At 47.7% G+C, this 57,671-nt stretch carries 40 protein-coding genes and 1 rRNA gene (1 of these 41 running past the window's edge); 34 read left to right on the top strand and 7 right to left on the bottom strand.

The window, feature by feature from the left end:
- From argJ to argH, 6 genes are all read left to right on the top strand, one after another.
- Window positions 1-645 carry the 3' portion of a bifunctional glutamate N-acetyltransferase/amino-acid acetyltransferase ArgJ gene (argJ, locus tag AC1DE7_RS28235; protein ID WP_315371326.1) on the top strand. 594 nt of this gene lie to the left of the window's left edge, so 645 of the gene's 1,239 nt are visible here — the last part of the coding sequence; its start codon lies beyond the left edge, outside the window; it ends in the stop codon at window positions 643-645.
- Window positions 646-981: 336 nt separating this feature from the next.
- Window positions 982-1,821 carry an acetylglutamate kinase gene (gene argB, locus AC1DE7_RS28230; RefSeq protein ID WP_127551507.1) on the top strand — a complete coding sequence of 280 codons (840 nt, stop codon included), beginning with the start codon at window positions 982-984 and terminating at the stop codon, window positions 1,819-1,821.
- 272 nt (window positions 1,822-2,093) lie between these two features.
- On the top strand, window positions 2,094-3,347 hold the full coding sequence (locus tag AC1DE7_RS28225) for an acetylornithine transaminase (RefSeq protein WP_477535652.1): 1,254 nt from the start codon (window positions 2,094-2,096) through the stop codon (window positions 3,345-3,347).
- A 199-nt stretch (window positions 3,348-3,546) separates the two neighbouring features.
- A complete protein-coding gene (argF, locus tag AC1DE7_RS28220; RefSeq protein WP_477535651.1) occupies window positions 3,547-4,512 on the top strand; it encodes an ornithine carbamoyltransferase in 966 nt (321 codons plus the stop codon).
- A gap of 324 nt (window positions 4,513-4,836) precedes the next feature.
- Entirely contained in the window at window positions 4,837-6,072 is a 1,236-nt protein-coding gene (locus AC1DE7_RS28215) for an argininosuccinate synthase (protein WP_477535650.1), read from the top strand.
- 107 nt (window positions 6,073-6,179) lie between these two features.
- Window positions 6,180-7,583: an argininosuccinate lyase gene (gene argH / locus AC1DE7_RS28210; RefSeq protein ID WP_477535656.1), complete on the top strand. Its 1,404-nt coding sequence runs from the start codon at window positions 6,180-6,182 to the stop codon at window positions 7,581-7,583.
- A gap of 208 nt (window positions 7,584-7,791) precedes the next feature.
- On the opposite strand, the gene AC1DE7_RS28205 is transcribed toward argH, so the two are convergent.
- Window positions 7,792-8,580 carry an alpha/beta hydrolase gene (locus AC1DE7_RS28205; protein ID WP_340937722.1) on the bottom strand — a complete coding sequence of 263 codons (789 nt, stop codon included), beginning with the start codon at window positions 8,578-8,580 and terminating at the stop codon, window positions 7,792-7,794.
- A gap of 274 nt (window positions 8,581-8,854) precedes the next feature.
- Between AC1DE7_RS28205 and AC1DE7_RS28200 the strand changes: the two genes are divergently transcribed.
- The 4 genes from AC1DE7_RS28200 to AC1DE7_RS28185 all read left to right on the top strand — a co-directional run bounded on the left by AC1DE7_RS28200 (window position 8,855) and on the right by AC1DE7_RS28185 (window position 12,565).
- Window positions 8,855-9,478 (top strand): YhbD family protein, encoded by a 624-nt coding sequence (locus tag AC1DE7_RS28200; RefSeq protein WP_477535649.1) that lies wholly within the window; start codon window positions 8,855-8,857, stop codon window positions 9,476-9,478.
- A gap of 14 nt (window positions 9,479-9,492) precedes the next feature.
- Window positions 9,493-10,221 (top strand): polymer-forming cytoskeletal protein, encoded by a 729-nt coding sequence (locus tag AC1DE7_RS28195; protein WP_477535648.1) that lies wholly within the window; start codon window positions 9,493-9,495, stop codon window positions 10,219-10,221.
- Between the two features lie 34 nt (window positions 10,222-10,255).
- Window positions 10,256-10,939 (top strand): hypothetical protein, encoded by a 684-nt coding sequence (locus AC1DE7_RS28190; protein ID WP_339284407.1) that lies wholly within the window; start codon window positions 10,256-10,258, stop codon window positions 10,937-10,939.
- Window positions 10,940-11,011: 72 nt separating this feature from the next.
- On the top strand, window positions 11,012-12,565 hold the full coding sequence (locus AC1DE7_RS28185; protein ID WP_477535647.1) for an MDR family MFS transporter: 1,554 nt from the start codon (window positions 11,012-11,014) through the stop codon (window positions 12,563-12,565).
- A 214-nt stretch (window positions 12,566-12,779) separates the two neighbouring features.
- On the opposite strand, the gene AC1DE7_RS28180 is transcribed toward AC1DE7_RS28185, so the two are convergent.
- Window positions 12,780-14,213 (bottom strand): VanW family protein, encoded by a 1,434-nt coding sequence (locus AC1DE7_RS28180; RefSeq protein WP_477535646.1) that lies wholly within the window; start codon window positions 14,211-14,213, stop codon window positions 12,780-12,782.
- Window positions 14,214-14,467: 254 nt separating this feature from the next.
- Here AC1DE7_RS28180 and ftsE point away from each other — a divergent pair, with 254 nt between their 5' ends.
- The 5 genes from ftsE (at window position 14,468) to AC1DE7_RS28155 (ending at window position 20,530) form a co-directional block, all read left to right on the top strand.
- Entirely contained in the window at window positions 14,468-15,154 is a 687-nt protein-coding gene (gene ftsE, locus AC1DE7_RS28175) for a cell division ATP-binding protein FtsE (protein ID WP_024631580.1), read from the top strand.
- Window positions 15,144-16,061: a permease-like cell division protein FtsX gene (gene ftsX, locus AC1DE7_RS28170; RefSeq protein WP_036612410.1), complete on the top strand. Its 918-nt coding sequence runs from the start codon at window positions 15,144-15,146 to the stop codon at window positions 16,059-16,061. Before ftsE ends, ftsX begins: the two co-directional genes overlap by 11 nt.
- 187 nt (window positions 16,062-16,248) lie before the next feature.
- Window positions 16,249-17,529: a murein hydrolase activator EnvC family protein gene (locus AC1DE7_RS28165; RefSeq protein ID WP_076254090.1), complete on the top strand. Its 1,281-nt coding sequence runs from the start codon at window positions 16,249-16,251 to the stop codon at window positions 17,527-17,529.
- A 135-nt stretch (window positions 17,530-17,664) separates the two neighbouring features.
- Complete coding sequence (locus tag AC1DE7_RS28160) at window positions 17,665-19,137, top strand: S41 family peptidase (RefSeq protein WP_036612405.1); 1,473 nt, start codon at window positions 17,665-17,667, stop codon at window positions 19,135-19,137.
- A gap of 64 nt (window positions 19,138-19,201) precedes the next feature.
- Window positions 19,202-20,530 (top strand): PDZ domain-containing protein, encoded by a 1,329-nt coding sequence (locus tag AC1DE7_RS28155; protein ID WP_315371181.1) that lies wholly within the window; start codon window positions 19,202-19,204, stop codon window positions 20,528-20,530.
- A gap of 94 nt (window positions 20,531-20,624) precedes the next feature.
- Here the strand turns inward: AC1DE7_RS28155 and AC1DE7_RS28150 are convergent, their stop codons facing one another.
- Together AC1DE7_RS28150 and AC1DE7_RS28145 are read right to left on the bottom strand one after the other, a co-directional pair.
- A complete protein-coding gene (locus AC1DE7_RS28150; RefSeq protein WP_127551491.1) occupies window positions 20,625-21,314 on the bottom strand; it encodes a response regulator transcription factor in 690 nt (229 codons plus the stop codon).
- 21 nt (window positions 21,315-21,335) lie between these two features.
- The gene (locus tag AC1DE7_RS28145; protein WP_315371180.1) at window positions 21,336-22,547 is read right to left on the bottom strand and encodes a sensor histidine kinase; all 1,212 of its coding nucleotides are present in this window, start codon (window positions 22,545-22,547) and stop codon (window positions 21,336-21,338) included.
- A 211-nt stretch (window positions 22,548-22,758) separates the two neighbouring features.
- Here AC1DE7_RS28145 and AC1DE7_RS28140 point away from each other — a divergent pair, with 211 nt between their 5' ends.
- Genes AC1DE7_RS28140 through AC1DE7_RS28130 form a run of 3 tightly spaced genes read left to right on the top strand, consistent with a single transcriptional unit; the run spans window position 22,759 to window position 26,074 of the window.
- Window positions 22,759-23,694, top strand: a complete 936-nt coding sequence (locus AC1DE7_RS28140) for an ABC transporter ATP-binding protein (RefSeq protein WP_315371179.1) — start codon at window positions 22,759-22,761, stop codon at window positions 23,692-23,694.
- Window positions 23,695-23,706: 12 nt separating this feature from the next.
- Window positions 23,707-24,903, top strand: coding sequence for an ABC transporter permease (locus AC1DE7_RS28135; RefSeq protein ID WP_477535645.1), 1,197 nt, complete (start codon window positions 23,707-23,709; stop codon window positions 24,901-24,903).
- Window positions 24,896-26,074 carry an ABC transporter permease gene (locus AC1DE7_RS28130; protein WP_315371177.1) on the top strand — a complete coding sequence of 393 codons (1,179 nt, stop codon included), beginning with the start codon at window positions 24,896-24,898 and terminating at the stop codon, window positions 26,072-26,074. Before AC1DE7_RS28135 ends, AC1DE7_RS28130 begins: the two co-directional genes overlap by 8 nt.
- Window positions 26,075-26,174: 100 nt before the next feature.
- Here AC1DE7_RS28130 and AC1DE7_RS28125 read toward each other — a convergent pair whose 3' ends face one another.
- Complete coding sequence (locus AC1DE7_RS28125; RefSeq protein WP_338707142.1) at window positions 26,175-27,017, bottom strand: flagellar motor protein MotB; 843 nt, start codon at window positions 27,015-27,017, stop codon at window positions 26,175-26,177.
- Entirely contained in the window at window positions 27,001-27,798 is a 798-nt protein-coding gene (locus AC1DE7_RS28120; RefSeq protein ID WP_062837042.1) for a flagellar motor protein, read from the bottom strand. Before AC1DE7_RS28120 ends, AC1DE7_RS28125 begins: the two co-directional genes overlap by 17 nt.
- 169 nt (window positions 27,799-27,967) lie before the next feature.
- Between AC1DE7_RS28120 and uvrB the strand changes: the two genes are divergently transcribed.
- From uvrB to ligA, 15 genes are all read left to right on the top strand, one after another.
- Complete coding sequence (gene uvrB / locus AC1DE7_RS28115; protein ID WP_036612386.1) at window positions 27,968-29,959, top strand: excinuclease ABC subunit UvrB; 1,992 nt, start codon at window positions 27,968-27,970, stop codon at window positions 29,957-29,959.
- A 935-nt stretch (window positions 29,960-30,894) separates the two neighbouring features.
- Entirely contained in the window at window positions 30,895-33,753 is a 2,859-nt protein-coding gene (gene uvrA, locus AC1DE7_RS28110) for an excinuclease ABC subunit UvrA (protein ID WP_091013108.1), read from the top strand.
- Window positions 33,754-34,090: 337 nt separating this feature from the next.
- Window positions 34,091-34,303 (top strand): hypothetical protein, encoded by a 213-nt coding sequence (locus AC1DE7_RS28105; protein ID WP_017692026.1) that lies wholly within the window; start codon window positions 34,091-34,093, stop codon window positions 34,301-34,303.
- A 455-nt stretch (window positions 34,304-34,758) separates the two neighbouring features.
- The gene (locus AC1DE7_RS28100; RefSeq protein ID WP_315370592.1) at window positions 34,759-35,928 is read left to right on the top strand and encodes a S1C family serine protease; all 1,170 of its coding nucleotides are present in this window, start codon (window positions 34,759-34,761) and stop codon (window positions 35,926-35,928) included.
- A complete protein-coding gene (locus AC1DE7_RS28095) occupies window positions 35,915-37,867 on the top strand; it encodes a stalk domain-containing protein (protein ID WP_477535644.1) in 1,953 nt (650 codons plus the stop codon). Before AC1DE7_RS28100 ends, AC1DE7_RS28095 begins: the two co-directional genes overlap by 14 nt.
- A 327-nt stretch (window positions 37,868-38,194) precedes the next feature.
- Entirely contained in the window at window positions 38,195-40,708 is a 2,514-nt protein-coding gene (locus AC1DE7_RS28090; protein WP_017692029.1) for a U32 family peptidase, read from the top strand.
- Window positions 40,709-40,818: 110 nt separating this feature from the next.
- Entirely contained in the window at window positions 40,819-44,469 is a 3,651-nt protein-coding gene (locus tag AC1DE7_RS28085; protein ID WP_477535643.1) for a DEAD/DEAH box helicase, read from the top strand.
- A 295-nt stretch (window positions 44,470-44,764) separates the two neighbouring features.
- On the top strand, window positions 44,765-45,643 hold the full coding sequence (gene galU / locus AC1DE7_RS28080; RefSeq protein WP_036667709.1) for a UTP--glucose-1-phosphate uridylyltransferase GalU: 879 nt from the start codon (window positions 44,765-44,767) through the stop codon (window positions 45,641-45,643).
- A gap of 181 nt (window positions 45,644-45,824) precedes the next feature.
- A complete protein-coding gene (gene rfbC / locus AC1DE7_RS28075; protein ID WP_477535642.1) occupies window positions 45,825-46,373 on the top strand; it encodes a dTDP-4-dehydrorhamnose 3,5-epimerase in 549 nt (182 codons plus the stop codon).
- A 54-nt stretch (window positions 46,374-46,427) separates the two neighbouring features.
- A complete protein-coding gene (gene rfbB, locus AC1DE7_RS28070) occupies window positions 46,428-47,453 on the top strand; it encodes a dTDP-glucose 4,6-dehydratase (protein WP_076328771.1) in 1,026 nt (341 codons plus the stop codon).
- Window positions 47,450-48,331: a dTDP-4-dehydrorhamnose reductase gene (gene rfbD / locus AC1DE7_RS28065; RefSeq protein ID WP_477535641.1), complete on the top strand. Its 882-nt coding sequence runs from the start codon at window positions 47,450-47,452 to the stop codon at window positions 48,329-48,331. The genes rfbB and rfbD overlap by 4 nt, the downstream gene beginning before the upstream one ends.
- Before the next feature lie 134 nt (window positions 48,332-48,465).
- Complete coding sequence (locus AC1DE7_RS28060) at window positions 48,466-49,341, top strand: phosphatidylinositol-specific phospholipase C/glycerophosphodiester phosphodiesterase family protein (protein ID WP_477535640.1); 876 nt, start codon at window positions 48,466-48,468, stop codon at window positions 49,339-49,341.
- Between the two features lie 115 nt (window positions 49,342-49,456).
- Window positions 49,457-50,152: a heptaprenylglyceryl phosphate synthase gene (gene pcrB / locus AC1DE7_RS28055; RefSeq protein WP_036612366.1), complete on the top strand. Its 696-nt coding sequence runs from the start codon at window positions 49,457-49,459 to the stop codon at window positions 50,150-50,152.
- 356 nt (window positions 50,153-50,508) lie between these two features.
- The gene (pcrA, locus tag AC1DE7_RS28050) at window positions 50,509-52,863 is read left to right on the top strand and encodes a DNA helicase PcrA (RefSeq protein WP_036612363.1); all 2,355 of its coding nucleotides are present in this window, start codon (window positions 50,509-50,511) and stop codon (window positions 52,861-52,863) included.
- A gap of 210 nt (window positions 52,864-53,073) precedes the next feature.
- Window positions 53,074-55,095, top strand: coding sequence for an NAD-dependent DNA ligase LigA (gene ligA / locus AC1DE7_RS28045; protein WP_477535639.1), 2,022 nt, complete (start codon window positions 53,074-53,076; stop codon window positions 55,093-55,095).
- Window positions 55,096-55,233: 138 nt separating this feature from the next.
- Here ligA and AC1DE7_RS28040 read toward each other — a convergent pair whose 3' ends face one another.
- On the bottom strand, window positions 55,234-56,607 hold the full coding sequence (locus AC1DE7_RS28040) for a molybdopterin-dependent oxidoreductase (RefSeq protein ID WP_477535638.1): 1,374 nt from the start codon (window positions 56,605-56,607) through the stop codon (window positions 55,234-55,236).
- Window positions 56,608-57,319: 712 nt separating this feature from the next.
- Between AC1DE7_RS28040 and AC1DE7_RS28035 the strand changes: the two genes are divergently transcribed.
- Window positions 57,320-57,671 (top strand): 16S ribosomal RNA (locus tag AC1DE7_RS28035); the annotation flags it as partial.

The following is a 57,671-nucleotide window of genomic DNA, read 5'->3' as shown; positions in this document are numbered from 1 at the left end:
ACAATGCTCGCTTTCATGACCTCTGACGCGGTCATTGGTGCAGAAGCGTTGCAACGCTTGCTGCGCCAGGCAACCAATCATACATTTAACATGATTACCGTTGATGGGGATACAAGTACAAACGACATGCTGGTAGCTATGTCCAGTGGTTATGCAGGCAATGAAGAGCTGACCACAGAGCATCCAGATTGGGACGCTTTTGCAGCCGGCTTCACCTATGTTTGCCAAGTGCTAGCCAAAGCCATTGCTCGCGATGGTGAAGGAGCAACCAAACTGGTTGAGGTAGAAGTTACAGGAGCAGTAAGTGATGAGTCCGCGCAAGCAATCGCGAAAACTGTCATCGGGTCCAGTCTGGTGAAATCCGCCATGTTTGGCGCAGACGCCAACTGGGGACGGATTATTGCAGCCGTAGGGCGTGCAGGACAGCCGGTGAACCCGGATACCGTAGATATCCGTTTGGGAGATATCTCGGTACTTGCGCAGTCCCGCCCAGTCGTGTTTGACGAAGAAGCGGCATTGGCCTATTTGCAGACTGATACAGTTCGCATCGTGGTGGATCTGCACCACGGCGAAGGAACAGCAACAGCCTGGGGCTGTGACCTGACGTATGACTACGTCCGAATTAACGCAGCATACCGCACGTAATAAACCTTTGGGGTAAAGGTTTTGCGAAACAGCTGTCTTCTATTGTGAAGCTGTTTCGTGAGATGTTTCAAAAATTATCAATGAAATTTAAACTTGTTGTTTGGTGTTGGACATATAGCGATAGTAATGGAGAAGACGGAATTGATTCTGCAGAAGCGGAGCGGTCGCCTTTGTCTCCGGGTGTTCCCCTATATAGGGATAATTCAAGAAACCTGGAGACAACAGCGATCGAAAGAACAATCCGAATTCGGAATGGACTCCTACCAGCCTTTATGACCTTATAAAAGTGTTATATTTTTTTGAATATAATTTTTACTATGATAGGAGCTTGCCCTCATGAATTCAACAATGCCAAACGAGAGTACCGCAACGGAAGCGAGCACAGAGAAACAGATGTTTGTCATGAAATGTGGAGGCAGCACGCTGGCAGCATTGCCCGAGTCTTTCTTTGCGGATCTGCGTGATTTGCAGTCTCAGGGCACACAGCCGGTAATCGTGCATGGTGGAGGTCCTGCGATCTCGGATAACCTGGCGAAGCTTGGTATCGAAACCGAATTCGTTAATGGTCTGCGCAAAACGACTGAACCTGTGCTGGACGTAGTGGAGATGGTGCTTGCGGGCAGTATCAACAAACAGATCGTGCGCCTGATTCAGCGTGTGGGCGGTCGTGCACTAGGCTTGTCCGGCGTGGACGGGGGTCTCATTCAGGCGAAGCCCGTATCGAACCACGCAGAGATCGGTTGGGTAGGCGATGTCACTGGTGTGAACGCAGAGATTATCCAAGGTATCGTGAACATGGGATACATGCCGGTTATCGCACCGGTTGGCGTAGATGCAACTGGACAACGCTACAACATTAACGCAGATACAGCTGCGGGTGCAGTGGCATCTCATCTCGGCGTAAGCCGGATGATTGTCGTGACAGACGTTCCTGGCATCATGAAGAACGTAGGCGGCGAGAAAAAAGTACTGCCATCCGTATCTGTACAAGAGATTGAGGACATGATCCAGACCGGAGAAATCTATGGCGGCATGATTCCCAAAGTGCGTGCAGCTATCGCTTGTATTCATGGTCAAGTACGTGAGGTCGTCATCGTAGACGGCAGCGAACCCCAAATCCTGAGCCGAGTGCTCGGCGGAGAGATCATCGGAACTAGAATCATCCGTATGCAATAAGGTTCATTTGGGTTCTTATACAAGATAAAAAATATGTGCATGGCTTTTTTTATGTGAAAATTGAACATTACACAATAACGTAGAGGACAGAAATAACCTGAAGAAGCGAAGCGTGCGCCTTTATCCTCGGATTTTCCCCATTAAGGGGCAATCAAAAAAATCCGGGGATAACAGCGATCGGAAGGTTGTTCTGTCATCGAAGTGACAAGTGTAAAGTTAAGGTATTCTCATAATTAGTGTCGTTGCACCAACAAATAAGGAGTGATAGGGTCATGGCAAAAGGCAACGAACAGTCAGGTTCTGGCACAGCGGTAGCGGGCGCAACATCAACAGGTGCAGCGGCACAGACGGAAAGCTCGCTTTTCCAAACGTATGCACGTTATCCAATCAGTCTGGTCAAAGGTAAAGGCAGCTGGTTATGGGACGATCAGGGGAACCGCTATCTCGATTTCATGTGCGGACTCGCTGTAACTAGCCTGGGCCATGCACCGGAGAAAGTTGGAGCCAAGCTGAAAGCTCAGATTGATGAGCTGTGGCATGTATCCAACCTGTTCCAGATTCCAGGCCAGGAGAAAGCAGCAGCATTGCTGACAGCCAATACATGTGCTGACGCAGTGTTTTTCTGTAACAGTGGTGCCGAAGCGAACGAAGCAGCTATTAAAGTAGCACGTCGTTATCACCAAAAGGTGAAGGGTACAGATCGCTATGAAGTGATCACATTTGCCCAGTCCTTCCATGGACGGACACTCGCAACGCTGACAGCAACCGGACAGGATAAGGTGAAAGAAGGATTTTTGCCATTGCCAGCCGGATTTGTAACTGTACCTTTGCATGATATCCCTGCACTTGAAGCGGCAATTGGACCCAACACAGCAGCTATTATGCTGGAAATGGTTCAGGCCGAGGGTGGTGTATATCCGGTTGAACCGGAATTCGTCAAACATGTACGGAAATTGTGTGACGAGAATGGATTGTTGCTCATTGTTGATGAAGTTCAAACGGGAATGGGACGTACGGGTAAATTGTTTGCGCACGAACATTATGGCATTGAGCCAGACGTGTTCACCGTTGCCAAAGGTATCGGCAGTGGTTTCCCTGTAGGCGCGATGTTGGGTAAAGGTTTCCTGCGGGATGCGTTCACGCCAGGTAGCCATGCGACGACATTTGGTGGAACACCACTTGCTTCATCCGTTGTGATAGCAACAATCGAAACAATGCTGGAAGATCGCTTGCCAGAGCGTGCAGCGGAGATGGGTGAATACCTGATGAGCTCCCTGCGGAATCGTTTGGCGGGTAATTCCTTTGTAAAAGAAGTTCGTGGTTTAGGATTGTTAGTCGGTATTGAATGTGCTGAGCCGGTAGGTGATATTGTGCTTGCTGGGCAAAAACGCGGGATTTTGTTTGTCTCTGCAGGACCCAATGTGATCCGTTTGCTTCCGAACCTGTATGTGAGCAAAGAAGAGATCGACGAGGCGGTATCGCTGGTAGCCACATTGATCGAAGAGCACGTAGCGGCGAAAGCCTAACATAAAAATGAGAACCTTTCTGTCTCGGGGCCATTACCGGCCTCGAAGCAGAACGAGATGATGAATCCCTGTAGCCGCGCGGTGAACTTGCAGAAGGCGGAAAAGAATAAACTTGAGAAGCACCAAGACAAAGTGTCAATGTTGCTCTCTCTTCTGCCCATGCGGGTGCAGGGAACCGGAAATAAGGAGGACATTATACATGACAACACAACAGACGGAAAAGATTCAGAAGATTGATCTGAGAGGCCGGGATTTTATCGAATTCACGGACTACACAGCAGAGGAGATTCGTTATCTGCTTGATCTCGCGATTGAGATTAAAGGTAAGCAAAAAAACGGTGTACCTTTTCAACCGTTGAAAGGCAAAACGATCGGACTTATTTTTGAAAAATCATCCACACGTACGCGTGTATCCTTTGAAGTGGGTATGTTCCAATTGGGCGGACACGCGCTCTTCCTGAGCAAAAATGATATTCAGCTGGGTCGCGGGGAAACAACACATGATACAGCCAAAGTATTGTCCCGTTACCTGGACGGCATCATGATCCGTACCTTTGGACACCATAATGTAACTGAACTGGCAGAGCATGCGGATGTTCCGGTTATTAACGGCCTGAGCGATGCAGCGCATCCTTGTCAGGTACTGGCAGACTTCCAAACGGTGCTGGAGCACAAAGGCAAGCTCGCAGGTCTGAAAATGGCCTACATCGGAGATGGCAACAATATGGCACACTCCCTGATGCTCGGTGCAGCGAAGATGGGTATGCATGTTGCTGTAGCAACGCCAGAAGGTTATGAGCCGGATAGCGCAGTTGTGGAGCAGGCGCGCATTATCGCACAGGAGAGCGGTTCTGAAGTGACTGTAACGTACAGTGCACAGGAAGCTGCGAAAGATGCAGATATCGTGTACACGGATGTATGGGCTAGCATGGGCTTTGAAGAAGAGCAGAAGATTCGTGAGCAGGCATTTGCGGCATATCAAGTGGACGAGGAACTGATGAAAGGTGCGAAGCCGGACTACATGTTCTTGCACTGTCTGCCAGCACACCGCGGCGAAGAAGTGAGTGCCGGTGTAATTGACGGACCGAACTCCCTGATCTTTGATCAGGCGGAGAATCGCTTGCATGCACAGAAAGCATTAATGGCTGCATTAATGAGCGAATAGATGCTATTTGCCTTTATGGGTTGATTTTAGGCGCAGATTTCGCGATGATAGATTCATCTATAATGTACTTTAAAAAGTTAATTAAACAAGAAGCATACACAAAAACGAAGAGACAGAAAAAGCCTGAAGAAGCGAAGCGGTCGCCTGAAAGCTTTCTGAAAGAAAGCTGCATCGGAAGCATAGGCTATCCCCGGATTTTACCCTTTGTCATAAAGGGATGAAAAAATCTGGAGATAACAGTGATCGGAAGGATTTTCTGGCTCGTAGGATTCAGTGTATGAAGGCTCTGTTTAACTTAACTGATCTTGGGGAGGACCATTGAACATGGCTAAGGAAAAAATTGTACTCGCGTATTCAGGCGGGTTGGACACATCTGTAATTTTGAAATGGTTAAAAGAAACATATGATGCAGAGATTATCGCATTCACAGCGGATATTGGACAAAAGGATGAATTGGACGGTTTGGAGGAAAAAGCACTGGCAACAGGCGCTTCCAAAGTATACATCGACGATCTACGCGATGAATTCGCAAAAGATTTCATCTATCCGATGTTCCAGGCAGGTGCCCTCTATGAAGGACAATACCTGCTTGGCACAAGTATTGCTCGTCCACTGATCGCTAAACGTATGGTGGACATCGCTCGTGCAGAAGGTGCTACAGCCATCGCTCACGGCGCTACAGGTAAAGGAAATGACCAAGTTCGGTTTGAGTTGAACGCGGCTGCACTGACACCAGACATTAACGTAATTGCACCTTGGCGTCTGGAAGAATTCCGTAACCAATTCCCGGGACGTGCCGAGATGATCGCGTACGCTGAGAAACATGGCATTCCGGTAACCGCTTCTACGGCTAAACCATACTCCACAGACCGTAACTTGCTGCATATCAGCTATGAGAGCGGTGTGCTCGAAGATCCTTGGTTCGATCCAAGCGCGGACGAGAACAAAGACATGTTCCTGCTGAGCAGTGCACCTGAAGATGCACCAGATCAAGCGGAATATGTTGAACTGGAATTCGAACAAGGTGACTGTGTTGCACTGAACGGTGAGCGCCTGAGCCCGCTGCAAGTGATGGAACAACTGAACGAGCTGGGTGGCAAACATGGTATTGGCCGTGTAGATATGGTTGAGAACCGTTTTGTTGGTATGAAGAGCCGTGGCGTGTACGAAACACCAGGTGGAACAATCTTGTTCACCGCACATCGCAAAATGGAGTCCATCACGATGGACCGTGAAGTGATGAACCTGCGTGATAGCCTGATCACACGTTACAGCACACTCGTTTACAACGGCTTCTGGTTCGCACCGGAACGTCTGGCGCTGCAAGCACTGGTGACTGAAAGCCAGAAGAACGTTACAGGTACAGTTCGTGTGAAACTGTACAAAGGCAACATCATCGGCGCAGGCGTGAAAAGTCCTGTCAGCCTCTACAATCCGGACATCGCAACGATGGAAGCTGATCCAACGCAAGCCTACGATCAAGGTGATGCAACAGGCTTTATCCGCCTGAATGCACTGCGTTTGAAAGTAAACTCCGGCGTGGAGCAAAACAAAAACTAATTTCAACCTGCATCTATAGAGCTATATCAATATAAATGACAAGACAGGCCGTTCTTGCACATCTGGCAGGAGCGGCTTTGTCCATGAGCGAAAGGGGAGTACTCACCGTGAGCAAGCTGTGGGGAGGACGTTTTACAAAACAAACCAATCATTTGGTTGAGGAATATACGGCATCGATCAATTTTGACAAGGCTTTGGCTGAGGAAGATATTCAGGGCAGTCTGGCCCATGTAACGATGCTGGGCAAATGCGGCATTCTGCTAGCGGAAGATGTAGAGACGATCAAAGAAGGATTGATGACTGTTCTGCACAAAATCCGTGCGGGCGAAGTGGAATTCTCCGTATCGGACGAAGACATCCACATGAATATTGAGAAAAACCTGATCGAGACGATTGGCCCTGTAGGCGGAAAATTACATACAGGCCGTAGCCGGAACGATCAAGTTGCAACGGATATGCACTTGTACCTGCGTGAGCGCGTCGTTGGATTTGTAGGCATGCTGCATTCCTTGCAGGAAGCACTGATTGGACAAGCGAAAGATAACCTCGATACCATCGTACCAGGTTATACGCATCTTCAACGGGCACAGCCAATTCTGTTTGCACATCACCTGATGGCGTATGTCTCCATGTTCCAACGGGATGCAGAGCGTCTGATGGACAGCTACAAACGCATTAACATCCTGCCACTGGGCGCAGGTGCGCTCGCGGGCACAACATTCCCGATTGACCGTCATTTTGTCGCGGAACAACTGGGCTTTGATGGGGTTTACGAGAACAGTCTGGACGCAGTAAGCGACCGTGACTTTATCGTTGAGTTCCTGGCGGCAGCTTCGCTGATCATGACTCACTTGTCCCGTCTGAGTGAAGAGCTGGTACTGTGGAGCAGCACAGAGTTTGGATTCGTTGAACTGGACGATGCGTTCTGCACAGGCAGCAGCATTATGCCTCAGAAGAAAAACCCGGACGTTCCTGAACTCGTGCGTGGTAAAACAGGACGTGTGTACGGCAACCTGATCGGTTTGCTGACGGTACTGAAATCTCTTCCACTGGCATACAACAAAGACATGCAGGAAGACAAAGAAGGTATGTTTGACACAGTAGCGACGCTGGAGGGTGCGCTGCAACTGTTTGCTCCAATGATCGCGACAATGACAGTGAACAAGGATCGAATGCGTCAAGCGGTCAACCAGGATTTCTCCAATGCTACGGATATTGCCGACTTCCTCGTAGGCGAAGGTTTGCCTTTCCGTCAGGCGCATGAAGTGATTGGTAAAACGGTACTGTACTGCATCCAGAACAGCAAGTATTTGCTGGATCTGACGATTGATGAATTCCGTCAGTTCTCACCACTGTTTGATGACCGGATCTATGATGTGCTGCAACCGGAAGCGGTAGTGAACGCTCGTAATGTTTACGGCGGAACTGCTTCGGGTCAAGTTGCTGAAGCCATCGGGCGCAGTGAGAAGGTACTGGAGATCACCGAGCAATGGATTACGAACCGCGGTTAATACCACCGCTACTATAAGGTAAACTTACAGATACAACAGTACAACACAAAGAAGCAGGCCAGAGAACTTTGTTCTCAACGGCCTGCTTCTTTGTGTTGTACAGCGATGTGCTCTAGATATATTGAACTCAACCGCGAACGGAAGGTAGGTTGTTCTACTATCGGAGTACCAGTTTAGTTACTCCTGGTAGCTCCATTGCAATTCTCCACTAATCGCGCTTTTGTAAAGGCAACCATTTCAATACATCCTGAATCTTGGCATCCCAGTAGCCCCACTCATGTTCACCAGGCCCTTCATCGTATGTCAATTCGAAGTTCGTCTGTTCACAGGCTTGACGGAAGGTTTGATTATCCTCATACAGGAAATCTTCCGTTCCGCAGCATTGGTAGAGCAAAGGTCGAGGACTTTCGCTAGATTGATTTTCTTTTAACAGATGGATCAGATCATTCTCGGTGCCTGCCACCTCTGGTCCGAAAATACGTTGTAACTCCGTCTGTTGCAATGCTGAGGATGCGTTTCTATCCATATGTGCAGACATATCGAGTGCTCCAGACAAACTGGCAGCTGCAGCATATTGATCTGGTTTACGAAGGGCCAGCTTGAACGCCCCATAGCCACCCATGGATAATCCGGCAACGAAATTGTCCTCCCGTTGGTCTGAGAGCGGGAAGAAAGAACGAGCAAGTGCCGGGAGTTCTTCACTGATAAAGCTCCAATAACGTCCGCCTTCTACCATATCTGTATAGAAGCTGCGGTGAACCTGTGGCATAACAACGGCGATCCCGAGGTTGGCCACATAACGTTCGATGGAAGTCCGGCGCAGCCAGATGGAATCATCATCAGACAGACCGTGCAGCAGGTACAGGGTTGGGTGTAGTCCTTTGCCGGTCACATTCTCCATGCCGATCTGATTGTGGGTTTGTTGCGGCAGAATGACATGCATGCTGGTGCTAAGCCCGAGCGTATCCGAGTAAAAATCACATTTAATAAGTGCCATGAGTATAAGAAACCCCTTTCATAAGTTCGTTAACCACGTGTTCTGACATGAGACGATGGGATGGAAATCGGATGCCTAGGCCTCCAAAGTGTTTATATGTAACAGGTTATACGCATTACTCTTTCATTGCAATAACAAGATCTACAGTAGAAAACAAAGAATTTCACACCAATGGTTAAAATGGGAGTATGTAATCTGATCATCGATTTTTCAATCTGGTTTACAACGTAACAATGTTATGTTACACTCGTTTCAATAAAAAGGGGGACCATATATGACAGATGATTTGATCTCCAAGAAAGAATTGTTGGACCTGACAGGAATCTCATACGGCCAGTTATACCGCTGGAAGCGGAAAAATCTCATTCCGGAAGAATGGTTCATTCGGAAGTCGTCCTATACCGGACAAGAGACTTTTTTTCCCAAACAACAGATTTTACTGCGCATTGACAAGATTCTCAATATGAAAGACGGATTATCGCTGGATGAGCTGGCAGACGTGTTCTCACCTACGTTGGGTGAAGTAGAGATGTCTGCACAGCAACTATTAGAGCGAAACATTGTTTCACAAATCTCGCTGGATCTGTTAAAAGAAGCAGGTCGAGAACAACCGCTGTATGCTTTGGAGCAGATTATGATGCTCTACGTCCTTGATAAGCTGTTAATGAGCGGAGATATTACTCGGCAAGAGGGTGCGTTGCTGATCGAAGTGATGTCCGAACATTATTATCGTTTTACAGGCAAACCCAGCGAACTCGTGCTTATTCGTAAGATGGGTGTTCCTTCATTCATGATGGTAACAGCAGGAACGGAGTTTTATTTTGACAATGGTGTGAAAGTGGTTCTTAGGCAGCCGATGGGAACATTTATGGAAGAATTAAAACTCAAATTGGGATAAGGAGAGGATCATCTATGGAAGAGCGGAATAAGCGGAATGATCTGAATGTGGCGGGCATAAGTCAAACGGCAGGCGGGAATTTTCACCGTGTATCTATTGATGGCATGGCTAAGGTGAACGGCAACCTGGACTGCACCTCTATGGAAGTGAATGGGACATTGAAGATGCACGGCGCTTTGACCTCCGAGAGTGCAACGATTAACGGCATGTGCACGTTGAATGGACCTCTGACCAGTTCTCGTGTTCGGGTGGATGGTTTGACGACGATTAACGGAGATCTCCATAGCCCTGAGCTTGAAGTGAACGGAAAGTGTACCGTACGTGGAAGAGTGGATGGGGAACGAATTGATATTGGCGGTGTGATCGATATTGAAGGGGATGTCCAATGTGAGTCCCTGAATGTACGGGGCAATATTAAGATCAGCGGTTTACTGAATGCGGGAACAGTGGAGATCAGGCTGCATACATCTTCTTCGGCCAAAGAGATTGGCGGAGAGCGTATCGATATTCGCCGCAAGGAACAACAGAATGGCTTTTGGAAAAGTATTGGTCTGGGCGGGACCCCTTCATTTAAGACATCCTTAATTGAGGGTGATGAGATTGTGCTGGAAGATACTGAAGCTGACATTGTTCGGGGGAGTAACATTCTTATCGGTCGCGGCTGTAACATCAGACTGGTTGAGTATTCAGGTGAACTTGAGGTAGATCAGGATGCCAAGGTGGGCAGCAGTCAGCGAATTTAAAGTTTGGATATGGAGAGAAAGGGATGGGATCGACATGAATAACAATCCTGGGCGTTCATTGGACAAAAAAATGGATATCAGCATCGTTGGTGATGGCAGTTCTTCTGGTGGCGTGTACGGCAAGATCAAGGTCGTAGGGGACGCGTCCTTTAACGACAATCTATCTTGTGATCGATTCAAATGTACGGGTACATCGGTCATATACGGATCGCTTGAATCCACAGAGATTAAAATTACCGGAACCCTTACTCTGACAGAGCGAGAGGCCAGCAACGATGTTGAGGATGGAATCCAGGCATCTGGCCTGCGTGCCAAAGCTGAGCATATAAAAGTGGTCGGTGAACTTCATCTGTCAGGGGATTGTCAGGCGGAAAATATCAAGCTGAACGGCCGTTTGACGATAGCTGGGATGCTCAGCGCTGAACACATGACGCTCAAAATCATGGGTCCATCCGAGGTCAAGGAAATGGGCGGTTCCATCATCTCGGTGAAGAGTGGCCGGTTGAATGACTTGTTTACGGGGAATAAATCAATTCTCAAGGCACAGATTATCGAAGGTGATGACATTGAATTAGAGAATACGGAAGCCGAGATTGTCCGTGGCGATAAAATAAAAATCGGTCCTGGCTGCCGGATTGGTACAGTGGAATATCGTTCATCTCTGCAAATTCATCCGCAATCGGAAGTTTTGCTGCAAAGCAATCGGTCCTTGGACTGATTAACACAGACTTCTTTTCGGATATACTAATGCAGTCATATGAATAGAGCGTGAATGGAGAGATTGAGTACAATGGTTGCACGTAAAAACAGTATTGGATTGGTGCTGGCAGGGTTACTGCTCAGCATATTAATGGCTTCGATGGATAATACCATCGTGGCAACAGCTATGGGGGATATTGTCGGGAAGCTGGGTGGGCTCGACAAGTTCGTCTGGGTTACCTCCGCGTACATGGTGGCTGAGATGGCAGGGATGCCGATCTTCGGTAAGTTATCCGATATGTATGGACGGAAGAAGTTTTTTGTATTTGGTATCATTGTGTTTATGCTTGGCTCAGCGCTGTGCGGAACGGCAACGTCTATTGTGGAATTGACGATGTACAGAGCGATTCAAGGTATTGGTGCGGGGGCCCTGGTGCCGATTGCCTTTACGATCATGTTTGATGTCGTTGCACCAGAATCTCGTGGTAAATTGGGTGGATTGTTTGGAGCCGTCTTTGGTCTCTCCAGCGTATTCGGACCTCTGCTCGGTGCTTACATTACCCAGTATGCGACATGGGAATGGGTATTCTATATCAACCTGCCGCTAGGCTTGATTGCATTTGTGTTTATTGCGTTCTTTTATAAAGAATCCCATCAGCATCAATCCCAACAGATCGACTGGCTGGGTGCTGTAACGCTGATCGGTGCTGTTGTGTGCCTGATCTTTGGTCTGGAACTGGGCGGCAAAACATTTGCCTGGGGTTCGTGGCAGATTCTTGGCTTGTTTGCCGGATTTGTAGCATTAGCCCTGCTCTTCCTTTTTGCAGAAACAAAAGCCAAAGAACCAATCATCTCCTTCAACATGTTCCGCAACCGGGTCTACTGGTCCAGTAACGTTATTGGTATGTTCAGTGGTGCGGCGTTCATTACAGCATCCGTGTACATTCCGATCTTCATACAGGGGGTACTCGGTGGTAAAGCGACCAACTCCGGTCTTGTGCTGCTGCCCATGATGCTTGGGTCTGTTGTGACGGCGTCCCTGGGCGGGGTGCTGATGACCAAAATCAAGTATCGTAATATTATGATTCCTACGTTAGCCTTGCTTGTCATTGGGCTTGGATTGCTGACTACGTTGGATGAGAATTCATCCCTTTGGACGATACGTATCTACATGGTGATGGTTGGTCTGGGTGTCGGTGCGTCGTTCTCTGTACTTAGCAATGCAGCCATGAACGCGTTTGAACCGCAAAGACGCGGAGCCGCAAGCTCCACACTTAACTTTTTGCGGTCCCTCGGTATGACGATGGGCATTACGATCTTTGGTATCGTACAGAGCCAGGTATTTACGCGTAAAATGAACGATGCTCTCGCTGGTTCAGCTGCGGAAGCAGGTGGTGCTTCAGCGGGTGGCGTGCCGCAGGGAGTGGACCTGACCGATCCGCATGCGTTACTCTCACCAGAACTCAGACAGGCGATTCCGCCTCAGGTGCTGGATACCATCACACATGCCTTGTCTTCTTCCATCGTGCAGTTATTTGCCTGGGCTGTGATTCCGGCTGCACTCGCGTTGGTCGCTTCCTTCTTCATGGGAAGAGAGAAGATGGTTGTAGGCGAAGAGCAAGGCGAATACACCGGCGGTCACTAAACCGTAATGCAGTAAACTAACTATAAGTTAAAGGTAGTAAAGCTGATCGTAGCTTGGTAAAACTCGAATAACATATCTTAAACCATAAAAAGACACACTTCTCGCGTATCCTTAAAAGGGACGGGAAGTGTGTCTTTTTGTTTTCGTAGGATCAGTTTATCCTAGAATGCATGAATTACGGATTGAACTCTTTTGGCTGCTTCAGAAAAGGTGCCTAAGGCTGTTTCGTATCGCTAATCCCGTCCTCGACCACAGAAGGCCCTTGCGGGTCAGGTAGGCTACTATGACCGGAGCGGGCAATTAGACGATTCTGAGCTTTGTACGTGTCCCTTGTAATCGTTTTGGATTCGACCACTTTGCCGTCCAGCCTCTTGGTTCTTACCGTCTCCACAATATATCCAGGCTGTCCGTCTTGCAGCACCTGCTGTGCACCATCAGGCAGTACAGTACTGGAAACATACTTTACCGGAACACTTAATGTTTCAATGGTGCGAGATTCAAGTGCATAGCTGACATTCTCCGGGAAGGTGCCGAAAAATTTCACCATCAATTGATGGTTCTTCACCTCTGCATGAATGAGTAAGGATTTTCCAGTATTATTCTTGAAGCGAAAATTGATGGCTCCCGAGGCAAAGGTGGCATCCAGTCCTTTGGGCAAATATTTGACCGGCAGGGAATGGTTGCGACGCTCAATAATATCAAGACCCGTCAATAGCGCTGCGTTATACACCGTACTGGATACCTGACAGATTCCCCCGCCAATTCCGGGGGTTAGTCTGCCATTAACAATGACCGGGGCCTCACGAAACCCATACTCCTTTTCAGCTTGACGGACGACCTTCTCATAATCGAATGTGGCATCTGGTGGCAAAATCATGCCGTTAATCGCTTCCGCTGCTGCGCTGACATTATGTATCCGGCCTTCACTACTATTGCCCAGACCCGTGGAGAACTGGATGATCTTTCGGTCAATGCCTTCCTGGCGCAGCGAATCAAGAGTTACTTCAGGTTTCAGCGTATACAGTGGTATCTGGATCAACAATGGGGCGGTTTTTTCATCCGGGTTCAGTACACTGAAATCTCGGTGCAACTTCGTCTGAATGAGACCTGTGAGTGTATCCCAATCAATGCGGCGGACGCCCTTTTCCGGGATATACTGGACTTTGTCACTTGTGGTAATGCGGCGAACAGCGTCCGCAGGTGTACCGAAGGTTTCTTTTTCCCAGGCAGGGCTGAGATGTTCTTGGAGTGGTCTTGAGTTATAGGTCATATCGAGAGAGAACTCTTTCGGAAAATGATAACGTGCATAAGCGCGTTCCCACAGGTTACCTTCCTCCAGCTGCTGTATTGCGGACTCCAAGCTGTTAACGTTGTAACTCACCCCCACCTGAGCTGCGGTATACGACATCGTCTGGGGGTTGGGTTCAGTCACTTCAAAGGTTACAGGCCAGTCCTCCAGCTTTTGGATCTGTTCATCCAATTCATGCAATACGTCCTTGCGATTCTTCCCCTCTACCAGCATGCCGCCAACATGAACGTTTTTGGGCAGGGCGGGCTGATTCACGTACATATACAACAATCCATAGGACGCGGAGCCGATCAAGAGGATGGAGAATAGAACAATGACCGTCAAATGTATTTTTTTCATAACCGTACGCTCCTTTATACTTCGGTTGTTCCCGACTTTGTAACACTTTCTATATATATGATCCAATGCAGGAAAACTTTCGGGTACTCAATAGGTAACAAATTTGTTACAATAAACTTCATATGCATCCATGCTTCACCATTGAAACAGGAACGAAGTGGATTTTTCCCTGATGAAATTCAGGTCTTTTTAAAGGAAATGCCGGGATTGTGTCGAAATGATAATGGCTAACTATGCGAGCAGGAAGTGATGATGTGATAGAAATGCAGGACGTGTGGAAGACCTACGCCAATGGGACCCACGCATTACAAGGGGTGTCGGTGAAGATCGACCGCAATGAATTTGTTTATATCGTCGGTCCGTCCGGAGCAGGTAAATCGACATTTATGAAATTGATGTACAGAGAAGAAGTTCCGACCAAAGGACAAATATCCATTAACGGATTTAATATTGGTAAGTTGAAGCCAAGAAAGATTCCTTATGTGCGTCGTAACATCGGCGTTGTGTTCCAGGATTTTCGTCTGCTGCCACGGATGACAGCATTTGAGAATGTGGCATTTGCCATGGAAGTTATTGAAGCACCGAAGCGTCATATCAAAAAACGAGTGATGGAAGTGCTCGACTTGGTGGGACTGCGGAGCAAGGCAAATCGCGAACCTTCACAGCTCTCAGGTGGAGAACAGCAACGTATTGCCATTGCACGGGCTATCGTCAATAACCCATCGGTTATTATCGCGGATGAGCCTACAGGTAACCTCGATCCGGAGACGTCGTGGGGCATTATGCAACTGCTGGATGAGATCAATTTCCGGGGAACAACCATTGTTATGGCAACCCACAACAAAGATATCGTGAATACGATGCGTAAGCGGGTAATTGCGATTGAACGTGGACAGATTGTACGGGATCAGATGAGAGGGGAATACGGTTATGAATTTTAGTACTCTCTTGCGCCATCTGCGGGAGGGATTCAAAAACGTATTCCGCAACGGCTGGATGTCTGTGGCCTCCATCATGTCCATCATTGTGTCGCTATTGATTCTTGGTGTGTTTATGCTACTGGTCCTCAATGTGAACTCCATGGCGAATCAAGTTGATAGCCAGGTGGAGATCAGCACATTCCTCGAACTGAATGTGGACGAGAACCTGCGTAACACACTGGAGCAAGAAATCAGCGCGATGCCTGAAGTAAGTGAGATTCGTTTTGTTTCCAAGGAAGAAGGACTCAAGGAGTTCCGTGAGCGTCTTGGAGAGAGCGCAGATAACGTGCTTAGCGGTTTCGATGTGGACAACAACCCACTGCCGGAGACCATTGAAGTTGAGGTCATTGAACCGGAAACCGTCACTTTTGTGGCGCAAAAAATCGAAGCTTTGAACGAAAAACACCCGGAGAAGCCGATCATGAAAGTGAACTACGGCAAGGAAACGGTGGAAGTGTTGTTCAAATTTACGAAGCTTGTTCGTAACATCGGATTTATTTTTGTCGGGGGACTGGGTCTCATGTCCATGTTCCTGATCTCGAATACGATTCGCGTAACGATTCTGGCACGTCGCCGGGAGATCGGAATTATGAAGCTGGTTGGTGCAACCAATACCTTTATTCGCTGGCCTTTCTTTATTGAAGGTGCACTCATTGGATTTATTGGCTCGGTCATTACGGTTGGTGTGCTGTTTGTTGGATACAGCCAGTTGATGAAGACGATTGGTCAGGATGTCTTCATGCAGATGCTTAACTTGATTCCGCTCGGCGAAATCTGGGGGCTGTTTGGAACACTGTTGATCGGACTTGGTGTGCTGGTAGGTATTTTGGGAAGTACACTGTCCATTCGGAAATCACTCAACGTTTAATTTTGTTTTCAACGATCGAATTGCAGAATATGTCGAAAAGAATGGTAAAGCAGGTTCATTAATGGACGCTGTTTGACGATATGTAGGAAAGACGGAGTCTTTTAAGATTGAAGAAAGCAAAGAACATGCTGTTCACCACCTGTGCAGGTTGCTTTCTTGTGAAATCATAGGATGGGGGATCATCATTTTGAAAAAAACCGCTTCGCTGCTGGCCTTTACGTTATTGGCCAGTTTGACGCTTCAACCTTCTGACGGATATGCCAAGAGTAGCATCAGCGATATTGACCAACAGATTCAGCAACTGGAGAGCAAGGCGGCTTCTGCCAAGCAGGAGCAAAAAAAAGCGGCTTCCAACAAAAAGGAAGCACAGCATTACAAGAACAAAACCAACGCTTATCTGAAGGTTGTTATGGAACAGATCAATGTCGTTAGTGATGAACTGGCGAGTGTATCCTTGCAGATCGAGAACACGGAGGAAGATCTTCGTACAACGAAAAAAGATCTGCAAGCGGCAGAAGAACGCATTGTTGCAAGGGAAAAATTGTTGGAGTCACGCGTACGCCTGATGTATACGGACGGTGCTGTATCCTATCTGGATGTATTGTTGTCCTCTACTAGCTTCACTGACTTCCTGACCCGTGCGGATTCACTCAAAACGATTGTGGATCAGGATCAGCATCTGCTGGATGAGCACAAAGCGGACAAGCAACTTGTCGTGGACAAAAAGGCAGAATTGGATGTGCAATATGCGGAAGCCAAGAGCCTGTATGCACAGAAGAAACAGCGTAAGTCCCAATTGAATGAAAAAGAAGCGGAAAAGCAAGTGCTTCTCGCTTCATATGATGCTAAAATTGAAGAGTCAGAAGAGCTGACACAAGAGCAGGAAGATGTATTAATGCAGATTGCCAGCAAACGTTCGGCACTTCTTCAAGAGAAAAATAAATTGCGTGAACAGCAGGCAGCCGCCGCAGCCAAAGCAAAAGCCGCAGCAGCGGCTCGGGCGAAAGCTGCAGCCAAGGCGCCTACTAGAGTGAGTTCGGATAGCAGCAGTGAGGTTACGTATTCATCCGGGAATGGTATCTTCTCCAGACCGGTATCTGGAGGACGTATTTCTTCTGGATTCGGTCCCCGTACCCATCCGATTACGGGTGTAGTGGGTAAAATGCATGCCGGTGTCGATTTTGCTGTCCCTCAGGGAACTTCGGTTCACGCTGCTTCTGGCGGAATCGTGATCATGGCTGAATGGTATAGCGGTTATGGTTATACGGTTATTGTGGACCACGGCGGTGGACTATGGACGTTATATGGTCACTTGCGCGAAGGTGGATTCAAAGTCAGCAAGGGAGACACAGTAAGCAGAGGGGATACCATTGCGGAGTCAGGAAATACAGGGAACTCTACTGGACCTCACTTGCATTTTGAAGTGAGAGACAACGGTACTGCTGTAAATCCGATGAACTATTTGTAATTATTGCTCCATCGTTCGAATGGAAAAAACATATTCCGTACAAGCTAGACATATACTAAGCTGGCATGTTCAGGGAATGGATTCTGGCAACAATGGAATCGGACACGCTTCAAAACTAAAGGCGGTGACAAACGGATGATGAAGAAAAGATCGGCGCTACTGCTTGTCATTGTGGGTCTCCTTGGCGGTAGTTTACTAACCCTGGTATTAATGACGTATCCGGGAATAGCGAGCCAGGCCACACCGGGCGAAGGTTTGCTGGCCAGTGTAACCGGTAATACACAGCAGAAGAACGATTTGAAGAAGATTGAAACCGCGATGGATTTGATCTCAAGCAACTATTATAAAGATGTGGATCAGACCAAATTGATTGACGGTGCGATCAACGGCATGATGGAATCACTTGGTGATCCGTACTCCAACTATATGGGGCAGGAAACGGCTGCGCAGTTTGAAGAGTCGATCGAAGGTTCCTTTACCGGTATTGGCGCAGAGGTATCCTCACAGGATGGAAACGTTGTTGTTGTTTCCCCTATCAAAGGATCCCCTGCCGAGAAAGCAGGTATTCGTGCAAAAGACATGATTATGTCGGTCAACGGTGAATCCCTGCAAGGTTTGGAACTGAACAAGGCTGTTAACAAAATCAGGGGTCCCAAGGGCAGTGAAGCGAAAGTACAAGTTAAACGTGCTGGATCTTCAGAACTGATTGAATTTGTCATTGTACGGGACGACATTGATCTGGAGACCGTATATGCTCACATGGAGGATGGCGGAATTGGCGTTATTGCCATTACCCAATTCTCTCTCAATACAGGCGATCGCTTTAAGGAAGAATTGGCGAAGCTTGAGAAGCAGAACATGAAAGGTCTGGTCATCGACGTACGGAATGACCCAGGCGGTGTATTGCAAGTTGTTATTGATATTGCTGAACAGTTTGTTCCCAAAGGCAAGGTTATTGTGCAGGTTGAAGACAAGAACGGCAAAAAGGAACAAAGCAAGTCCAATGGATCAGCCAAAGCTTACCCAGTCACAGTCCTGATGAACAAAGGCAGTGCGAGTGCGTCGGAGATTTTGGCCGGTGCATTACAACAGTCAGCAGGTGCTAAGTTGATTGGTGAAAACTCCTTTGGTAAAGGAACCGTCCAGACGAGTTATGACAAGCAGATGGGTGATGGCAGCTTGCTGAAGATCACTATTGCCAAGTGGCTCACTCCGAACGGAGACTGGATTCATGAAAAAGGAATCAAACCGGATATTGCGGTAGACCAGCCGGATTATTTCTCGGTGGCACCGATTAACAAAGAGAAGTTACCACTGAAATATGACAGCAATAGCTCGGATGTGAAAAGTGCGCAGACGATGCTGAGAGGACTCGATTTCAAACCGGATCGTGTGGATGGATACTACGACCAGAAGACGGAAGAAGCGGTCAAGGCATTCCAGAAGCAAAAAGGCATTCAGGCTACAGGCCAGATTGACGAGAAAACCGCTGAATCACTGGAAGCGGCTCTGATTGAACGTATTGCCAATCCTCAATATGATGCACAGCTGAAACGCGCGATCGAAAATGTCTCAAAGGATATTTCGTCCGCTGTGTCGAAGCCATAAAGAAGGCTGATTTTCAGCCTTCTTTTTTTCTGAACCGGCTGAAAGAGAGGGGTGACCGACCACAATGGAATGGGTATGGCCGTGGTTAACTACATTAGGGGAAGCTTTGTTGCAGTTGTTTATTCAGCCGTTTTATTATATTGCGGTGATCCTGATTGCGCTGATCTATCATCGTCAATTACTGCAGGAGCGTAAATTGTTCCATGTTCGTTTGCAAAGCTCGATAACACAGACGATTCGGGCGGTGCTCGGAGGCATACTCATTGGTACCATCGTCTCGATTGTGTCCCTATTCCTCGGTGCACATCTTACACTGGGAAGCCTGATATGCATATGGGCTGCAACATTAATTCTATCCTTGTTCCGTATCCGGTATCTGTGCTTTGCTTATGCGGCCGGGTTACTGGGTGTGCTACAATTTGGTTTGAATGTGGCTTCAGGCTGGCAACCATCGGGTTGGATGGGCACTATCACGGAAACGCTACGTACCCTGGATATGCCTGCACTGCTTGTCCTGGCTGCCCTTCTACATATGGGTGAAGCCTTGTTAGTACGCATGCAGGGGGTATCGATGGCATCACCACTTCTCTTCGAGGGAAAACGCGGGAAACTGGTTGGTGGATATCAATTGCAGCAGTTCTGGGCCATTCCTCTACTGATTCTTGTTCCAGTCACAGGAGGTGGCGCGGAGCTGGCATGGAATCCACTGATGAATGCAGGTCATAGTTACATGCTGGTTGCGTTGCCAATTATGCTCGGATTTGGTGAGATAACGCAGAGTATGCTTCCGGGACAAAAGGTACAGATCTCATCCAAGCGGTTGATGATATACGGGGCAACTTTGCTTGTGTTCAGTTTGCTTGCTGCATGGTGGTCTCCACTTATGGTGGTTGCTGCGCTGATCGCATTTATTGGACATGAATTTCTGGTATGGTACAGCGCGTTTGAAGAGCAAAACCGCAGTCCGGTATTTGTCCATCCGCAGCATGGCCTGAAGGTATTGGCTGTTATTCCGGAGAGTCCTGCAGCGGATTTGGGGATTGAAGCAGGTGAGACATTGTACAAGGTGAATGGTAAGTTGGTTCATTCACCGGAAGAGTTACATCGTGCCCTGCGGATGAACCCGGCTTTTTGCAAACTTGAGGTGAGAAATCACCAGGGAGAAAGCAAGTTCATGCAACGAGCGATCTATGAAGGGGAGCATCATCAACTTGGGGTCATTATGGCACCGGACAATCACGAGGTCTGGGCGATTCGGTTACGTCCACTGACGTTGTTCCATATCATCAACCTCAAATTGTTTGCCCGTCTGAAAAAACCACAAAGGGACGAAGCTCCCTTGGCGTTACCGCCAGCCCCTGTGGCCAGTGATAAAGGGTCCATAGAGATGTAACAACTAAGCATACGTGATGAAGTATGTTGCATAAATCAAGCAATGAAAAAGGTATTTCTGAGCGCCGTCACAGGCAAGGAAATACCTTTTTTTGTTATTGTTTTAACATAAAGATGGCGATTTGGGTCCGATCACGCAAGCTCAACTTACCGAGAATATCCGTGACATAGTTTTTGACGGTGCCTTCACTGAGGAACAGTTTGGCGGCAATTTCCTTATTGGACAACCCCTCCGATATGGCCTCGGCAACCGCCAGCTCCATACGTGTCAGTCCATAGGCTTCGATTGGGTTCTGTGTCAGGGGAATTGCAGCGGGACGAAGAAGGCCTGCCAATTTGCGGGCTATATCCGGATGGATTAACATATCGCCGTTATGTACGGTCTTGATGCCTTGAATGATCCGCTCGGGGGGGACATTTTTGAGCAAATAACCGCTTGCTCCATTCTGTAATGCCTGAATAATATACTCATCGTCGTCAAACGTAGTTAGCATGAGCACCTGGATTTCAGGAAAACGTGCCTTGATGCGTTTGGTACCTTCAACTCCGTCACATTCCGGCATCCGAATATCCATTAAAACCACATCCGCAGACGTCCCTGATTCAAGCAATTCCAATGCTTCCTGCCCATTTGAGGCCGTGCCTGTAACGAAAATGCCGGAGCCCAGTCCAAGCAACACTTTCAGGCTCTCACGAATGAAGTAATCATCGTCTGCGAGAATCAGCCGAATAAGTGGGAGCTGGCCTGAATCATTCTTGTTGTTCACATCATTACGTTCGGACATGAAAATATTCACTTCCTTTTTTCAGAGTATATCCATCTGGTTCGTTATTGGAATGCGTGTAATCACTGTATACGGATAAGCCGATTGAATCTCCAAGGTTCCTCCCACCATTTGTGTGCGCAGAAGCATACCTTCCTGTCCTATGCCGTTTCGCTTGGAAGAAGGAGGATTGATTTTGCCATCATTACTTACACTCATACGGACTTCCTGATCCCCAAATACCAGCTCTACTGTGATTGAAGAAGCATTTCCGTGTCGCAGGGCATTGGTCAAGGCTTCTTTGGCATTTTTGTATAAGACAATCTGTATGCTGGGATACAGCACATGGGATGGGCCATGAACTTCATAATTTGTCTTCACGCCGGTATCTCTGCCCACTTCCTCTAGGAGACGATCCAGGGCGTAGGCTTCGGATGCATAGGAATTAGGTTGCAGTTTGTGCAGTGTGCTGCGCATATCATCCATACTATCGGCCAATTGATCGCGAATCTGTCTCACCATTTCCGTTCCTTGTTCCATATCGAGGGGGATGGTCAGCAGGGCGGCTTCCGACATCATTTTGGTGCGAATCAGTCGATGCCCGATATCATCATGAAGCTGTCTGGAGATACGAGTGCGTTCCTCTGCCTGAGCTACTCCTTCAAGTTGCTTTGTAAATAACAGCAGCTGCGCACGAGTTTCTTGTAGCTCGTAATGTTTGCTGCGAAGTTCGTCATAGACTTGTTCCAGTTGTCCGCGGCTGCTCGCCGTCCTTGATCCCTGCCAGGACAGAGCCGCTGTGATGAGCAGAAGCAGGTTGCCAAGAACCATCGCAGTTGTCTCTGCGGAGAGTAATGTAGTGGCGGTTGTATTTAGTGTGGTTAACCCTCGCTGCGGTGCCTGTGGGACAGCATAATGCCAATGCAAAGCGACATTGTTAGCGACAAGCTGAATTGCAAACATCAACCATCTCCGACTTCCCACCAGTCTGTATATATACACGTAGAGCACGGATAGAGAGAGGAAAAACATAAATGGTCCATACGAAGCAATTAGCCAGCAGCACCAGAGTATTTCGGCCAGCAGCAACAGCCATTGCTGTGTACTTGAACGGTTAAAATCTTTCCACACGGAGAGTCCAAGCGCGATGATGATATACAAGGTGTAGACGGCTTCATTTTCCAAGGGAAGCATCAACAGGTACAGTACTGCTGGAACGATAATTAATCCATATTGCAGAAACCGCATTGGCATATGTAAATGACATCCTTTATATAAAAAGTGGAGTACAAAATCTCTTGATAATGCGCCCTTGATTATACCATAAGCAGCATTCGAATCAGGAGATGACTTAAGTCACCTTCGATTCATGACTTTTTGTACCTTCGCTACAGATTGCGATCCGTTACAATAAAATTATGAAATCCAGCGGCGAAGGCCGAAACGGAAAAGGGGCGTAAAAGGGATGGGCATACTTGAAGTAGATCATGTAGTAAAACGATACGGCAGCAAGCTGTCCGTGGATCATTTGAACCTTAGTGTTGGCAAAGGCGAGATTTTTGGATTGCTTGGTCCCAATGGAGCAGGAAAAAGTACCACCATCAGCATGATTGCAGGGCTCCTGAATATGGATCAGGGTGAGATCAGATTAGATGGTATATCGGTCAAAGAGCGACCGCTGGAAGTAAAGCGCAAGATCGGACTCGTTCCACAGGATCTGGCTTTATACGAAACCATGTCTGCTGCGGAGAATGTGACCTTTTTTGCCAGGCTGTATGGACTGCGTGGAAAATTGCTTAAGGAAAGAGTGCAGGAGTCGCTTGAATTTGTAGGGTTGCAGGATAAAGCAAAGGATGCCCCCTCGACCTTCTCTGGCGGTATGAAACGCAGGTTAAACATCGCATGTGCGATTACACATCGCCCGGATCTCATTATTATGGATGAACCTACAGTTGGCATTGATCCGCAATCTCGGAATCATATTCTTGAATCGGTACGGACACTCAACAAGATGGGTTCAACGATCATATATACAAGTCATTACATGGAGGAAGTGGCTGCGATTAGTCACCGGGTTGCGATTATGGATCAGGGGCGAATTATTGCCTGTGGGACTGAAGCAGAGCTGAGAGAACGTGTAGCATCGGAGGAAAAAGTAGTGCTCTCCACTTCCGGTATCGGTACCGATGTCGTGGAAGAACTGAAACTTCACCCCCGCGTACGGATGGTAGACGTTTCAGAGAATACACTGACCATTACGCTGCCTTCGGCACAGCAGGATCTCCAGGATCTGCTCTTCATTTGCAGCAAACATGAAGTATCCATTCAGTCGCTCAAGGTCGAAGAGCCGGATCTGGAAACGTTGTTCCTCAATCTGACCGGGCGTACGCTTCGGGACTAGGGGGAGCAAGAGATGAATATATGGCATATTTGCATCTTTGAATTAAGGCGTATTCTTAAGATTCGATCTGTGGTGTTGAACCTGTTCATTCTGCCGTTGTTACTGATTTTTATATTGGGCACGGCACTTTCCAGTACGATGGGTACGGCGAAGGATGTTATTCCGGATACTGTACGCGTGGGAATCATCCATTTGAGCACTGAATCTGGTGGAGAATCAAGTACGCTTAATCAAGCGCTGGATACATTCGTTAAAACCCCGGAAGTGGCTGAGATGGTCAAGGTGCAGAACTTTACGACTGAAGAAGAGGCCGTTCATTCGCTGCGTACCGGCAAGCTGGACTTTGCTGTAATGATTCCTTCGGATTTTGAGCAAAACGTGATGATGGGGAAGGAGGCCAGGTTACAGTGGATACGAGGAAAGGACAACACACTTAATACCTTGGGTGAAACTTTGTTCACACGTTTTACGGATGAATGGAACCGACAGATGGCGATTACCAAAGTGCTCGGTCCGGAAGTAATTGCTGCCATGGCCTCTGCTTCGGAGTCTGGTACGGCGAATTCAACCTCGATTGCTGTCACTAATCCCGGTGAGACAGGTACGGCGTATAGTGCCTCCCAATACTATGCAGCTTCCATGCTGGCGATGTTCATGTTGTACTCAGGCATGACAACCAGTACCAGCCTTTTTGGAGAGCGTGATAACAAAACGTTAATTCGCCTTCAGGCTGCGCCTATAGGTAATGGAGTTATTTTCGCTGGCAAAATTGCAGGTAATAGTCTGCTCGCTTTCTTACAAGCAACAACGATCATCCTTATGACATATTGGCTCTACGGTGTGGATTGGGGAACCCATCCTTGGTATATTGTGCTGACTTGTGTATTCATCACCTTGGCATCCATGACTTTAGGCGTGATCGTCGCACTGGTATGTAAAAGCACAGCATCGGCCAGTGCAACCTTACAAGGTATCATCATTGCCATGACATTCATTAGCGGTGGATTTAGGCCCATTCCAATTGATTTTGTACAACGGATTAGTGAATTTACGGTTAACCACTGGGCGCTCCAGAGCTTTCTGAGAATGATGCTGGATGCACCTGTAGGAGAGATTGTGTATAACATTTTAATGTTAGGCGTGGTATGCGCTGTATTGCTGTTCATCTCAGGATTGATCTATAGAAAGGCAGGATACCGATATGAATAGTCTACACATCGCCTGGTTGATGATTAGACGTACACTTGGCCGTAAAATGGGCTTCATTACGTTTCTGCTTCTGCCTTGCCTGGTGGTTATGGGAGCGGTTGCCCTTTTTGGAAGTGAGCAGAGTACACGGACGGTCATTCCCTACGTCAATGAGGATACAGGGGTAGCAGGGACATGGATGATTCATGAACTTGCTGACAAGGAGGAGTACCTGCTCAAGCCAATGAACAACGAAGCAGAAGTGAAGGAAGCTATCGCTCAGCAAAAAGGAAGTTCTGGCATTATCATTCCCGAACATTATACAGAGGATCTGTTACAGGGTAAGGCAACCGAAATTCAACTGGTAGAACTGCGCATAAGTGAAGGTTCCTATACCCTACGAGCGGCTGTTGAAGGTTTGACTAGGGGATTGCAACAATCTGCTTCAGCTGTTAAGGTGGCGGCAGGTCCTGTCTCAAGTGAGACGGATATACTATCGAGTATAGAGAAGCCATTTGAACAGCTTCTACAGGAGATAGGAAAACATCAGGTTGCTGGTGAAGTCACCGATCTGCAGATCTATCCCAAGCCAGGCCTGAACAATGTGACTGGATTTACAATCATGTTTATGATGGGGCTGCTGACCAGTGCAGTGGCTGTGATAATGGAAGATCGCAGGAAACGCACGATGGCCAGAGTATATACGGCGCCCGTTCGTGCATATGAGATTGCACTTGGCAATTTCCTGGGTAGCTTTATCATTGGCATGATTCAGATTGTTCTGGTTTTGGGAGTCAGCAGGTGGCTGCTGCATTATGATGCCGGCATTCCTTTTGGAATTCATTTCATGATCTTGGCAGCGTTCATGCTGGTCTCCATGGGCATCGCAAGTACGGTTGCTGGATTGATCCGTAATTCCAAAAATGCCAACATGCTGAATTCACTTGTCATTATGCCAACTTGCATGATAGGTGGTTGTTTCTGGCCGATCTCGTTGATGCCGGATTATATGCAAAAGCTCGCCAACTTTGTTCCACAGAAATGGGCGATTCAGGCAGTGGAGACGATCTCTGCTGGTGGTACATTGTCGGATATCACATTGCCACTATTGATTTTGTTTGGCATGGCTGCCATTTTACTGACTGTTGGCTCTGCGATTCTACGCCCTAGCCAGCCAGGAGTAGAGGCATAAGGTAATACGACATAAAAGAAAGCACGCTCTACTGAATTGAATTCAGTTAGAGCGTGCTTTCTTTGCATAAGGAATGATGCATTATGTGAGATATTGATGATTAAGGTTGGAGTTGACGCAGGACCGTTATTTCAACCCGACGGTTCTTTTGTCTTCCGGCGGCTGTGGTATTGTCACCCGTTGGGCGAGTATCCGCATATCCGGCATACTGGAATCCGTCCGGGTTAAGTTTCTCTGTATCCAGAAAAAATCGTAATACAGACAGTGCACGTTCCCCGGAAAGCTGCCAGTTATCGGTATAGGCGGAGTTTGCTCCCACAGGAACATTATCGGTGTGACCCTCAATGCTGACAACGGTGTTCAGATCACGGAACAGGCTGGCAAGTTTACTTAGCGTTGGTGCTGCACCGTCCTTTAGAGCGGCCTGTCCCTGATCAAACAGGAAGCGGTCACTAAGTGTAATGGATAGGCCCTGTGGCTTGTCCGCAACAAAAATCTGATTTTCCAGTTTATTATCCTCGATATATTGGGTAATCACATTGAACAGATTTTGCAATTCCTGCTCCTGTGATCTGAACTGTTCTTCCCGTTCTGTGAGGGGCTTGTTGTCATTATCTGGTGTTGCAGTCCCGGAATCGGAAGGGTTTCCTTCACCATCTGAAGGATCTTCACCCTGCACCTCGGATGGTGGAGTCTCTGTAATCGTTTGACCGGGTTTCTCACCGAGTCCCTCACCAAGCTCAAGGATTGAGTCGGACGCATTAAATGTATTTTGTAACGATTGAGTAACGACGTCATATTTACCGGAATCCAGATTGCTCATGGCATACATGATGACAAAAAAGATCAAAAGCAGCGTTATGAGATCGGCATAAGTAATCATCCAGCGATCCCGATGATCGATAGTTTCACGTTTTCCGCGCCGTTTACTGCGCCGACTCATCCAATCCCTCCTTTGCTAGGGGGCGTATATGCTGACGATGCGTAAGGGTGAAGGACTCCAGTCTTTTGCGTACAAGCTGGGGATTCTCACCGTTCTGAATGGCAAGTACACCTTCGAGAAGCATTTCCATGGTCTGCACTTCATCGGCACCTCTGGATTTGATCTTGGAGGCAATGGGCAAAAAGATAAGATTGGCACTGGCGACCCCATACAGGGTTGCGGTAAAGGCAACAGCAATGGCAGGTCCGAGTCCGGTTGGATCGGTCAAACTGCCAAGTACCTGAATAAGTCCCATCACGGTTCCGATGATCCCCATGGTTGGAGCGTACCCACCAGCGGATTCGAATATTTTGGCGTAACCCTCATGTTTTTGTTCAATAGAATCGATCTCCATCTCCAGGATCTGGCGAACTACATCCTGATCGGTACCATCAACAACCATCTGAATACCGTCTTGCAAAAATGGATGCGGATGATCCATAACCTTGCGTTCCAATGCAAGTACACCTGAGCGGCGTGCGATTGAAGACATCTCCACCAGTTCTTCAACCCACAAGCCTGACTCATTATTGTTACGTCCAAAAGCCATACGCAGGGCAGCTGGAATCGTACGAAGGCGATGCGCCGGGAAACTGGCAACCACAGCAGCAATCGTTCCACCGAATACAATTAAAGCAGCCGTTTTTTGCAGGAGACCAGACAATTGGCCGCCTTCCCACAAAAAACCGCTAATGACTGCGGCAATTCCGGCAATAATACCGATAAGTGTCGCAATATCCATAAATTAACCCACTCCTATCTTCATTTCACGTTTGCATCACTAAAACGAACGAGGTATAATTAAACGGGAACAAATATTCCTATTACTATAAGTTTTCCCATATGAAAATTCGGGGAACTTCGACAATATATAGTGACTATTATTTTAGACGATAGGGTGAGATACGGCAATGAGCGATATTATAATGAGCGACAAAACGTTCGAAATCGAGTCAGAGTTTTCTCCCCAAGGTGATCAGCCTGCAGCCATTATAGAATTGGTGAAGGGTGTTCAGGAGGGGAAGAGATACCAGACACTGCTGGGTGCAACGGGTACGGGTAAGACGTTTACGATAGCCCAGACGATAGCCCAACTGCAACGTCCGACGCTGATTATTGCACACAATAAAACGTTGGCAGCGCAGCTTGCAAGTGAGTTCAAAGATTTTTTTCCTAATAACATGGTTGAGTATTTCGTCAGTTATTACGATTATTTTCAGCCAGAAGCATATATCCCGTCCTCCGATACGTATATCGAGAAGGATTCAAGTATTAATGAAGAGATCGACAAACTGCGGCATGCAGCGACAAGTTCGTTGTTTGAGCGCAGGGACGTCATCATTGTAGCGAGTGTTTCCTGCATTTATGGTTTGGGTTCACCGCACTCGTATTCAAGCATGTTGCTGTCACTTCGGGTAGGCATGGAGAAACCGCGCAATCAGATTTTGTCTCGTCTGGTAGAGATCCAGTATCAGCGGAACGATATTAACTTTGTGCGGGGTACATTCCGTGTTCGTGGGGATGTTGTTGAGATTTTCCCTGCTTCCAAGGGTGAACATGCAATTCGGGTTGAATTGTTTGGTGATGAGATCGAGAAAATTACGGAGATTGATGTGTTAACCGGAGAACTGATTGGTGAACGTGAACATATTGCCATCTTCCCGGCGTCTCACTTCGTAACGCAAGAAGAGACAATGAAGGTTGCGCTGGTGAACATTGAGCGTGAACTGGAGGAGCGTCTTGAAGTGTTGCGTGAACAGGGGAAACTGCTGGAGGCTCAGCGACTGGAGCAGCGCACAAGGTATGATATCGAGATGATGAAGGAAGTTGGATTCTGTTCGGGGATTGAGAACTATTCCGGTCCGCTGACTTTCCGCGAACGCGGCGATACCCCATACACACTGATGGATTACTTCCCGGATGACATGTTGATTGTTGTCGATGAGTCTCACGTGACTCTGCCACAGATTCGTGCGATGTACAATGGTGACCAGGCGCGGAAGACGGTATTGGTTGAGCATGGTTTCCGTCTGCCGTCAGCATTGGATAATCGTCCACTCAAATTCGATGAGTTCGAAGGTAAGATGGATCAGATCATCTATGTATCGGCCACACCAGGCCCGTATGAGATAGAGCATACCGATACGATGGTGCAACAGATTATCCGTCCAACCGGACTGCTTGATCCAATCATTGAACTGCGTCCAACAAAGGGGCAGATTGATGACTTGATTGGTGAGATTAACGACCGGATTGCCAAAGACGAGCGTGTGTTGATTACAACATTAACGAAGAAGATGTCCGAGGACCTGACGGATTATCTGAAGGAAGTTGGAATCAAAGTTCGTTATCTGCACTCCGAGATCAAAACGTTGGAACGGATGGCGATTTTACGTGATTTAAGGTTGGGCGTTTTCCATGTCCTGATCGGAATTAACTTGCTCCGGGAAGGTCTCGATCTGCCCGAAGTTTCCCTCGTCGCTATATTGGATGCTGATAAGGAAGGATTCCTGCGTTCCGAACGCTCACTGATCCAAACGATTGGTCGTGCGGCACGGAACAGCGAGGGTCGCGTTATTCTATACGGTGACAAAGTAACGGATTCGATGGATAAAGCGATAAAGGAAACAGAGCGTCGTCGTGCAATCCAGATCGAGTACAACGAGAAACATGGAATTACACCACAGACCATTCGCAAAAAAGTGCGTGATGTGATTGAGGCAACCAAAGTTGCCGAATCCAAGAAAGACTATCTCACAGGCGCAGCCGAGAAGATGTCGAAGAAAGATCGCCAGGCGCTTATTCAGCGCCTAGAGGTAGAGATGAAAGATGCAGCCAAAAACCTGCAGTTTGAGCGTGCTGCCGAGCTTCGTGATGCGTTGCTGGAACTTCGCGCTGAATAAGATACAGCTCATTCATATGCTCCAGTAAAGATGGATCTGTAACAAGAGAACGGCCAATTGGCCGTTCTCTTGTTGAGTAAGGAAATCGTTGATATCTACCGATAATAAGAGATGTTGAAATCTTGAAATCAAGTCTATACTGATAGAAATGTTGAAATTGGTTAAAAGGTTTATAGGAAAGCAATTGGGAGTCGAGAGTGCCCCAGTGTTGACCTCGGAGCCGAGCCGAAGGCAATGGCGACCTTGCCGCGACCAAGGCGAAGCCGAGAGCGCACCGGTATTGACCTTGGAGCCGAGCCAAAGGCAATGGCGACCTGCCGCGACCAAGGCGAAGCCGAGAGCGTTCCGGTGTTGATCTTGGAGCCGAGCCGAAGGCAATGGCGACCTGACGCGAACGTGGCGAAGCCGAGAGCGTCCCGGTGTTGACCTTGGAGCCGAGCCAAAGGCAATGGCGACCCTGCCGCGACCAAGGCGAAGCCGAGAGCGACCTGGTATTGACCTTGGAGCCGAGCCGAAGGCAATGGCGACCTGTCGCGAACGTGGCGAAGCCGAGAGCGTCCCGGTGTTGACCTTGGAGCCGAGCCAAAGGCAATGGCGACCTGACGCGACCAAGGCGAAGCTGAGAGCGTCCCGCTCTTGACCTAGGAGCCGAGCCGAAGGCAATGGCGACCTTGTCGCGAACGTGGCGAAGCCGAGAGCGTCACCTCGCAGTAGAGCGGCCACATAAGGTTACGGCAATGAGCCGGAACCTTATGTGGAGCCGCAGGCACACGACAACCCTTCACATAGCAAGACCCGACCCCTCACCGTTGCACCGCTTGTTTCGGGTGTCCAGAGGGCTGCGCCCTCTGGGGCCCTCCCTTGGAAGGGAGGGTTTGGGAGGGATTGAAAAGCCTTTAAAGGTTTGGATTAACACACTGAGAGGATGAATACTATTGGCGAGCGATAACATTGTCATTAAAGGCGCACGAGCGCATAACCTGAAAAATATCGACATTACCATCCCGCGTGACCGCTTTGTTGTATTGACTGGTCTGAGTGGCTCAGGCAAGTCCTCGCTGGCTTTTGACACGATCTATGCCGAAGGACAGCGGCGTTATGTAGAATCATTGTCAGCTTACGCACGGCAGTTTCTGGGACAGATGGAGAAACCGGATGTGGATTCCATCGAAGGATTATCTCCTGCCATTTCAATAGATCAGAAAACAACAAGCCGTAACCCACGTTCCACAGTAGGAACCGTGACCGAAATTTATGATTACCTGCGCCTGTTATTTGCACGTGTGGGCCATCCACATTGTCCTGACCATGGCGTGGAGATTAGTTCCCAGACCGTAGAACAAATGGTTGACCGCATTATGCAATATCCAGAGCGTACCCGGTTGCAGATTTTGGCACCCATTATCTCGGGCCGTAAGGGCGAGCATAAAAGTGTATTTGCTGATGTGTCCAAGCAGGGCTTTGTCCGTGTACGGGTAAACGGGGAATTGCGTGACTTGTCAGAAGATATTCAATTGGAGAAAAATAAAAAGCATACGATTGAAGTCGTTGTTGACCGGATCGTTGTTAAGGATGATGTACAGGCGCGTCTGGCCGACTCTATTGAAACAGCACTAAATCTGTCTGGTGGACAACTGCTGGTGGACATTATGGGTGAAGAAGAGCTGCGATTCAGTTCCAACTTTGCCTGCCCGGTGTGCGGATTCAGTATTGAAGAGCTGGCACCGCGGATGTTCTCATTTAACAGCCCTTTCGGGGCTTGCCCGGATTGTGATGGGTTAGGTGTCAAAATGATCGTTGACCCTGATCTGCTCGTACCGGATCGGACTAAGACCATCGAAGATGGAGCTTTTGATGCTTGGACAGGTGGCACATCCACCTATTATCCGCAGTTCCTGAAGTCAGTATGTGAGCACTTCAACATTCCGCAAAATGTACCTGTCGAAGATCTGCCGGCTGAGCAGATGAACAAGTTATTACAGGGAACAGGTACGGAGAAAATCCGTTTCCGCTATGAGAATGATTTTGGACAACGGAAGGAAGCACTGGTTACCTTCGAAGGTATCGTGAATAACCTGGAGCGTCGTTACCGGGATACAGCATCTGAAGGTATCCGTGAGTTTATTGAGGGTTACATGAGTGCGAAGCCTTGTGGTACATGTAAAGGTCAGCGTCTGAAACGGGAAAGTCTCGCAGTTACGATTAATGATCACAACATGGCGTATGTGACTAGTTTGTCCATTGGTGAAGCTGGCCGATTCTTTGATACATTGGAATTGAGTGAGAAAGAGCAGACGATTGCCAAGCTTATTCTGAAAGAAATCAACAGTCGTCTCGGCTTCCTGGTGAATGTTGGTCTGGATTATCTTACACTGAGTCGTGCTGCCGGAACATTGTCAGGTGGGGAAGCCCAGCGGATCAGACTGGCCACACAGATTGGTTCCAGCCTGATGGGTGTATTGTATATTCTCGATGAGCCAAGTATCGGTCTGCATCAACGGGATAATGATCGTCTGATCTCAACGCTTGCGCATATGCGCGACATTGGTAATACGTTGATCGTGGTTGAACATGATGAAGATACGATGATGGCTGCCGATTATATTATTGATATTGGCCCAGGTGCAGGTATCCACGGAGGTACCATCATGTCACAGGGTACACCGGAGGAGATCATGAACGATGAGAACTCCTTAACCGGTCAATATCTGAGTGGACGCAAATTCATTCCGATTCGTACTGAACGTAGAAGTGTAGGAGACCGTTGGTTGGAAGTACGTGGAGCTAAAGAAAATAACCTGAAGAATCTGAATGTGAAGATTCCTGTAGGTGTATTTACTGCGGTAACGGGTGTGTCTGGCTCAGGTAAATCCACATTGATCAATGAGATCCTCTACAAAACGTTGGCACGTGATCTGAACCGTGCTCGGGTACGTCCGGGTCAACATAAAGAGATTCGTGGTCTGGAGCATATCGATAAAGTTATCGATATTGACCAGTCGCCAATCGGGCGGACACCACGTTCCAACCCGGCTACGTATACCGGTGTCTTTGATGATATCCGGGATCTGTTTGCTCAGACGAACGAAGCCAAGGTACGTGGATACAAGAAAGGCCGGTTCAGTTTTAATATCAAAGGTGGACGTTGTGAAGCCTGCCGTGGAGACGGCATTATCAAAATCGAGATGCACTTCTTGCCGGATGTCTATGTTCCTTGTGAAGTCTGCAAAGGCAAACGATACAACCGGGAAACGCTTGAAGTGAAATATAAAAACAGAAATATTTCCGATGTGTTGGAAATGACGGTTGAAGATGCAACCCAATTCTTCGAGAACATTCCGAAGATCCATCGTAAAATGCAGACACTGATGGATGTGGGTCTGGGTTATATCAATCTGGGACAACCTGCAACCACATTGTCTGGTGGTGAAGCCCAGCGGGTGAAGCTCGCTTCCGAGCTGTATCGCCGCAGTACGGGGAAAACCATCTACATCCTCGATGAGCCGACTACCGGTTTGCATGTCGATGATATCGATCGTTTGCTGAACGTATTACACCGTCTGGTTGATTCTGGGGAATCGGTGCTAGTGATCGAGCATAACCTGGATGTGATCAAAACGGCAGACTATGTTGTTGATCTGGGTCCAGAAGGCGGTAGCGGTGGAGGTACCATTGTTGCAACCGGAACACCTGAGGATATCGTTAAAGTGGAAGCTTCTTATACCGGCAAGTACTTGAAGCCGGTTCTGGAGCGGGATACCGAGCGGAGCAAGGCACTGCAGTTGGTGGACTAAGGTCCTCTAACCAGTAGTTATACCAATATGAAGTGGCAGTATTGGCCCTTCTTCTCGAAAAGGTAAAGACGTTGGATTACGATCTAATGTGCTCTGCTTCTGAGAAGAAGGGCTTTCATTATGAATTATGCACGGTGTTTCCTTCGGACTAAGGTTATTCCGTGAAAGTGTTTACATATGCATTGCGACGAGCGTTACAGGAATATTCGGCCAAATTGTCTTTTTTTCATTTTTATGGATGATAGGGCTTGCATTACAAGCAGGGTACAGATAACATAGAGGAAGATATTAGGGTATGCGTTAGCTGTTCAACTATGGTAAGGAGGTCTGTCTATCCATGCTGTTTGCAGAAGCTGCCACGGCGAGTACATCGAATTTTAATGCATTTGATATTTTTGTCATCTTATTTACGATCCTGATTTTCATCGGAGTTGTTCGGCTTCTTCGGGCACCGAAGAAAAATCTGTTTGCGATCGGATTTGCAGTAGTCAGCCTACTGGTATTTCTGATGACAGACTATGCGATGATAACGGGTTGGTTTGCTCAGTAGGAATGCCGCTGAATTGAATTAAGCCAATAGTGCATGTTCAAAAAGATCGGTTTTCAGTACCGAGAAGATGGGATGAAGCTAGAAATGGAGTAGCGGAGCGTAGGGAGAACTACGTGAGCAACGGACATTTCGGCTGAATTCTATATTCGATGCTGATGATGCCACTAGGCATCCTTCGTAATCAAAAGCGGACTTTTTGAACAACCTCTAAAAGAGGTACAGACGAACACCTTCCAGAGAGACATGGAGGGTGTTTTTTTCATTTATACTGAAACGATTGAACAAGATTCTATCTTCTCTACTAAAATAGGACTTAAAACAATTGTATATCCAGATTCTGTATGATACATTGAGGGATACCGGAATTGCAGATGAGAGAAAGAGAGAATAGATTCAGCGATGAATCCGATGTCGAGTCGCGCAAGAAGGATGTATAGAGAGGGTCAGGTGAGAATATGAGCGTGTTGGGTAAAAAGGGGATAGCCATACTGATGGCTACTGTACTCTCGATTAGTGTAGCGGCAACGGCCGGTGCAGCTGAATCCAAAGCGGCGATGCAAGCGAAAGTGGTAGATGGTCAAGTCTATGTGAACACCAAGGATCTGCTCAAGGCAGTTGGTGGAAGTGGACAATATGATGCCAAATCAGGAACGTACACGTACAAGGGAAGTGAAGCCATTCCCAAAGTGATCGAAAAGGTATCTCCTTCGGTCGTAGGTATTATTGGGAAATCTACCGAAGTGCAGGACGGTGCAACATCAGACGACCGTTATAATCTTGCACATGGTACAGGTGTCATTATCCGGTCCAATGGATGGATTGTAACGAATGCACATGTGGTCGACGGATTAACGAATCCGGTTGTCGTAACGACGGATGGCAATACATACAAAATTACGAAAACATACAGTGATGCACTCAGTGATCTGGCGCTAATCAAAATCAATGCCAAATCACTCAAACCGGCGAGCTTTGCCAAAGCTTCACAAACTACTGTTGGAGAAACGGTGATTGCCTTGGGTACGCCGATTTCCTTTTCTTTGCGCAACTCGGCAACGGTAGGGGTAATTAGCGGCTTGAATCGTGGTGTTGAGGCGACCTACCGGTTGATTCAGACCGACACGGCCATTAACCCAGGAAATAGCGGAGGACCGCTGGTCAACCTGAAGGGTGAGGTGGTTGGTATCAATTCCATGAAATTTTCTGCGGTCGGCGTAGAGAGTTTGGGATTTTCGATTCCCGTGGATACCGTTCAATATATCATCGATCAGTTTTTTAAATATGGAAAAATAAAACGTGCAAGTCTGGGGCTACAGCTGGAGGAAAGTTGGTCTGCGATTGTGGGGCTGCCTACAGATGATCCCTTAACGATTACGGGCGTACTGTCTCCAGAAGCCAAGAAAGCCAAAATCAAAGAGGGCGATGTCCTATACAGTGTCGCGGGCACACGTGTCTCTTCAGTAGTGGATATCAATGAGTTGCTCAAAAAGTATCTGCCTGGGCAAAAGGTAAAGCTGTTGATGCAATCGGATGGCGATATCGTCACCCGCACGTTGGTGCTTGCTGATCGCGCAGACATCGTAGACGAGGAAGATGAAGCGTTCCTTGCAGATGAAGAACAATAAAGCCCGGCGATCAGCCCGGATGGAGAGAGGACGAAAGAACGGAATGAAAAAGTCATGGATACGTGTGCTAAGCACAGGTGTATTAACCGGGATGCTGACCATTGGCGCGGCATTGCCTGTATGGGCATCTGATCTGACGACAAGTGAACTACGGGTGAAAGCGGGGAGCACGAGCGCCTACATCAACGGCGATAAGCAGGCCATAGCCAAACCTTACAAGTTCAAGGGTGTTACGATGGTGCCTGTGGGAGTGTTCAAGAAAGCATTTGGCAGTGAAATCCGGTTGGAGAAAAATGATGTTGTCAAAATCAAGGAAGGTCCACACACGGTTACCCTAACGATTGGCAGTTCAATTGCCTGGGTGGATGGTGTAAAACATGAGATGGGTGCCGCTCCCAAGATGGTGAATGGTGTACTTATGGTTCCACTTCGTCCGGTTGCTGCCGGTATCGGGGCGACGCTAGCTCCGACTAGCTCCGGAGAAATGGTCATTCGTCTGTTGCAAACCGATGATTCGGTGGATGACGAGGATGGCATTCATCCGGATGAAGGCAAAACCAGAATTGGTAACAGTTTTTACGGTTGGTCCATTAACTACCCGGCAGACCTTATAGTTTTCCAGACCGGTCAGCAGGAGCGCATGATGACTTTTGGCACTGCGGACAACAGTTATTATCTTGAAGTGTATGTCAGCGATCAGGATGTGGCTCTGGATGCGGATGATTTGTTGCAGCAACTCGTCCAGGAGGCCAAACAATCGGGAGATACGGTGCTGGATCGTCAAGCGGTGTCGAAAGGCAAAACACCTTATGCACGGATTATCGTGAAAGATGTAGACGGCATGTTATGGGAGATGCGTCAGTATCTGAGTGAAGGTCGTCAATATGATGTGTACCTCGCGGATTACGAAGCCCTGAATTATAAAGATCTAGGCAAACGTGCAGCGCTACTCAATTCATTCCAGCCAACATATGCAGAGTCGGATCGAACGATTAAGGATCTATCCACCGTAGATAATGGCATGCGCTCCGCGTGGAACGATGACTATGGTATTGAATTGAAGATTCCAGCCGGCTGGTCAATGGATAACAATCAGATGATCTATGAAGCCAAGGATGGTGCGTATCTGCAATGGCGTGTCACTTCGGCGAAGGCAGGTACAACGGTAAAAGACTGGAGCGGCCAACTGGATAAGTGGATGCGCGAGACATTTACACCAGAGAGTTACGAGCCAATTGGTTCATATACGATGGATATCTCGGGAGAGACTGCTGAGGTGAATGAATTCCGTTATAACTTTGGTGGGGGCTGGCAGACCGAGTTTGATGTTCTTTTGCAGAAGAATGGGTATCGATATTATGCAGAGTATACGTTCCCTGAGGAGCAGATTGCAGATCGGGCATGGTTTGAACGGATTATGAAGAGTGTGGAGATTGATTTTGATACGGTTGCCGATAATTTCGGTCAGCTGGATGAAGATCCTTATTTGACAGACAAAACGAAGACACTTACACGTACGTCCAAACGTTATAAATACAGTGTAGATATTCCGCGTTACTGGACGCCGTATAGTGATCGATTCGAATATTCACCTGTGGTGTACACCTTTACTGGCGGAGAATTCTCCATTGCGGCGAGCGAAGACAAGTCGATCGAGATGACGGTCAGCCAATTGAGAGAAGCCTATGCCGAAGCCACCAAAACCCGTAAGAACTTCAAGTTGCTTGGCAGTGAAGAGCTGACGTTTGCGGGTGTGCCTGCATTTTCCTTTACGTATCATGAGCTGGACAAAGGCGTGCCATATGCGGGTCGCCAGATCGTGTTTGAAAAGGACGGAACAACCTATACCATCACAAGTGGGCTGAATGATGCCAACAAGACAGAAGTTCAGGCGGCAGCATTGGAGAAAGCAGTGAACTCATTTACTTTTATTAAATAATATTAGTGGAGCCGGAGGGTCAAAAGACCTTTCGGTTTTTTTCGTTGTACTGGAAATGAAAATGGTAAACGGTTTTTTCAGGAAAACGTAGAAGAGTCGGTGCAGAAGTGGTACACTATACTAGTTCAGGAGTTATGACTACTGATCTGATGAATAGGAATGACTGTAAGCTTGGAGTTCAGGCAATACAGACATAATAGATAGATATTGTAATACCGTGACAATGCAGGTGTACCCGATAAGGTGCAGTTTTAAGCTTAGGATGTTCAGGCGTTTAAGGATATAGGGATGAAATCCGGCGGATAGCCGGTTATGGGGAGGATCTACATGAAAACAGCAACAATACGAAGAGAAGACGTTGAACTTCTGGCACCTGCTGGTGACTGGGATTGTATGCGTTCGGCGGTAGCTAATGGCGCAGATGCAATTTTCTTCGGAGTCGAAAAGTTTAATGCACGGGCACGGGCGAACAATTTCCGCATGGACGAGCTGCCGGAGATTATGGCGTTTTTGCACAGTTATGGCGTAAAAGGTTTTTTGACCTTTAATATATTGATTTTTGAAAATGAATTAACGGATGCCAAAGAACTGATTGACGCTTGTGTCGATGCAGGTGTGGACGCTGTAATTGTTCAGGATTTGGGTTTGGTGAAGATGATCCGCGAGATATCACCGGATTTCCCGATTCACGGTTCAACACAGATGACAATTACGTCTCCGGAAGCGGTCGAGTTTACGAAGCCGTTTGATATGGAACGTGTCGTTCTGGGACGGGAGAACAACCTGAAGCAGATCCAGAAGATCGGTGAGCAGGCAAAACTTCCAATGGAAGTATTTGTTCATGGTGCGCTGTGTGTATCCTACTCGGGGCAGTGTCTTACTTCCGAAATGTGGGGAGGACGTTCGGCGAACCGTGGGGAGTGCGCACAAGCTTGTCGTCTTCCATATGACCTGATGGTGGATGGGGTACACAAACCGATGGGTGATGTAGCCTATCTGTTGTCTCCGAAAGATCTGGCAGCGATTGACCTGATGCCGGAACTGATCGAAGCAGGAGTAACTTCTTTCAAAATTGAAGGACGTCTCAAAACGCCGGAATACGTAGCAAACGTAGTAAGCAAATATCGTAAAGCGATTGACCGTTATTTTGATGGAGATAACACACCGCCAAGCAAGGAAGAAGTTCGCGAATTGCAGCAAAGCTTCTCCCGTGGCTTCACGCATGGTTTCCTGAGCGGTACAAACAACAAAGAACTGGTGGATGGAACGTTCCCGAAAAGCCGTGGTGTCTACCTTGGTCGTGTGGATCAAGTGTTGCGCGATGGTGTGGTCCTGAAGCTGGATGCACCTGTGAAACGTGGAGACGGGATCGTATTTGACGCCGGAGACCCGACTCAGAAGGAAGAGGGCGGACGTGTATACGATGTACGTCGCAAAGGCGTAAAACTCGAAGGCGAAGCCGAAGAGGGCTGGATCGTTGACGTTGTGCCAGGCCGCAGTGATGTGGATCTGCGACGCGTAAAAGTTGGCGACAAAGTGTGGAAAACGAATGACCCGGCGCTGGACAAACGTCTGCGTCAAAGCTTCGAGACCGAGAAGCCGTACCGTGTATTCCCGGTGAAGGTGAAGGTCATCGGCAGCCCAGGGCAGCCGCTTAGCACATGGTGGACAGACGTACAGAAAGGCACGACCGTCCGTATTGATTCCGAGATGGAACTGGACATCGCCCAGAAGCGTCCAATGACACATGAATTGCTCGAAGAGCAGTTCGGTCGTCTGGGAGGCACCGTGTTCCAGTTGGAAGGAATGGACGTCAATCTGCACGGTGACGTTATCATCCCGATGCGTGAGTTGAATAACATTCGTCGTCAGGCTGTAGAACAACTCGCGGGCGAGCGTCCTAAACCACCCGTCTACGTGAAACGCGCGGTAGATGTGTACGGCGATTCGGTTAAACCGGCATCACCAGTCGCTCGCGGTCAAGCAGAACTGACCGCACTCTGCCGTAGCCTGCCACAAGTGGAGGCAGCGATTGAAGCAGGAATCGGTATGATCTATGCCGACTTCGAGTTTATCAAACAGTTCCCGGCAGCCGTGGAAGCTGTGCATGCCGCTGGTCGCAAGATCGCGCTGGCAACACCGCGTATTCACATGCCTGGGGAGAATGGATATCACAACAACATCTTGCGTCTGAAGCCGGATGCGGTATTGGTACGTAATACAGGCGCACTCTACTTCTACCTGCGTCACCGGATGGAAAACCCGGATGCGAAGCACCCGGAACTGATCGGCGACTTCTCATTGAACATCGCCAATCACAAAGCAGTAGAATTGTTCCTGGAAGCCGGATGTGACTGGATTACGCCATCCTATGACCTGAACATTCAACAAATGGTTGATTTGCTGGGTCACTCCCGTACAAGTCAGACCGAAGTGGTAATCCATCAGCATCTGCCGATGTTCCACACCGAGCACTGTGTGTATTGTACGTTTATGAGTGAAGGAACGGACTTTACGAACTGTGGCCGTCCTTGTGAGGAACAGCGTGCATCACTGCAAGACCGGATCGGCATGTCCCACCCGGTACGTGTGGATGAAGGTTGCCGTAATACGGTATACAACGCAGTGGAACAGTCAGGTGCCGAGTATCTGACCAACTTTATGGATCTGGGTGTATCCCGTTACCGTGTGGAATTCCTGGAAGAGACACCGGAGCAGGTACGCGAAGTTATCGATCTGTACAACCGTGCACTGCGCGGCGAGATCAGTGGTACACAAGTTTGGAAAACACTCAAAGCAACAAACCAACTGGGCGTTACACGTGGTCAATTGGTGAAATAAACAGATTGTATGTTACATCAACATTTACAATCAAGCATGAAGCAACCCCAATCTCTGCTTTACGGAGCTCTTGGGGTTTTTTTACATCATGATACAGGAGGCGAAGAAGCGTGGCGCCATTCACAATTATGGATATCAAATTGCTGTGCGGGGTCACGGCATTCAAGCGCGGAGAAGATTATAACCAATCTGGCAGGGTGACCAATCTGGTGGTCGGTGAGGATCAGCTTCATTATGAAGCTCAGGTACGTGGATCGGAGCGTTATCAGGTTACGGTGGATGTAGATGGATCAGGTGAGATTGTGGCAGGCTGCAGTTGTCCGGGTGATGGCAGGCATTATGACTATTGCAAACATGTCGCTGCTGTCCTGTTGGCTATTCACGAATGGGGTGAGCAGCAGGAGCGTAATGCCACGATTGCTTCGGGGAAGCTTCCTCAACCTGCTCCAGGCCAAGGAGCCAATACCAGTTCCAGTTCAGGTTCCAAGTCCAGGGTTGGGACGTTGGTCGAAGAGAGCATGTGGGAGCGACCGCAGTCCCCTTCACAACGAAAGCAACTGAATGATGCCCCAGAGCGTCCGCCCGTTCACTTTGCCCAAGCAGGTCGGCCAAGCTCAGCTTCGGGGTGGGGCCGCTCGGCAGATAAACCTTCTTACCGTACGGCGGATCAGATTCTGTCTATGTTTGCCAAGGATCGGAGACCGCTGCATGGAAATGATCGTAAATACACTGCCCCTGTCAGCCGTTCCTCCCTGCGGGAAGAATTGCAGGTTCAGTTTATATGTAAGCTGATACAGGTTCACAAGGGTGGTGGGAAACTTGCTCTTGAATTGAAAGTGGGTAACAAACGTCTGTATGTGGTGCAGAAAGTGAAGCAATTCCTGAACTGTATCGAGAAGGGCGAGCCCATGTCATTTACCAAACTGTTCCACTATGATCCATTGATGCATGTTTTCACTCCGCAGGATCAGGCCATTCTCTCGATGCTTATTCGAATGAGACAGAGTGAGGAGGCCTATCGCCAATCCATCTCCGGTTATCTGGGAGCTTCGGACGGACGGGATATACTGATTGCTCCGCTCGTATGGAAGCCATTGCTGGAATTACTACTACAGGCCGACAGTCGGATGGAGGGCACGGGATTTGCCAATGGGCCACTCACACTAGGGGAAGGGGTACTTCCTTTATTTTACCGGATCGCTCAGGGAGCGAATGAAGGGTATCAGCTTGAAATTTCGGGACTGCGTGAGCTGATTCTTCTTCCTGCTTATGATGCCGCCGTGGTGGAAGGACAGTTGCATATGTTGGAGCCGATGCAGATGCGAAGTCTGGAGGACTTGAGTGGGGCGCTCACGTCGTATGGAATCAAGGAAAGCATCGATATTTCGACTCAGCAGGTGGATGAATTCGTACAGCATGTCGTGCCAGAACTGCGTACGCTTGGACATCTGTCCATTGATTCGCAGGTGCGTGAACAGATCGCGGAACCGGAACTTTCACCGAAGCTGTACATTGACTTCTATCGTGAACGTATTACAGCGCGTCTGGAATTCGACTATGAGGTCATGGTTATTAATCCGCTTGCCGAGTATTTAATAGATGAAGAAGAGAAAAAGGTTATTTTGGTGCGTGATCGATACAAAGAGCGGAATCTGATTGAACGGCTTGATCGATCCTTTCTCGAAAGGGATGGTAGTGTTTGGGCGAGCGAACGGGAAGATGCAATATATGATGTCATGTATCATCTGTTGCCTGAGCTTGAGAAACAGGTAGATATCTATATGCCAAACGCCGTGAAGGCGATGGTGCAATCCTATCCAACACCGCCGAAAGTACGGGCAGATTTGGGAAGAGGATTGGACTGGCTGGAGATTTCATTTGAGATGGAAGGTGTGGACGAGCAGGAGCTTCAGGAACTCATGCGTCGCATTGTGGAAAAGAAACCGTATTTCCGTCTCAAGAGCGGTGTCTTTCTTTCACTTGAAAATGAAGGTGCAGATAGCTTCGCTCACATGGCCGATTCACTTGGGCTGGGAGCAGATGACATCAAGAGTAGCCATATCCAGCTGCCAGCTGTTCGGGCGTTACAATTGCCAGGCAGGGACGAAGTTTCCGGTCATGTGAAGTGGGGAGGCTCTCTGAAACGTTTCCTCGATGATCTCAGAGATCCCGAACGGATGGATTTTACATTGCCGGGATCACTGACCCCCATCCTGCGGGATTATCAGAACAGTGGATACCAGTGGCTGCGTACCCTCGCTTATTATCGTTTTGGCGGCATTCTTGCGGATGATATGGGACTTGGCAAAACGTTGCAAAGCATCGCGTATATCACAGCGGTACTTCAGGAGAAGCCTGAGTACAACATTGAGCATACGGGCGGTGATAAATACCGGGAGAGCGGATCATTACGGGGTGGTGAAACGTTGGCGACTACCGACATCGATCCCGAAATTGGGCTCCCATTGGACAAGATGGCATCAGTGAATACAGATGGCCTATGGTCCACGATGCAGCAGGATGGACTGACGATCCGAACGAGGGTCATTCACCCTCCGGTACTTGTCGTGGCGCCTGCCTCGCTAACCTATAACTGGGCCAATGAGTTTGCGCGGTTCGCCCCGCATCTGAACGTACTGATTGCCGCAGGTCAGAAAGAAGAACGAGCCAGCATGCTTTCAGGCATGGATGAGGCAGATGTAATTGTGACGTCGTATCCTCTCTTGCGACGGGATTTGGACACCTATCTCGGCCGAACCTTCCATACGCTCATTTTGGATGAAGCTCAGGCAATCAAAAATGCTTCTTCCCAGACTGCGCAGGCAGTCAAACAAATTCAAGCTCCGCGCCGTTTTGCACTCACAGGTACACCTGTGGAGAACTCGCTGGATGAATTGTGGTCCATTTTTGAAGCGGTATTCCCTGGGTTATTTCCAAGTTACAGAAGATTCCGGGACCTTCCTCCGGAACGGATCTCGCGGATGGTACGTCCGTTTATTCTGCGCCGTTTGAAGAAGGATGTGTTGGAAGAATTGCCTGATCGAATTGAAACGGTACAGCGGTCAGAGCTTACGGTTGAACAGAAGAAATTGTATGCCGCATACCTTTCCCAGCTTCAGGATGAAGCATCGAAGGACATGGAGGATAACGGATTCCAGAAGAATCGTATCAAAATTCTGGCTGGCATCACGCGCTTGCGTCAGTTGTGTTGTCACCCGGCCCTCTTTGTGGAAGGCTATCAAGGCGATTCCGGGAAAATGGAACAGTTGCTTGAAACGGTCGAGGATTGTTTGGCTGCAGGCAAACGAATCCTCATCTTTTCCCAATTTGCGAGCATGTTGAACCTGATTCGTCAGACCCTTGCGGCACAGGGAAGAAACCTATTTTACCTCGATGGTCAGACCCCTGCTCAGAGCCGGGTCGAGATGTGTCACAGATTTAATGAGGGCGAAGCTGAACTGTTCTTAATCTCCCTGAAAGCTGGAGGTACCGGATTAAACTTAACAGGGGCAGATACCGTTATATTATATGATCTGTGGTGGAATCCTGCCGTGGAAGAACAGGCAATTGGCCGTGCCCATCGCATGGGACAGAAACAAGTGGTGCAAGTCATCCGCTTGGTTACCGAGGGTACGATCGAAGAGAAGATTTTGGAACTCCAGCAGCGCAAGAAGGACTTGATTGCCGAAGTAATCGAACCGGGAGACGGGGGATCGACGACCTTATCCGAACAGGATATCCGCGAATTGTTGATGGTATAATGAAGTCCAAGCATCCTAGCAATAAGAATCATTAAATATATGAATCTATACAAGATGGACTAATCATTTACATGATAACGGAGAGGACAGAAATAACCTGAAAAAGCGAAGCGTTCGCCTAAAAGCTTTCTGAAAGAAAGCTGCATCGGAAGCATACGCTATCCCCGGATTTTCCCCTTTAAAAAAGTGAATTAAAAAATCTGGGGATAACAGCGATCGGAAGGTTGTTCTGTCATCGTAGTGTCAGTGTAAATAATCTTTAGTTCAACTTATCTAGCAAAAGGAGTGGGTTCGTGTGCGTATTCGTAAAGCGATTATTCCAGCCGCAGGGCTGGGTACCCGGTTTCTGCCTGCCACCAAGGCGATGCCTAAGGAAATGCTGCCCATCGTGGACAAGCCAACGATTCAGTACATTATTGAAGAAGCCGTAGCTTCAGGCATTGAAGATATCATTATTGTGACAGGTAAAGGGAAACGGGCCATTGAAGATCACTTCGATTATTCTTTTGAGCTGGAGCAGAATCTGGCGGACAAACAGAAGTGGGACTTGCTTAACGAAGTACGCAAACCCTCCGAGATGGCAGATATTCATTATATCCGTCAAAAGGAACCGAAGGGACTTGGTCACGCCATTTGGTGTGCCCGCAAGTTTATCGGCAACGAGCCTTTTGCCGTCCTGTTAGGGGATGATATTGTGGAAGCGGAACATCCCTGCCTGAAGCAGATGATCGATGTCTACGATGAACTGCAATCTCCGATTGTAGGTGTACAGCCTGTTGATTGGAGCGAGGTATCCCGCTATGGGATAGTGGACGGAGAGTTACTGACCCCTACCGATGATCGTGTCTTTCGGGCCCGCCGCTTAATTGAGAAACCAAAGACCGAAGATTCCCCTTCGAACCTTGCTATTATGGGACGTTATATTCTTACACCGGATATCTTTGAGATACTAGGTCAACAATCTGCTGGTGTAGGGGGAGAAATTCAGCTTACGGATGCCTTGTCCCGATTGAATGAACAGCGGCAGATTCTCGCATATCATTTTGACGGACTGCGTCATGATGTTGGTGAGAAGTTGGGCTTTATTGAGACATCTATTCACTACGCATTGCAACGCCCGGATCTACGGAAAGATCTCTTGAAGTATTTGGAACAGGTCGTAAAGAATCAATAAATGGTTTTCCGCATGCCCTTGAAGTCCAGCCGAAGAATGATATCGCGGCTGGGCTTTAATTTATTTTATGGAAGAGTAAATATGAGGGTTATACAGGCCAATGAACAAACACATACCCGACACTGTACATATACATAGTCAATATGAAGAAATGATGTCAACAGCAAAACGGAGGGATGTCATGAAGGTACTTCCGCTGTTTATGGATGGTGCTGCCATATTGGAACCCAAGGTTTATGGTGATCACCGTGGATATTTTATGGAGAGTTATAATGAGCAGGTTCTGCATGAACAGGGGATACAGCACGTCTTTATTCAGGACAATCAATCCTTGTCGGCTGAAGCAGGTGTTCTGCGTGGGCTTCATTATCAGCTTCAGCCCAAAGCACAGACTAAATTGGTGAGGGTTATATCTGGGGCTATATATGATGTGATTGTGGATGTCCGCACGTCATCCCCTACCTTTGGCCAATGGAAAAGTGTCATTCTAAGTGAGTACAACCAGCGGCAACTGCTTGTTCCTCAAGGATTTGCTCATGGATTTTGTACCTTGGTGCCTCATTCCCTGGTAACTTATAAGGTAGACGCCTATTATTCGCCTGAACATGATCGTGGAATTTTGTGGAACGATCCGGCGCTCGCCATTGATTGGCCTGTGACGAAACCTATATTATCGGAGAAGGATCAGAAGCATCCTTTACTGAAAGATGCTGAACTGAATTTCGACTAATTAATCAGACTTTTCAGATACTTCTGTATCTGGAGGCAGAGGGAGAGAGACAGCATGAAACTACTGGTTACGGGTGGGGCTGGATTTATCGGCAGCAACTTTGTGTTATATATGCTTCGTGAACATCCGAGTTATGAAATTATCAATGTGGATGCATTAACGTATGCAGGGAACTTGGAGAACTTGCATACGGTAGAGTCCAATCCCCGATATACCTTCATCAAGGCAGATATTGCAGATGTACAGCAGATGGAAGCTGTTTTTTCTCAAGGCATCGATGTGGTTGTGAATTTCGCTGCCGAGTCTCATGTGGATCGAAGTATTTTGTCCCCGGATATCTTTGTGCGTACCAATGTGATGGGTACTCAGGTTCTGCTGGATGCGGCAAAGAAGTATCAAGTCACCAAATTTGTTCAGGTATCGACGGATGAGGTATATGGATCATTGGGTGCAACAGGGTTATTTACTGAAGATACACCTCTGATGCCAAACAGTCCTTACTCTGCAAGTAAAGCTGGCGGGGATCTGCTCGTAAGAGCCTATCATGAAACCTTTGGATTGCCTGTAAATATTACACGTTGCTCCAATAACTACGGGCCTTTTCAATTCCCGGAGAAACTGATTCCGCTGATTATATCCCGTGCATTAAATGATGAAGCCATTCCAGTATATGGTGACGGCCTCAATATTCGTGACTGGCTTTATGTCGAGGATCACTGCAGCGCGATTGATTTGGTGATTCATAATGGTCAATCTGGAGAGGTATACAACATTGGTGGTAATAATGAACGTACCAATATATACATTGTGGAGAGCGTATTGGAACAACTGGGTAAACCGGCGAGTTTGATTCAATATGTACAGGATCGATTGGGACATGACCGACGTTATGGTATAGATCCTACCAAGATACGTACAGAGCTCGGATGGCAACCTGCACACAATTTTGAGACAGGGATCAAGGAGACGATCCAGTGGTATCTGAAACATCAAGATTGGTGGACTAGAATTCAATCAGGCACATATCAGGACTATGTTCAGCTTCAGTACGGTAAGCGGATGGGTGATTCGTCCAAATGAACTATAGAGTTATGGTGACTGGCGCGGCAGGACAGCTGGGTTATGATGTGGTGAAGACCTTTCAAGCAGAGGGTCATCAGGTATTGGCCTGTGACAAAAACCAGATGGATATTACCGATCAACAGCAGTGCGCAGATATGATTACAACGTTCCGACCTCATATCATTATTCACTGCGCTGCTTATACGGCGGTCGATCAGGCCGAGGTAGATGAAGATACAGCATACGCAATCAATGCATCAGGTACTAGAAATATCGCGGTTGCCGCCGAGAAAGTGAAAGCAAAACTGGTATATATCAGTACCGATTATGTATTTGATGGGAGCGGGAGTACACCTTACCGCGAGTACGATGTAACGAATCCGCAGAGTGTATATGGCAAGTCGAAGCTTGCTGGGGAACGGCTGGTTCAAAGTTTGTGTACGCAATGGTTTATTATTCGAACATCATGGGTGTTTGGCGTGTATGGCAGTAATTTTGTCAAAACCATGCTGGAACTTATGGAGAAACGTCCACAACTGCAAGTTGTTCATGACCAACAAGGTTCGCCTACCTATACGGTGGATCTTGCCCGATTCATTCATATCCTTTCCATAAGTGAAAAGTATGGCATCTATCATGCCTCCAATTCAGGGACTTGCACATGGTACGAGTTTGCAGAGGCAATAAAAGAAGAAGCTAATAAGCAGAGTGGGTTCGAGCCTACAGCCGAACTTACGCCATGCACAACCGATCAGTTTCCGCGTCCAGCCCCTCGTCCTGCATACTCGGTGATGGATCATCTGGCGATTCGAACGAACGGTCTGGAACCTCTGAGACCTTGGCGTGAGGCACTGATTGCGTTTTTGAAAGAGTTGAGTGTACAGCAAAAGGACTGAGCATGTGGAGGGTCCGTGCTTTATTCCCAAACTGCACCCACCATTTAACAGCCGCCTCGGGCGGCTATTTTGTTTTACACCTTATCAATTCGGGTAGTTAGCTATCAAAAAGGTACTGAGGATGTGAATGTGATATGAAACGCATTGCCGCCGTGTTAATACTACTGATCGTTACCGTGGGCACACTCTTTTTCGCCTATGAAAGCGAGAGTGAGGAACAACGGGACGGATTTACCGCTTATAGATTAATCGCCCATGCGATGGGCAGTATTCGTGATCAACCATATACCAACGCCTATGAAGCGATGATTGCCAATTACGAGAAAGGCACACGTGTATTTGAGATCGACTTTATGTTGACATCGGATCGCAAAGCCGTAGCCAGACATGAATGGACCGCTAATATGAGTAAAATGCTAGGACAGGACCAAGAGCTTCCCGAGGAAAAACAGGCCGGAGCGTTGACACATGATGAATTCATGAATACGCCTATTTTAGGCATGTATCAACCCATGGATGCAGACGGTATTATAGATGTACTGGCTAAGTACCCGGATATGTATATCGTAACCGACACCAAGGAACAGAAGGATGAGGATATTCAGCAGGTGTTAAGATCCCTCGTGGATGCAGCCAAAGAACATGACCCATCTGTGCTGGATCGGGTGGTTGTACAGATTTATAACGAACCGATGCTCGAAACGGTGAAAGAAGTCTATGCATTCCCTTCCATTATCTATACGTTATATGCCACACAGGATACAGAAGCTCAGGTTGTTGATTTTGTACAAAAGAATGATATTGATGCCGTGACTATGCCGGAATATAAAGTAAACCAGAATTTCGTCGCCAAGCTGAATAGTGCAGGTTCTGTCACCTACGTGCACACCATCAACGACACTGAACAGGTGGCTAACTATGAGAAATGGGGCGTGTACGGGGTATACTCTGACGTGCTGACGGAGCAGGAGTTGGATGAAATGAATACACGTTTTGCCTGGAAACCGTAAAAATACATTTTTTTCTGTTCCCCTTTTTATACGAACATTGACACTCGCTGCCTGCTGACTTAGACTTAGTTTACAAGCTTTCTAGGATGCAGAAGAACCTCTGGAGGAATGTTCGTTGATAGACATGATTAAGCAGTGGAGACATGTATTTAAGCTTGACCCAGACCGGGAAATTACGGACGAAGAACTCGATCTGGTCTGTATGTCGGGGACCGATGCAATTATCGTTGGTGGATCTTCGGGGATTACCTATGATAACACGGTAGACCTGATGTCCCGTGTGCGTCGTTATGAGTTGCCATGTGTGCTTGAAGTATCCGATCTGGAGGCTGTTGTTCCCGGGTTTGATGGATATTTGATCCCGATGGTCTTGAATGCAACGGACAGCAAATGGATGATTGGGCACCACCAGCAAGCGATAGAGCGTTATGGTTATCTCATCCCGTGGGATCTACTTATTGCCGAGGGTTATATTGTGCTCAATGCAAACTCCACGGTAGCTCGGTTGACTGGCGCAGATACGGATCTGACGACAGGAGCTGCGGTGGCATACGCCCAGGCTGCGGAGCGTCTGCTCAATCTTCCAATCGTGTACATGGAGTACAGCGGAACGTTCGGAGATATGGAGCTTGTTGGTGAGACACACAGACAATTGGATCGGGCACACCTTATCTACGGCGGCGGAATTGATGATTCGGAGAAAGCCGCGCAAGCTGCCCAGGTGGCAGATACTGTCGTGGTAGGTAACATTGTGTACAGCGATTTAACTAAGGCACTTGAGACGGTGTTGGCTGTAAAAGGAACCATTTAATCGGTTTAGTTTACCATTCCCCCATTTTCCCCTTATGATCTGTTAAAATAGAACTTTGCCCTTACTAATTAAGCAATTCGTATACAAGAGTAAGGTTTACACAGAAACGAAGTGTTCTCTCTTGTATTTTTACTACCTTTAAATATAAGTTAAACTAATTTTTACACGAGAACGAAGAGGACAGAAATAAGCTGGAGAAGCGGAGCGTTCGCCTTTATTACCGGATTTTTACCTTTGAAAAAGTAGATGAAAAATCCGGGAATAACAGCGATCGGAAGATTATTCTGTCATCGGAGTGGCAAGTGTAACCTATTAATTTTGCTTTATAGACCAACCAACGAAAGGAGCATGCATGCATGCAACCTGTAAATATACATGATGCCGTTGCACGGCTTAACACCCCTCAACGGCAAGCCGTCGAGGCGACGGATGGCCCGCTGCTGATTATGGCAGGAGCGGGCTCCGGCAAGACCCGGGTGCTGACACACCGGATTGCCTACCTTATTGCAACACGGAAGGCACCCCCGTGGGGCATTTTAGCGATTACATTTACGAACAAAGCCGCCCGTGAGATGCAAGACCGTGTATCCCAACTCGTAGGTGGCTCCCAAGGCCGCGACATTTGGGTATCCACGTTCCACTCCATGTGCGTGCGAATTCTGCGCCGTGATATTGAACGTATTGGTTTTACCTCCAACTTCAGTATTTTGGACTCATCGGACCAATTATCTGTAATTCGTAGCTGTATGAAAGATCAGAATATCGATACCAAGAAATTCGAGCCCAAAGCAGTTCAATCCATGATGAGCACGGCCAAGAATGAACTGATCAGTCCGGAGCAATATGAGAAGCAGTCGGGAGACTATTTCGAGGGTATTGTGGCGAAGGTATATAAGATGTATCAGAAAAAGTTAAGAGCCAACAACTCACTTGATTTCGACGATCTCATTATGCAGACCATTCAACTGTTCAAAGAAGTGCCGGAAGTCCTCGACTTTTACCAAAAGAAATTCCAATACATTCACGTGGACGAGTATCAGGATACGAACCGTGCACAGTACATGCTGTGCCGCATGCTCGCTGACAGTCACCATCACATCTGCGTTGTAGGGGATAGTGACCAGTCGATCTATCGCTGGCGTGGGGCGGATATCAGCAATATCCTGAACTTTGAGAAAGATTACCCTGAAGCAAGTACGATTTTGCTGGAGCAGAACTATCGTTCAACTTCCAATATCCTGAATGCAGCGAATGAAGTGATCGGCCTGAATACAGGGCGTAAACCGAAGAAACTGTGGACGGACAAAGAGGGTGGTTCGAAGATCAAGGTGTACCGTGCGGATTCCGAGCATGATGAGGGGTATTTTGTTACCTCTGAGATTAGTAAAAATGTGAAGAACGGCAAATCCTATCAGAACCATGCCATTTTGTACCGTACCAACGCTCAGTCCCGGGTTATAGAGGAAATTCTGATCAAGTCTGATATTCCGTATCAGATTGTCGGCGGCATCAAGTTCTATGATCGTAAAGAGATCAAGGACATTCTGGCGTATCTGCGCCTGTTATCCAACCCCGACGATGATATCAGTCTTACCCGGATCATTAATGTACCGAAACGTAGCATTGGTGATACAACAGTAGCGAAGCTCGCGGCTGCGGCAGGAGAGCGTGGAATTTCTATTTTCCGTGTACTTCAGGTCGTAGATGATCTTGGTTTTGCTGGTCGTACGCGGAATGCGCTGGTGGAGTTCTATGACATGATCGCTGCGTTGCATCAGATGGTAGAGTATCTGTCTGTAACTGAATTGACCGAGAAGATTCTTGAGATGAGCCAATACCGTCTTGAGATGCAAAATGAAAACACACTCGAATCCCGTGCACGGCTGGAGAACATTGAAGAGTTCCTGTCGGTAACGATGGAATTTGAGAAAAATAATGAAGATAAAACGCTCGTGTCGTTCCTCACCGATCTTGCATTGATTGCTGACATCGACAGCATGAACGATGATGAAGAGGATCAGAGCGACGCTGTTACCCTGATGACCATGCACAGCGCCAAAGGTCTGGAGTTCCCGGTTGTCTTTATCGTAGGTATGGAGGAAGGAGTCTTCCCGCATAGCCGTGCCTTTATGGACAATGAAGAATTGGAAGAAGAACGCCGACTTGCTTATGTAGGAATCACCCGTGCGGAAGAGCAACTGTTCCTGTCTTGTGCCCAGATGCGGACCTTGTTTGGACGTACAACAGCGAACCCGCCTTCCCGCTTCCTGGATGAAATTCCGGATGAGCTGAAGGAAGACACCTCCATGGCTCGTGATCGTTACCGTCGTGGAAGTAGCGGAGGCGGCTCATATGGTGGACGTGGGTTAGGCTCTAGTGGAGGAAGTAACTTCGGTGGCGGCACCAAGCTCTTTGATCACCAAAGTAAAAGCGGTTCATCTGCTACCTCATCCACGCCAACTTCGCGTGTGACCACAAGTGTCTCCCGCCCAACATATTCTACGCCATCATCTGCTTCCAAGCCGGTAGCTTCTGATGGTGAAGCAGGATTCAAGGCAGGAGATAAAGTGCAGCATGGCAAATGGGGGACAGGCACCATTGTTGCGGTCAAAGGGACAGGTAATGATACCGAACTGCAGATTGCCTTCCCGGCTCCGGTGGGTGTGAAACGTTTGCTTGCCGGATTTGCCCCAATTACAAAAGTAGAATAAGAACGAAACCCCCTTTTGTACGATAACAGAGAGAACAGAAATAACTTGAAGAAGCATAGCGTTCGCCTTTATCCCCGGATTTCCACCTTTTAAAATGGATTAAAAGAAATCCGGGGATAACAGCGATCGGAAAGTTAATCTGTTATCACAGTTCAGTGCAATAGGAGTGTTCGTTCTACATAGATCAAATTAACGGAGGGATGGCCCTGTATGGACCCGATGCACCGGATGGAGCAACTCGTTACCGAGCTGAACCAGCATAATTATCAGTACTACACGATGGATCAGCCACAGATCAGCGATAAGGAGTATGATCTTCTGTACGATGAACTGGTTACGCTGGAACAGGAAAGCGGCATGGTTCTGCCTGATTCTCCAACACAGCGTGTGGGTGGCGAACTGCTAAAGGGGTTTACCCCGCATCGCCACTTATCCTCCTTATGGAGTCTGGACAAAGCACAGAATATTGAGCAGCTTCGGAGCTGGAATACCCGTGTACTAAAACTGATTAATGACTATAACAGTAAAAATCCCGATACGCCTTTACCGGAACCAGGTTATGTCATTGAGTTGAAGTTTGACGGATTGACGCTGAACCTGACATACACCAACGGTGAGTTGGTGCAAGCCTCTACACGAGGGAACGGTACCGTAGGTGAAGGTATTTTGGCACAGGTAAGAACGATCCGATCCGTTCCGCTCAAAATTCCTTACACAAGCGGTACGATTGAAGTACAGGGTGAAGGCATCATGAATCTGTCTGTCTTGGACCGATACAATGAGACAGCGGCAGAGCCACTCAAGAATGCGCGTAATGCAGCAGCAGGAGCGCTCCGCAACCTGAATCCGAAGGCGACGGCTGAGCGTCGGTTGAATGCTTATTTTTATAATGTAGGTTATTCGGATGACATTCAGTTTGCCAATCATCAGCAGATGATGGATTTCCTGCGTGAGAACCGCTTCAAAGTTAATCCATCGATTACTTATTTCCATGAGTTTGATGATGTGATGGAACAACTGGCCGCGATTCAGGAGAACCGAGGGCAGCTAGACTATCTGATCGATGGAGCTGTTATCAAAATTACGGACATGCGCACCCGCGAAGTGTTGGGTTATACCGATAAATTCCCTCGCTGGGCGGTGGCATATAAATTCGAGGCGGAAGAGACCACGACGGTTCTTAATGCTGTGGTATGGAATGTGGGTCGTACAGGCAAAGTAACTCCGCTGGCACGCGTAGAACCGGTTGAACTTGCCGGGGTAACGGTACAGAACTGTACTCTGAACAATGTCGGCGATATTGAGCGCAAAAATCTGAAGTTTGCTCTGGGCACACGGGTCTTCATCCGTCGCTCCAATGATGTCATTCCTGAGATTCTGGGTAAAGTGACAGAGGAGAGTGATGGCGAGGAGATCGTCTTCCCTGAGCAATGCCCGGCATGTGGATTCCCACTGGAGCAACGTGGAGCGCATCTGTTCTGTAACAATAGACTTGCGTGTAAACCACAAACGGTGGCACGTATTTCCCATTTTGCTTCCCGTGATGCCATGGACATCGAGACGTTCAGTGAGAAAACAGCGATTCAGTTGTATGATGAATTGAACGTACGTGAGCCTGCCGACCTGTATACGTTACAGTTTGATGATCTGGTGAAGCTGGAGCGGTTTGGGGAAAAGAAAGCGAACAACCTTATCGCTGCGCTTGAGCTTAGTAAAGATAGAGACTTGGCTTCCTTCTTATACTCACTGGGTATTCCGAACACAGGTAAATCGACAACGCGCATGCTCGCTGATCATTATCGAGATCTGCACGCCATTATGAATGCAACCGTGGAAGAACTGGTTGAACTACCCGACGTCGGTGGTATTGTGGCAGAGAGCATCGTAAACTTTTTTGCAGATCCGTTTACACAGGCTGCAATTGAGAAAATGCTTAACTTGGGCGTGAAAGCTCAGGCACCTGAGGCACCAGCCGTTGCTGTTGTGGAAGATTCCTTCTTCAGTGGTAAAACGGTCGTCTTGACCGGAACGCTGCACCAATTGACGCGGGAAGAGGCAACGCAAAGACTGGAAGCGCTCGGAGCGAAGGTGACTGGCAGTGTGTCGAAAAAGACAGGTTTGGTTATTGCCGGAGAGAAGGCAGGTAGTAAACTAACCAAAGCTCATGATCTCGGTATTCCAACGATTGAGGATGAGGATGAACTTGTACGTCTTTTGAACCCACAGGGTTAAAGTGTAATCAGAGAGTTCATAATGAGGAAAAAGAAAAAGGCCCCCGAAGACACGAATATGTGATCGGGGGCTTTTGCTATTAATTGAATTATTTTTACAACGAAAGAACGCTTACCAGTCTTATCTTATCTTATCTGATCATGATCCACTTAAATTGTTAGGGATGCGCTGAGATGCGCCTGTAAGCCATGCATCCTTGTCATATCCTCGTTCTTCCCAGTAACCAATATGTTCGATGTCGATGAGTTCAATGCGATTCAACCATTTTACTGATTTATAGGCATACATCTGAGGAATGACGAGCCGTACTGGACCGCCAAGATCAGCAGGGATAGGTTTGCCATCATGCATGACAGCGACCATAATATCTTCCATTTGTGCTTGATCCATCGTAATGGCATCCGTATACACACCATCACCGGAATAAAACTTCACACTATGAGCTTCCGGTTTGACCCCGGCTTGTTTCAAAAGCTGTGCAAGAGAAATACCTTCCCAGGTATTTTTATATACAGACCAGCCCGTTACACAGTGAAAATCACTAACCTGTACGGTGCGCGCCAGCTTCACGAATTGTTCCCAATTCCAAACTTGTGCCCGTTCAACCAGTCCATCGATTCGGAAAGACCAGTTAGCATTGGAGAAGGATGGTATAGGCGTAACCGTATATACGCGGAAATGACCTTCAGCTCCGCCTCCAATGGGAGGTGAAGAGGCAGACAGCGGTTGTGGCAGAGGAACCATACGGTTAGGGTCGTTCTCCAGCATGCTATCAATACTGTTATCGATCTTGAGATTTCGTCCTACCCAGGATATAAAAGTAGGACCAAGAGTCACGGCGAGACCAACCCCCACAGCAGAACGGATGAAAGCTCGTCGTGTATACAACGGTTGAGGTCGCTCCTCTGATTTGAGGGGATCTCTCTCGGAACTGCGATCAAACTGGGAAGAAGATATAGCAGCCGGAGTTTCTTTTTCATCCGATATTGAATCAGATGGGTCAGCTGTATTTTGAGTTCGTGTTGAAGTTGTAGTGGTTTTAACCGCACGACGTGCAGGATCCTTTAACCATTTGGTCCGAGTGATGGAGTGATAGATAATATAAGGTAAGCCCACCCAAGTCAGCAGGTCATGGATCAAAAGTGCTGCATTCGACCATCGAGGTCCAGCTAGCTTGAACTGCCATAATACAATACCCGAGAGTAGCCAGCCTACCAGCAGCGCAAGAACAAAGATGGTATTCACCCTTTGCCAAGGCCTATTACGAAGCTGTTTCCAGTGCTTTCCGGCCAAAATCAAGTAATATAATACGGGTGCCAGCATAGCTAGCCCAACGATGATATGTAGCCATTTTAACCAGACACGTCCAATTCCAAGTATCTCGCGCCAAAAGCCGCCTACCAGCATAAGACCTGTTATAGCAAGGATCACAACAATCCAGGCATTCCACGCATGGATGGAAACCAACTTTTTGCCGTAACCTTTCCGTCTGTTCTTTAACCATTGCTTCAAGTGCGATCACCCCATATAGGTTAGTAATGAGTTTATTCAGAACTTTGATATGTAATAGCTAGCTGTGAATGGAGTACGTGATCTGTGTAAAGGTGCAATGCGAGATGGTTATAAGATTGTTCATAGGCTACTTATGAAAGTAGTACACTTGACTGCTTAACCTTATCCCTATATCTATATACCTTATTATAGAGTTTTTGGATCACTTTCTTCAAACCATCAGAAGGGCAGGGATCGTTATCCCGATCGGTACTCTAACTAAAACTCATCTAGATCATTATTACTTGTGGTTATAGAAGGGAGTATTTATAGAATTGAGTTATTTCTTTTATATGTAATGCACTTTAAGGGTAGCCTTTCACTTGTTTAGAGAATGCGCTAATCTGTCGAATACAGGTTGGAAACAAGACACCGTAGATGAAGATATCATGATATCAAAAGGTTGATTAAAAATGCTTGCTAAATAAATCACTACGTGATATATTATTTCTTGTCGCTTCAAACGAATGATTGTCATAATCATTTGAAAGATGACGAAAACAAAGTGTTGACAGTAAGTTAGTTAACATGATATGATAAGATTCCTGTCCGGTTGACAAACATCAACATAAACGGACATACAAGTTCCTTGAAAACTGAACAAATGGATAGTAACTTTTGATTCACAATGAATCGTCAGATTCAAAATGAGCTTATCGCTCTTTTCAATACTTTATTGGAGAGTTTGATCCTGGCTCAGGACGAACGCTGGCGGCATGCCTAATACATGCAAGTCGAGCGGACTTGAAGAGAAGCTTGCTTCTCTGATGGTTAGCGGCGGACGGGTGAGTAACACGTAGGCAACCTGCCCTCAAGTTTGGGACAACTACCGGAAACGGTAGCTAATACCGAATAATTGTTTTCTTCGCCTGAAGGAAACTGGAAAGACGGAGCAATCTGTCACTTGGGGATGGGCCTGCGGCGCATTAGCTAGTTGGTGAGGTAACGGCTCACCAAGGCGACGATGCGTAGCCGACCTGAGAGGGTGATCGGCCACACTGGGACTGAGACACGGCCCAGACTCC

Source organism: Paenibacillus sp. 10L310 (assembly GCF_056395745.1).
The sequence above is the reverse complement of the archived record's forward strand: the minus strand, read 5'-3'. Positions and strand labels throughout refer to the sequence as shown.

Bases quoted from the DNA above. Each gene is read 5' to 3' on its own strand.
- argF (WP_477535651.1), top strand. From the start codon at position 3,547: ATGACAACACAACAGACGGAAAAGATTCAGAAGATTGATCTGAGAGGC.
- AC1DE7_RS28135 (WP_477535645.1), top strand. From the start codon at position 23,707: ATGAATATATGGCATATTTGCATCTTTGAATTAAGGCGTATTCTTAAG.
- rfbB (WP_076328771.1), top strand. From the start codon at position 46,428: ATGAAACTACTGGTTACGGGTGGGGCTGGATTTATCGGCAGCAACTTT.
- argB (WP_127551507.1), top strand. From the start codon at position 982: ATGAATTCAACAATGCCAAACGAGAGTACCGCAACGGAAGCGAGCACA.
- AC1DE7_RS28140 (WP_315371179.1), top strand. From the start codon at position 22,759: ATGGGCATACTTGAAGTAGATCATGTAGTAAAACGATACGGCAGCAAG.
- AC1DE7_RS28095 (WP_477535644.1), top strand. From the start codon at position 35,915: ATGAAGAACAATAAAGCCCGGCGATCAGCCCGGATGGAGAGAGGACGA.
- AC1DE7_RS28145 (WP_315371180.1), bottom strand. From the start codon at position 22,547: ATGCCAATGCGGTTTCTGCAATATGGATTAATTATCGTTCCAGCAGTA.
- AC1DE7_RS28195 (WP_477535648.1), top strand. From the start codon at position 9,493: ATGGAAGAGCGGAATAAGCGGAATGATCTGAATGTGGCGGGCATAAGT.
- AC1DE7_RS28120 (WP_062837042.1), bottom strand. From the start codon at position 27,798: ATGGATATTGCGACACTTATCGGTATTATTGCCGGAATTGCCGCAGTC.
- AC1DE7_RS28125 (WP_338707142.1), bottom strand. From the start codon at position 27,017: ATGAGTCGGCGCAGTAAACGGCGCGGAAAACGTGAAACTATCGATCAT.
- AC1DE7_RS28180 (WP_477535646.1), bottom strand. From the start codon at position 14,213: ATGAAAAAAATACATTTGACGGTCATTGTTCTATTCTCCATCCTCTTG.
- AC1DE7_RS28130 (WP_315371177.1), top strand. From the start codon at position 24,896: ATGAATAGTCTACACATCGCCTGGTTGATGATTAGACGTACACTTGGC.
- AC1DE7_RS28060 (WP_477535640.1), top strand. From the start codon at position 48,466: ATGAAACGCATTGCCGCCGTGTTAATACTACTGATCGTTACCGTGGGC.
- AC1DE7_RS28185 (WP_477535647.1), top strand. From the start codon at position 11,012: ATGGTTGCACGTAAAAACAGTATTGGATTGGTGCTGGCAGGGTTACTG.
- AC1DE7_RS28225 (WP_477535652.1), top strand. From the start codon at position 2,094: ATGGCAAAAGGCAACGAACAGTCAGGTTCTGGCACAGCGGTAGCGGGC.
- AC1DE7_RS28090 (WP_017692029.1), top strand. From the start codon at position 38,195: ATGAAAACAGCAACAATACGAAGAGAAGACGTTGAACTTCTGGCACCT.
- ftsX (WP_036612410.1), top strand. From the start codon at position 15,144: ATGAATTTTAGTACTCTCTTGCGCCATCTGCGGGAGGGATTCAAAAAC.
- AC1DE7_RS28190 (WP_339284407.1), top strand. From the start codon at position 10,256: ATGAATAACAATCCTGGGCGTTCATTGGACAAAAAAATGGATATCAGC.
- AC1DE7_RS28105 (WP_017692026.1), top strand. From the start codon at position 34,091: ATGCTGTTTGCAGAAGCTGCCACGGCGAGTACATCGAATTTTAATGCA.
- rfbC (WP_477535642.1), top strand. From the start codon at position 45,825: ATGAAGGTACTTCCGCTGTTTATGGATGGTGCTGCCATATTGGAACCC.
- AC1DE7_RS28150 (WP_127551491.1), bottom strand. From the start codon at position 21,314: ATGTCCGAACGTAATGATGTGAACAACAAGAATGATTCAGGCCAGCTC.
- uvrB (WP_036612386.1), top strand. From the start codon at position 27,968: ATGAGCGATATTATAATGAGCGACAAAACGTTCGAAATCGAGTCAGAG.
- AC1DE7_RS28215 (WP_477535650.1), top strand. From the start codon at position 4,837: ATGGCTAAGGAAAAAATTGTACTCGCGTATTCAGGCGGGTTGGACACA.
- AC1DE7_RS28100 (WP_315370592.1), top strand. From the start codon at position 34,759: ATGAGCGTGTTGGGTAAAAAGGGGATAGCCATACTGATGGCTACTGTA.
- AC1DE7_RS28160 (WP_036612405.1), top strand. From the start codon at position 17,665: ATGATGAAGAAAAGATCGGCGCTACTGCTTGTCATTGTGGGTCTCCTT.
- AC1DE7_RS28205 (WP_340937722.1), bottom strand. From the start codon at position 8,580: ATGGCACTTATTAAATGTGATTTTTACTCGGATACGCTCGGGCTTAGC.
- ligA (WP_477535639.1), top strand. From the start codon at position 53,074: ATGGACCCGATGCACCGGATGGAGCAACTCGTTACCGAGCTGAACCAG.
- rfbD (WP_477535641.1), top strand. From the start codon at position 47,450: ATGAACTATAGAGTTATGGTGACTGGCGCGGCAGGACAGCTGGGTTAT.
- pcrA (WP_036612363.1), top strand. From the start codon at position 50,509: ATGCAACCTGTAAATATACATGATGCCGTTGCACGGCTTAACACCCCT.
- AC1DE7_RS28200 (WP_477535649.1), top strand. From the start codon at position 8,855: ATGACAGATGATTTGATCTCCAAGAAAGAATTGTTGGACCTGACAGGA.
- AC1DE7_RS28155 (WP_315371181.1), top strand. From the start codon at position 19,202: ATGGAATGGGTATGGCCGTGGTTAACTACATTAGGGGAAGCTTTGTTG.